Raw genomic sequence first — 57,671 nt, 5'->3', positions numbered from 1 at the left:
CAGTAGTAACACAAAAATTGTAGCGTGGGCTGAAGAATTAATTACATCATGTAAGGTATTTTAAATCTGAGAATGATCAAGACCACCATTCCCCTAAGAAATGGGGTCTTTTTTTATGTTCACCCTCCATTAGTGCGTTATCTTTACGTAAAGTTCATTTTACATTATACTGCTATATATAGCTGTGGGAGGGGACACTTTGAAAAATATAGTATCACAGTATCGTAAGCAACAAGGCTATTCGCAAGATAAATTAGCAGAGCTTTTAGGCGTTTCTAGGCAAACCATTATTTCCATTGAAAAAGGAAAATACAACCCTTCATTGCCCTTAGCTATGATGATTGCGAACGTGTTTCAAACGACAGTAGAAAGTATGTTTACGCTAGAAGCAGACGATTATAAATAAAGAAGATGTGCTACGGTTGGTCTTCATTTGTCAATGATGATGAAGGCATGGTATAAGTGGTACAGAAGTAATTTTTGAGAGGATTTGAATGTACAAATGAACGATAATTTTTGGCGTGAATTACCACGGCCATTTTTCATACTTGCACCAATGGAAGAAGTGACGGATGTGGTGTTTCGTCATGTAGTCAGTGCAGCGGCACGACCAGATGTGTTTTTTACCGAGTTTACAAATAGTGAAAGTTATTGCCATCCAGAAGGCATTCAAAGTGTACAAGGTCGCCTTACGTTTACAGAAGATGAACAGCCGATGGTCGCTCATATTTGGGGAGATCGGCCAGAGAATTTCCGACAAATGAGCATTGGCATGGCGGAAATGGGCTTTCGTGGCATCGATATTAATATGGGGTGTCCGGTTCCCAATGTTACGCAAAACGGCAAAGGCAGTGGTCTTATCCTTCGCCCGGACGTTGCGGCTGAATTGATTCAAGCGGCAAAAGCAGGCGGATTGCCTGTTAGTGTGAAAACGAGGCTAGGCTTTACTGAGGTAGATGAGTGGCGCGAGTGGCTAACGCATATTTTGAAGCAAGACATTGTGAACTTATCCATTCACCTTCGAACGAGAGAGGAAATGAGTAAGGTCGATGCGCATTGGGAGCTCATTCCAGAAATTAAAAAGCTTCGCGATGAAATTGCTCCTAATACGTTATTAACGATCAATGGCGATATTCCTGACCGCCAAACCGGCTTGCAGCTCGCTGAACAGTACGGAGTAGACGGCATTATGATTGGCCGCGGTATTTTTCATAACCCGTTTGCGTTTGAAAAAGAAGCGAAAGAGCATAGCAGTGACGAGCTATTAGATTTGCTTCGATTGCATATGGACTTACACGATCAGTATCCGAATCTTCGTCCATTTCGAACACTGCATCGCTTTTTCAAAATTTACGTGCGTGGCTTCCGCGGTGCGGGTGAATTAAGAAATGGTCTTATGAATGCTCGTTCTACAGATGAAGTACGAAGCCTTCTTAACGATTTTAAAGAAAGTTCAGCAGAATAGCAGGTGTCTACACATGGAAAAGATGACTTCGGAAGTGTTCCGGAGCCATCTTTTTTCTTTATGGCTTTGAAGTTTTCTCGTACACTGTGCCATCCACGTCTTTTACGATAACATTACTCTGTAACGAATCAACACCAATCATGATCCAAGGATTTTTTTCTTGTGATTTATTATGTGTAGAGCTTACTTCTATGACGGTTTCATCGCCCTGTCCTTTTACGCTTTTCACTTGGATGGTATTGCCCGCTCGCTGCTCACCTAACGATAACATAACGCCTTTTTTGCCTTCGGAGATAGTAAAAATCTTATAGCCTTTTATGGATGGGTTGATTTCGAGCTGTTTGGAATACGCTAAGGCATCTTCGCTTCCCATATGATCCGTCTTTTCAATGACCCAATAATGGACGTTAGAATGGGTGAAAAACAATGATCCTGCGGCAACGACCATAATAAGCAGAAAAGCAACCTTTCTCCATAGAGCCTTCCGTCCCAAAATGGCTAATACTACTGCGGAGGTGATGAGACCGAAACCGAGCATTCCATAGGGCATTCCTTCAAACCCACCAATGACGATGAGGCTGGCTAAAAGAGCGACAACGCCGGCAATAAAAACTGTTAATGCGCGTTTTAAATGTGCTAACTTTTGCGAAAAAAGATACGTAAGTGCATAAAGACCAACACCTGCAATTAAGCCTATTGGAAACGCATACGTCATAAGTCCACTCCTTATAAATACTAAATTATACCAATTATACTATATATGCTCTGCTTGTATAGGTATTCATTTGAAAATTAAAATGAATCTCTATAAAACTTTTTTCCAACAAAAAAACGATTGCTCTCTTCTGCTTCAACGAGCAAAAAGAGGTACAATCGTTTTTTTAGCCATAAATCACTACATCACCGTTCACTTGTAAGCCGACGAGATCGCCCTTTTTGACGGGTGGTTTGCCGAGAACGCGGATGGCAGGGGTGCAGTGTTGTTCGCTATGCTCAAGCTCTAAATGTATAAGTGAATCGTGACCGAAATAGATCGTTTTCGTTACTTTTGCGATCACGCCGGATTGGGCACTTCCAATCGTCACTTGTTCAGGGCGAATCATCACGGTTACAGCTTCCCTACTGTGTGATGAGCCTTGGTAACAGAGCGATCCAAGTGGGCACTCTACTAGATTGCCATTCACTTGGCCTTTCAGAATGACAGCGTCACCGACAAAGGTGGCGACGTGTACATCGCTTGGAGTCGTATAAACGGCATCAGGATCGGCGGTTTGGACGAGTTTGCCATCACGCATAATGGCGATCCTATCAGCCATTGAAAAGGCTTCTTCTTGATCGTGTGTCACCATGATAGCTGTAGCGCCCGCTTGCTCTAGTGCATATTTAATATCTTCGCGCAGCTGAGCACGCAAGCCCGTATCAAGTGCACTAAAAGGTTCATCTAATAAAATTAATTCGGGATGAGGGGCAAGGGCGCGAGCAAGGGCAATGCGCTGCTGCTGACCGCCAGACAGTTCGTGTGGCATTCGTTTTTCAAAGCCTTCCATACCAACGAGAGCAAGCATTTCTTTCACACGCTGATTGCGTGTTTGCCGAGAAAGTCCAAAGGCAATGTTTTGAGCAACAGTTAGATGCGGGAACAGTGCCCCTTCTTGCGGTACATAGCCGACGCGACGTTTTTCAGCAGGTAGTTGTTTTTTGTCGCTAAAAACAGAAACGCCTGCAATCTCAATCGTACCGGTTGATGGCATTTCAAAACCAGCGATGCTGCGTAATAGTGTTGTTTTTCCACAACCAGAAGGACCTAAAATAGCAAGTAATTTTCCTTTTGGTAACTCTAACGCTACATTATTTAAGACGGTCTGGCCGTCAAAGCTTTTACAAAGATCTGTAATACGTAATGCCATCATAGATTTCCTCTCCTTTTGCTAGAAAACGAGCGCATCGTTAGCACATAAACAGGTACGCTAGAAATGAGTATGAGTAGCGCGGCATAAGGGGCGGCCGCAGCAAATTCAGAATTGGCTGTATGCTGCCATACTTGGATGGCAAGCGTATCCACACCAGTTGGTCTAAGCAATAATGTCGCGGTAAGTTCAGTCATTACTTTTAACGTAACAAGCGCCATCCCTGCACCAATGCCAGGAATAATCAGTGGTAAGGTTACCGTGAAAAAGACAGCGAGCGGTCCTTTCCCGAGCGAGCGAGCTACTTCTTCAATGCGTTTTGGTGCTTGTTCATAAGACGCTCGAACCGATGACTGAGCAAGCGGCACGTATAACAAGACGTAGGCAATGATCAGTACAATCGACGTTTGGTACAGCACTGGAACGTAACGAACGGCAAAAAAGACGAGTGTAAGACCGATGACAAGTCCTGGCAAACTATGAATAAAATACGGAACGCGCTCAAGTAAAAGCGACAGTGTCCCTCGGGCCCGAATGGAGAGCATAACGAGTGGTAAGGCAATAAGTAGAGTGGCGAGTGCGCCACCAAGACCGTAGGCAAGAGTCGTTCCTAAATTCGTTAGCAACTCCGTAAGTGGAAATTGCGCAGACGATCCGCGAAGGAGCCAATACACAAGACGTCCGAGGGGAATGCCGACTGCAAGAACGGTCAGCAGCGCAAAGCCTAAAAGTGCAAAGGGTGTAAAAACACCTAAAGACTGTGGCTTTTGCGGGCGAGCGACGCCACTGCCAACAGAAACGTATCGCGCTTTTCCACGACTGTATAGTTCTAGACTAATGAAAATAAGGCATAAAAACAGGAGCACAGTCGTTAGCATAGCAGCGGAAGCGCCGTTAAATGCCATCGTGTATTGATCGAAAATCGCGGTTGTAAATGTATCATAGCGCAGTAAGGAGAGCGCACCGAACTCTGCTAACGTATGAAGCGCGATTAATAATGCTCCGCCAAATAACGCGGGACGTAGTTGTGGAAAAATGACCCGCCAAAATGTCTGCCAACGTCCATAGCCTAATGAATGCGATACTTCTTCTAAAGAACCGTTCATGCCTCGTAAACTCGCAGCAACAGGCAAATGAACGAGCGGATAGCTATAAAGCGTAAGCACGAGAAAAGCACCGAAAAAACCTTCAAACATCGGACTTAAAGAAACCCAGCTATAACTTGAAATAAAGGCGGGAACCGCAAATGGAATCGTAATGAGGACGTTCCACATTCGTTTTCCCCATAAATTCGTTCGTTCAATGCACCATGCCGTTGTCACACCGATGATCATTGAAGCACCTGTCACTGTAAAATCGAGCAGCAGCGTATGACGCAACAGCTCGTAAACACGATCCCGAAAAATAAGCGAGAGTGCGTTTTTAAAGCCAACTTCTTGTGCACGTAAAAGAATGTAAAGAAGAGGTAAGCAAGCAATAAATAAAAACAGAAGAATAGGTAAAAGGAGCAACAGCGACGTTTTCGGCCGCTGTTGCTCCTTTCTCACTGTAAACATTACAGCAATCCAACTTCTTGTAAGAGCGCAATTGCTTGTTTACCATCAGAATACTTGCCTAAATGAAGCGTGCCTTTAGGGGGATGTAATTCTGAGAAAGGCTTCATTCCTTGAGTTTTCGCTTTTGGATTAACAGGATATTGTGAGCTTGCTTCTGTTAAGGCTTGTTGTCCTTTAAGATCAGTCGCAAATTCTAAGAATTTTTGTGCTTCTTTCTTATGCTCACTTGCTTTTACAATGGCAGCTCCTGATAGCGAGATCATATCGCCAATATCACCATTTCCGAAATAGTGAAGCTTAGAATTCATGTGTTCTTTGCCTTTTTCCTTCGCTTCACGATCCCAGTAGTAGTTATTAATAAGCGCTACGCTCACATTGCCTTTTTCCACAGCGTCTAAAGCAATTTTATTATTTTTATAGGATTTGCCGTATTTTTTTAAGCCTTCTAACCATGCTTTTGTTTTGTCTTGGCCATAGAGCTTAATCATTGCTGAAATTTGGTTGGTAAAAGCGCCACTCGTTGGCACGTAGGCTACTTTTTCTTTCCACTTGGCAGAAGCAAAGTCAAATACGGACTTCGGTAAGTCTTGTTCTTTCACTTCATCGGGGTTGTAAGCAACAACGCGAGAACGTGCTAATAAACCGACCCATTTACCGTTTGCATCTTCATATTGTTTAGAAATATGGTGAAGCGCTTTGTCACTGGCTTTCGCGAGTAATCCTTTTTCACTAAGCATGACAAGTGAAGCCGTTTCTTCTGTGAAAATAACATCAGCAGGGGAATGATCGCCTTCTTCTGCCACTTGATGAGCAAGTTCATTGCTGGATCCTTCACGAACATTTACTTTAATTCCTGTTTTTTTCGTAAAGTCTTTCGCTACAGCATCCGTTACTTCCTTATGCTGACCGCTATAAATGGTGAGTGCTTTCTCATCGCTATCACTCTTACCGGTTGAGCAGGCTGCTAGTGCCCCCACTAATACGATGGATAATGCTGTGCTCGCTACTTTTTTCCCAATCATGTCTTACGTCCCCTTTCAACTCAGTACCTGAACGTATCTCTATTTATTGTAGTTAATTATTGGTAGTGATAATTATTATCAGTCACAAGTATAAAGAAGAAAAATAGGCACGTCAAATAATATACTGAAAAAGATTCTCACTCGTTCGATTCTAAGAGGGGACGCCAGGCGTTACAAAGCTTACGTACACCTTCTTCAATGTGTGCTTCAGAAAGGTTGCCAAACCCAAGCTGTACTTGTGGAAACAGAGGCTGTTTCTCGGCATAATACCGTGAGCACGGATAAACGATGACACCGTGTTGACGAGCCGCTTCTATTAATAGCTCTTCACGGATCGCACGTTTTACTTCAATGACAACAAAGAGCCCCGAATGCTCCCCTTTCATCGTAAGATCCTGCTGAAAAGAACGGGTGAGTGCCGCAACAAGCGTATGCATTTTTCGTTTGTACAGTGCTCTCATTTTTCGGAGATGAGCATACCAAAAGCCATCGCGCATAAAGAGTGCCAATGTTTCTTGATGAATGGTGGACGCCGTTTGTTCAAAAACAGCAAGGTACGCATGATAGGCAGTGAGTAATGACGGCGGCAGTACGAGATAACTGATGCGAAGAGACGGTAGCAATGCCTTAGAACACGTGCCCATATAAATGACACGCTCGTTGTGATCCATGCTGTGTAGTGAAGGAATAGGCTGATGAATGTAGCGGAACTCACTATCATAATCATCTTCAATAATGTAGCCATTCACGTTACTAATATAATGCAACAGCTGCATGCGTTGCTTTACAGACATCGTTATGCCACTTGGGTAGTGATGCGTCGGTGTAACGTAGAGAAGCTTTTCTTGTGAAGCGCGCAGTGCATCGATTTGTAGTCCACTTGTCGTAACGGAGATCGGTGTAACGGCAAACGACATGTGTTCAAAAAAGGTTCGTGCTACATCATAGCCGGGATCTTCCATAGCAATGGATGGGTAATCTTTTTTTAATAGAAGCGAGAGAAGCAGCAGTAGTTGCTTCGTTCCGGCGCCTATTACAATTTGCGAAGCAGTCGCATGGACGCCTCGTGACTGAAATAAGTAATGAGCAAGCTGTTCTCGCAAGCTAAGCTCTCCTTGTTTCTCTCCATAGGCGTAAATAGAAGATTCTTTCATCACTCGATTCGCTAAGCGTCGCCACGTTTTAAGCGGGAAATGTTCTTCATCTACTGTCCCTAATTTAAAATCAATTACATCATTGGCAGCGTTTTGTAGTGAGGCTGGTGAGTGGGTTCTGTGGCTTTCATAGGAAAAAATCTCATCGGTTAGGAGTGTCTCTACGTAATAACCGCGCTTATACTCACTGCGAATATAGCCCTCAGCTTGCAATTGTTCGTAAGCTAATTGCGTCGTGTTGCGACTAACGTTTAATTGTGAAGCTAATTGTCTAATAGATGGTAGCTTTGCGTTTTGTGGTATGGTACCGGCTAAAATTTGTGAGCGTATGTAGGTATACACTTGTGTGTACATCGGTATAGAGCTATCCCGATTTAATGAAAACAACAGTTCAACCATAGAGATCTCCCTTTCATCTGTCATCTGCTTTTATTATAAACTGTCTCTTTCGGAAATGACAGATCCGTTCCATAATTATATAGAGACGCTTTGGGGGGACGAGAGATGAATAAAGGATTGTATGGATTTTGTACGCTCGTGTGGGGATTGAATTTTATCGCAGTGAAACTACAAGGAAATGAGGTACCACTAGAACAGTCGCTTCTGTATCGTTTAGTCATGGCGGGTTTTTTATTTTTTTTACTGCTGTTATGGAAGCGACCGCAACACATACAGCCACGCAACGCATGGGGGACGGTTTTCCTTTTTGGTGTGTGTAACTTAGCGGTCAGTTATCTATTGCTGTATTATGCGACAATCGTTAGTTCAGCAGCAATCGTCACGATGATTTTTTCTATGAAAGTGGTTTTTACACCACTTGCGCTAGCTCTGTTGCGCAAAGAACGACCAGCCTTACGCATAATTCTTGGCGGTTGTCTTGGCATCGCGGCAGTCGGATGCTTAGTAGGGCCCACTCTCCTACAAGCGCCAGAAACGCTATCAGTGAGCGGTATTGTCCTAGCCTTTCTCGGAACGATTATTACAAGTATTGGAGACGTTTGTAGCGCAGTGAATGCTGAAAAAGAAGTGAATATCGTGTATAGCAATACGGTCGCCTTTTTCGTAGCGAGCATCATCGTCGGTCTCTTCGTTTGGATTCAAGGTGTTCCGTTAAAGATGCCTATGAATACGTCGTATTGGCTAAGTGTGATGTATCTGGCTATTTTTGCATCTTTTTTTGCTTGGTTGTTTTATTTAATTTTAGTGAAGAACATGGGGGCCGTAAAAAGTGGCTATATGGTGGCGTTATTTCCGGCGGTAGGAGGGACGGCATCTGTTCTCATCGGTGAATCAGATGTGACGTGGTCATTGCTTGCTGGGTGCGTGCTCGCTGGCAGTGGTGCCTTTGTTGCGCTGCGCAAGCCGGTGAAAAAGGGAGTAGTAAGTGAAGAAACTTCGCAATCGTTATAGAGGAGAGCGTCATGTGCCAAGAGGAGGAATTCTACATAGAAAAGAGACTGTGACACAATACTTGGTCTGTCTCGTGGCGCATGAAGGGGAATTGACTTGGTTGTTGCGAATCGGGGGTTCCTGTGCTCGAACGGACCTGGTCTGCGGGAATCAGGGGTTCCTGTGCGCTTTGCTTTTTTCGCCATTATTGAAGAGCTTTTACGCTATTTCTTCTCATTTTTGAGCGCATTTACGAGATTTTCTCATTATTTTCTCTATTTTTCATCCCTTACCTACGTTGTTGGAAGCAATTTACCTGGTCTGCGCGCGAATCGAAGGCTCCTGCGCGCGAACGGACCTAGCCCGCGCGCGAATCGAAGGCTCCTGCGCGCGAACGGACCTGGTCTGCGCGCGAATCGAAGGGTCCTGCGCGCGAACGGACCTGGTCTGCGCGCGAATTGAGGGCTCCTGCGCGCTTTGCTTTTTTCGCCATTATTGAAGAGCTTTTACGCTATTTCTTCTCATTTTTGAGCACATTTACGAGATTTTCTCTTTATTTTCTCTATTTTTCATCCCTTACCTACGTTGTTGGAAGCAATTTACCTGGTCTGCGCGCGAATCGAGGGCTCCTGCGCGCGAATCGAAGGCTCCTGCGCGCGAATCTGGGGTTCCCGCCCGCGAACGGACCTGGTCTGCGCGAATCTGGGGTTCCCGCCCGCGAACGGACCTGGTCTGCGCGAATCTGGGGTTCCTGTGCTCTTTACTCTTTTCACCATTATTGAAGAGCTTTTACGCTATTTCTTCTCATTTTTGAGCGCATTTACGAGATTTTCTCTTTATTTTCTCTATTTTTCATCTCTTACCTACGTTGTTGGAAGCAATTTACTTGGTCTGCGCGCGAATCGAAGGCTCCTGCGCGCGAACGAACCTAGCCTGCGCGCGAATCGGGGGCTCCTGCGCGCGAACGAACCTAGCCTGCGCGCGAATCGGGGGCTCCTGCGCACGAATGGACCTGGTCTGCGCGCGAATCAGGGGTTCCCGCCCGCGAACGGACCTGGTCTGCGCGCAACTCGAAGGCTCCCGCATGCGAACTGCGAACGGACTGCCCACGCGCGTTTACAGAAGAGCGTGCTCTCTACTCCAATTTTTGGTGCATTCGATGACGACTTATATACGGCAAACAATCTAAAATCAAACGAAGGAGCGACATGAAAAAAATGGCTTGATCACCGAAACGGATGATGAAGCCATTTTTTATGTGCGAAGGCTGTTTATGTCTCAGCATCTTTTCCTTTTACACGATGTAGCGCATATTAGATTGAACGGCGATGTGGATCGGTGTCGTGCCAATTATTTCGCCGTCAGCAGCAATGATCATATCGGTATCACTTGTAATGTTAATGTCAGCACCTTCTAAAAAAGTTACACCTTTGATGGATTGGTGCGCACCGAGCATAACGGCGGCAAATACGAATAAAATTTTCCATTTTGGAATGTTATGAATGATACAAACGTTCATAATGCCGTCATTTGGAATCGAATGAGGAACGATTTTAATACCGCCTCCATAAAACGGAATATTGTTCACAGCGACGAGCCATGTGTTGTCATATGTATGTTGTTTGCCGTCAATCGCAATGGTTAATTTGTGTGGCTGATACGATGAAAGTAGCTTTAGTGCTAGCAATGGATAGCTTAAGCCACCGAGTTTGTATTTATTTAAAAACCCTTTAAATTTTGATTCATTTGCTTTTTTAGTGACCGCGCCATCAAAACCAATGGCTAAGCCATTCACAAAGTGTGGCTGATGATTGGCACTCTGTGACAGTGAATAAACACCGATATCAATTGTATGAAGTGGAGCATGTCGCTTTGTTAAAATGCGCTCAAGCGCTTGAAGTGGATCTTTTGCGATGTCATGCCCACGAGCAAAATCATTGCCAGAGCCTGCTGGAATGTAACCCACTGGAATATTCGGTTGAAATGTTAGTGCATTGCTAATTTCATGTACCGTACCATCGCCACCAACGGCTACGATGAGTAGTGTTTCAGGATCATGGTTCATTAATAGCTGATGTACAATTTCCCCCGTATGACCACGATAGTGCGTGATGAAATACTCGTAATGCTCATTTTGTTGATTCAGTGCTTTTTGCACCGTTTCCCATACGCTTTTTCCCCGACCATGACCAGCTAATGGGTTAATAATGAATATGAGTTGTCGTGCCACCATTCTTCCTCCCTAATTGTCCCCTATCTTCCTAGTATAACATGGAAAAAAAGCTGCTTCGGTAACATCGAAGCAGCTCTTGTATGCTTATTTTTTAGTAGGTGAGATTTCGTAAATACTTATTAGCCCATCTTTTTCTTTAAGATAGTAGGTTAATTTTTCTTTCTTTTTGCTTTTCTTGCCGTCGGTTGTTACTTCGTATTCCTCAATGGTTTTAATGCGAACATACTTGCTAACGGCATCAATTTTATCTACCTTAAAGTGTAACAATTTGCGCTTTTGATTATCCATTAGTGCATCACTACGAGCATTGTTAATTGTTTTGTAAGCAGGTGATTTGTAGTCAGCATAGATTTCATAATTGATCATTTGATCTCGATTTATAACGGCTGTTTTCACTTTTACAAAGCCGTCCATGTATAGTTTTAAATACTTTATAACTTCATCGCGTTTGCTATCTCCCTTTTTAATGAGAGGCTTGTAGTCTATTAATAGTTCTTTGGATGAAGAGTTTGTTAATGTTACCGTTTCACTTTTCAGTACTTTGTTTCCAAATGTTTTTTCAAGATGAATTTTTGTGGAGTCACTTGGTAGTGCACCAATTTCCCTTTGATTCATAATGGTCTTGCCAGAGTCCTTTCCATTAATGAAAATATGGGCATCTGGAATGTTACTGCGTAATCGTAAATAATCTGCCTTAGTAAGATAAGCATTTAAGCGTGCTTTTCCTTTTTCTAATTTTGAAAGGGAAAGGTCAAATTCTTCAGAGATGTTTGCAAACTTACTTGTATAGGTAGCCTTTACCTTATGCTCACCAGGAAGGACTGACGGAAGTATACTATCTTTAGATAGTTTTACGGATCGTCCATCTAATGTTAGTTTGGAGTCATGCATTGCGAATATTTCTACATCAACAGGATTAACGTTCACTTTGTATGTATCAAAAAAGAACGCCTTTTTTCCATCTTTTTTTAGTGATAACCATTTGTGCTCATCCGCCGAACCCGTAACGGCAATGGTTGCACTTCCTTTACTAAGGGCAGCTTCTTTTTCTAATTGACTGATTTCCTTTGCAAGGAAGCTATCTTTTTTAATCGCGAGCTTAATAAAGCTTTTCGCATCTTCTGTTGTTGCTTTTGTTTTCGATTGTGATTCATTTAGCAAATCTTTTATTTTTTCTGGGTCATTGTGATCAATGGCTTGTTGCCATTCTTTAATGGCAGCTTCTGGTCCTGTTTGCCCAGCCATTACTTTGTAAAAAACAATGCCGCCGATGACGAGAACGAGAACGGTAGCGATGGAAATGAGTAGCCACATGAGTCCACGCTTTTTCTTCTTTGGTTGTTGACTCTTCATTTCTGACGTTGCAGAGAATGAAGGAACAGCTGGTGGCGATGGTGAGGCAGGCATTTCCACTTTTGGTGGTGTTTTCTCTACTGAAACAGTTTCGTTATGTGCGCCGCAGTTCGTACAGAACTTTTTACCTTTTGGTAGTTCGGTTCCACATTCTTTGCAAAAATTCATCCCTTTTACTCCTTTTTGACAAGTCTTTTGAATAAAATAAGTATAGCAATATGAAAAATTAAAAAGAATGGTTTCTTTTACAATTACTTCAAAATGAGTCTTTCGTTGGGTGTCTTAAGTGATGGGTTCTTTTTACTATGATGTTTGAAAAAGAGAGTACATTTCTTGTTTTCGTAGCGATTGATGTTCTACTAAAATGGTAATAACAAAGAGCTGCTTCGATGAAAGTAGCTCTTTTTTTGCGTATTATTTCGTTGGGGTTATTTCATGAATGCTTAAGATTCCGTCTTTTTCTGAGATATAATAGGATAGTTTTTCTTTAATTTTACGCTTTTTTCCTGCAATCGTGGAATTGTATTCTTCAATGGTATTCACACGAAGATACTTCTTAGTTGGCGTGTCGATTTTATCTACTTTAAACGATGTTAGTTGTAATTTTTGCTCATCTGTATGAGCATTAAATACCGCTTTTTCCATTGTTTTATCAGCAGGTGAATGATCTTCCAAATACAGATCTAAAGAGGAATGGTCATTCTTATTCATTGCCGAGGTTTTTACGTTAGCAAATCCCGCCATATAAATTTTTAGAAACGTAACAATTTTGTCTTTTTTACTCATGCCTTCTTTAAATAACGGTTCGTAGTCAATGCGGAGATCTAGTGTTTGATCTCTAATTGGTACTTCTTTACTTCTGATCACTTTCTTTCCTACTTTTTTTTCTAAATAAACTTTAGAAGTTCCGTCGGTAGGAATTTCACTTAAATCCTCGCTATTTGTAGCTAAAACACCCGTATCTTTTCCATCTAGAACAATATGTGCATCTGGCGTGTCTGTTTTAAAATCTAAGTAATTTGCCGGAAGACTAACTTCCATGTCCACTTTTCCTTCTTTTAACTGTGTTAGAGGAAGGTCAAAATCTTTTGAGAGATTGGCGTATTTGCTTTTGTAATGAACATTTAGTTTATGCGCGCCTGGCAAAACGGCTGGTAAAATTCCATCGGAATCTAGTTTTATTTTATGGCCATCTAATGTAAGCTCAGCGTCGTAGTAATCGTGTATATACACATCTACAGGCTTTACTTTCACTTTGTATGTATCAAAAAAGAACGCTTTTTTTTCTGCTTTCTCTAGTGAGAACCAACGGACCTCTTCTGCTGATCGGGCAACTGCGATGGTTGCACTGCCTTCATATTTAACGGCATCCATTTGTAACTCATTCATTTCTTTTGCAAGGAAGCTATCTTCATTTGCGAGTTTAATAAAGCTTTTCGCATCTTCTGTCGTTGCTTTTGTTTTTGATTGAGACTCATTGAGCAAGTCTTTTATTTTTTCCGTATCATTGTTTTTAACTGCGACACGCCACTCTTTAATGGCAACTTCTGGCCCAGTTTGACTCTCCATTACTTTGTAGAAAACAAAGCCGCCGATGGTGAATAGGAGAACGATAGCCATGGAAATAAGTAGCCATATGAGTCCGAAATTTTTCTTCTTAGGTTGCTTTTTCTTCATATCTGACGTTGCCGAGAATGAAGGAGCAGCCTGTGGTGCTGGCGTTTTTTTAGCAGAAGCAACTACGTTATGAGCGCCGCAATTCATACAGAACTTTGCCTCGTCTGGTAGTTCAGCGCCACATTCTTTACAGTAATTCATGGTCATTTACCCCTTTTTACAAAACTTTTCAACATACTAATTATAGCTTTGTGAAATTAAAAAGAATGGATTATTTTACATTTACTTCAAAATGAGTCTTTTGTTCTACAGCGTTCCAAAACGTGAAATTGTGTATGATAGTAGAAAGAAAACAGAAGAGAAAGGTGATTGTGATGATTCAAGTGTTAGTAGCAGACGACGACCCTCATATTCGTGAATTATTAACGTTTCATTTGCAAGAGGCTGGATATGGCGTTCAGACAGCATGTGACGGTGAAGAGGCAATGACGCTTCTTATGGAGGGTTCTATTGAGCTTGCGGTTGTTGACATTATGATGCCAAAAAAAGACGGCTATGCACTTTGTCAGGAAATTCGGAGTGTGTACGATGTGCCAATTATACTGCTTACAGCAAAAGATGAGCTCGTACATAAAGAGAAAGGCTTTGCAGTTGGTACGGATGACTATATGACAAAGCCTTTCGAAATCAAGGAGCTACTGTTTCGAATGAAAGCCTTATTGCGACGGTATCAAAAAGTCGCTGAAACAAAACTGATTATAGGAGATACAACGATTGATCGCCGTCGCTTTGATGTGCGTATTGGTGATAAGCAGTTGCTACTGCCACGTAAAGAATTTCAGTTACTTTTTCAATTAGCTAGTTATCCAGGACGTATTTTTACACGAGATGAACTCATTCAATGCGTGTGGGGTGTTGACTATGAAGGTGATGATCGTACCGTTGATGTCCATATTAAACGACTTCGTGAGCGTTTTTCAGCCAAAACGTCTGCTTTTACGATCCTTACGGTGCGGGGCGTAGGTTATAAGCTTCAAGAGGGGTCTTTATGAAGACGTTATATGTGCGCATCGTTGTTATTACGGTTCTCGTTATGCTGTTAAGTGGTGTGTTAGCCTTCATTCTAGCTAATGGATATTATCAAAACAGTTTGAAGCCTTATAACGATAAGAAAGTAACGAAGATTGCGCAGCAGATGGCGCAATACGTTGATGCTCATAAAGAGTTAGAGCCTTCCTCTTACTTTGAGCATATGGCACAGACAGGTTATCAATTATATGTCGTAGATGGACAAGGAAACGGGAGATTTTATGGTGGTGCCTTTCGAGAAAAAGAGCTTGCTTCACACATTGTAACGTCGGTGAAAAATGGAACGGTGTATCATGGCATTGCAGCCTTTCCTTCCACGCCATTTATTACTGGTTTTTTTGATAATGATCTGCAAAATAGTATTGGCGTGCCTGTTACGGTAAAAAAGGAAAGGTATGCAGTATTTCTGCGTCCGAATATTGAAATGCAATTTGGAGAAATGCGGATATTCTTTTCGGTCATCTTACTGCTTACTATTTTGTTAAGCATTGTACTCGTAGCAATCAGTGGTCGGTTTCTCGTTAAGCCGCTTCTCAAACTCACAGCGGCAACGAAAAAGGTCGCAACCGGTGATTACCACATTACCCTGCAAGAAAATAGACGAGATGAACTCGGTACGTTAGCAAGAAGCTTTGCGAGTATGGCACGCAGTCTGCAGCAGCTAGAAGACATGCGTCAAACGTTCGTTTCCAACGTATCTCATGAAATTCAATCTCCGCTCTCGTCTATTAAAGGCTTTGCCGAGACGTTGCAGTCCGACAATCTAACAGCTGACCAACGGCATCATTATTTAGCTATTATCCAAAAGGAAAGCGCCCGCTTATCGCAGCTTAGTAAGCAATTATTGCTGCTTGCTTCGCTTGAAAAAGAAGAGAACGTCATTGAAAAGACAACGTTTGATTTAGGTGCTCAGCTACAAGAAGTACTCATGATGACCGAATGGAGCTGGCAGGAAAAAGAGCTTGCGATTGAGGTAGAGGTGCCTTCTCTGTACATGTATGGCGATCATAAGCTATTGCATCAAGTATGGCAAAATCTTCTCCTGAATAGCATTCGCCATACGCCTGTTGGGGGGACGATTTCTGTGAGCGTTTCCGCTACTGCTTCGACGGTACATGTCGTAATAGCGGACACGGGTGTTGGAATTGCAGCTCGTGATCTTACGCACATTTTTGAGCGATTTTATAAAGCAGATAGGGCACGAGATCGGTCAGACGGTAGCAGTGGCCTCGGTTTATCGATTGTAAAAAAAATAATCGATTTGCATGACGGATCGATTGCTGTTACAAGCGAGCGTGGCATAGGGACGACCGTATCCATTCAACTTCCGAAAATGTAACGTTCTGTTCATTTTCTGTTCATAAACACTTTCTATGATAAAGGGGAATCCTAAATAGAAAGTGAGTGATCCATCGATGTTTCTTGCTTGGAAAGAAATGAAGCATGCAAAAGCACGCTTTATATTAATTGGTTTTATTATGGTGTTATTAGCGTATCTCGTATTGTTCGTTTCAGGGCTAGCGAATGGTTTGCAAGCAGACAATGTTTCCTCTATTCAACACATGAAGGCAACGTCGTTCGTGGTGGCACAAAATAGCGACCAGCGCTTACAATCATCGCAGCTTACAGAAAAACAATGGCATGAACTGCAGCGAACGAAAGACGTTACGCCGCTCGGCTTGAGAATGACGAGCGTGAAACAACAAGGCAGTCAAAAGAAAATCGATAGTACCTTGATGGCTATTGATCCTGAACAATTTCTCGCGCCTACTATTGAAGAAGGGCAAGCTGTTACCCATCTTCGTCCCAATGAGGTCGTTGGTGATTACTCTCTCAAGGAACATGGTTTCATGCTTGGCGATGTTCTCGTAGAAACGATGACTGGCAAAACAATGACGCTCGTTGGTTTTACAAAAAACGAATTGTTTAGTCACGCCCCTGTTCTGCATATGACAACACAAGGGTGGCATCGTCTATTTGGAGCGAAGGTGTCATGGAATGCGGGCGCTCTTCGTACAGCTGTTCATTTACCTTCAATTAAAGGAGTAGAGCAAGCCTCAAAAGAAGAGATTGTCCAAAGTGTGCCTGGCTATAAAGAAGAACAAGGTTCCCTGACGATGATGATTGTATTTCTGTTTGTCATTTCAGCCTTTGTACTCAGTGTGTTCTTTTATGTACTGACGCTCCAAAAAATGAGTCATTTCGGCGTTTTAAAAGCAATGGGAGCGACCACGCGTTACTTAGCGCGAAGCATCTTGTATCAGGTGTTGTTGTTAACTTCTTTTAGTGTAGCGATTGGAGTAGGGTTAACGTTGCTAACGGGAGCACTATTACCTTCAACAATGCCGTTTCACGTAACGCCGACTCTATTGCTAAGCTGTTGTGGTTTATTGATTACAGTGGCGATCCTTGGCTCACTCTTATCATTAAATACCGTGCGTAAAGTGGATGCTATTGAGGCAATTGGGAGGGCTAACTAATGAATACGACGCTGAAAATGGAGCACATTTCGAAACAATATGGAGAGGGAACGACACACGTTTCGGTGATTCGCAACGTTTCCTTAGAGGTAAAGGCTGGCGAATTTATTGCGCTTGTCGGTCCATCAGGTAGTGGGAAAAGTACGTTTCTATCGATGGCTGGTGCACTGCTTACACCGAGTAGCGGCACACTCGTCATTGCTGGTGAAGATGTGTCACAAGCCTCCGCACAACGATTAACAGCGCTGCGCCGCAAGCACATTGGCTTTGTGTTTCAATCCGCCCATCTACTACCCTATTTAACCGTTCGTGATCAGTTAGTACTCGTTACTCAATTTGAAAAGAGTAACAATAGAGAAGTACAAACAAGGGCGGATCGTCTCTTGCAACGTCTTGGACTGCAACACCGGATGTATCATTTTCCAGAACAGTTATCGGGCGGAGAACGGCAGCGAGTCGCCATTGCTCGAGCCTGGATGAATGATCCAGAGCTGCTGCTTGCGGATGAACCGACAGCAAGTCTGGATGCTGTGCGCGGTCGGGAAGTTGTACAAATGATTGCCGATGAAGTGAAGCTACGTGACAAAGCGGCCATCATGGTTACGCATGATCATCGCGTTCTTGATCTTTGTGATAGCGTACTTTATATGGAAGATGGTACGCTGAAAAAAGAACAGCTAAGCTCGTAAAGAAAACTCTGCCTTTTAGTAAAAAAAGGCAGGGTTTTCTATAGGGTCACATAGAAATAAGAGATACGTAAATTACTATTTAAGGGAGGGATCTGCGTTGCGTTTTATGAAACTGTGCATGTTCAGTATATGTGGTCTTATTGGGTTGACGGTTCCGTTTACAGTGACGGAAGCGAAAGAAGAACAAAGAAGTGCATCCTGTCCTGAGGTTGGCACGTATGTGACTGATTATGAAAAGCATACGACGTGGAAGGGGACGGATTTTGAGCATGAAGCGAATAATCCGACGAGCACACCCGATACTGTATCGCGATCTGTTGCCATTAGTCATCAAGCGACCGTTTCACTTGGTGGAGAATACGAGTTTAAAACGTTAATGAGTGGCGCGAAAATAAGTGCAAATGTAGGCTATGGCTACAATCATACGAAAACGGTCACCGTCACATGGTCTGTTCCAAAAGGACGCTGGAATTTAGTAGCGGGTGACAAATTTGTCAAATCAACAGGCACACGTTATAAAATTGCTCCGCCATGTAAAGCAACGGATGGAAGAACTGTTTCAGCCACCTACACATATAAAACATGGAGCGACAAAGTGCGCTTAGATTAATGACGGAGGTTATTATGAGGGTTAAGTGCTTTTTATTCGTTGTCGTTCTGTTCGTCGGTTTATTAGGAGGGTGCGAAGAGAAGCGCGTAACAACGGCACCATCTTCCGAGGATGTCTCAGTAGTAACGAAAAATGTTTCGCTAGAAAATCAACTACACCCACCTAAATTTTCTATCGTTAGCTTTCAATCGCGGTATGATACGAAACAACAAACCATTGTCTATAAAATGAAGTATCAGATTGATCAAGACATATATAAGCGATTGACAGTCGGCAAGCAAACGATGCATTTTGCGCTTCTCTATCCAAAGCAAGTGAGTAAAATTGTTCAAGTAGAGGGGTCTTCGCCAATCGTCAGTCCAACAGCTAGTGATGGCGAGCTAGCGTATTCTGTAGTGTTCAAGCAAGCCGTTGCGAAACCTCTTACGAAAAAAGAGAAACGCACGTTGTTAGCGCACCATCCTGCGTACCAGTTAGACATTATTGATCATGAGCGCGATGTGATCGCTTCATTCAATGATCTTTTTGGCTTTAACGGATATGATCCGAATACATCGCATTCCTCCATGCTTTCGCAAGACTAATAGTAAGCACGTTATCGTCTACAATTAAGCGATAACGTGCTTTTGTTACGTGGCGCTCTTTAGTATAATGTGAGTTACCAACATATGGAGGGAAAAACATGCCAACTTATCATAAGCTCGTTCGCGATCGGATCCCAGCTATTATTGAACAATCCGGTAAAACGTGTCGTACGAAAATAGTAGATGATAATGAATATCGTGAAGCTTTGCAAAAGAAAAGCTATGAAGAATTTGAAGAATACATACAAGCTACCACCGATGAACAAGCGGTGGAGGAGTTGGCCGATTTACTAGAAGTTATGCATGCACTTGCTCGCGTTCACGGTGTTTCCTTTGCAGAAGTAGAAGCCGTTCGCAAGGAAAAGGCGGACAAGCGTGGGGGTTTTTTAGAAAAAGTATTTCTTATAGATGTTGATGAAAAATGAGCAGCATTGAGTTAGTAACGAGCCAACTTAAAGACAAGCTAGCGCAGCATATGGAGACAGCTCAGTCCATCTACATCCTAACTTCATTCATTATGAAGTCGGGCGTGCGTGTTTTAACCCCTTTGCTTCAAAAGGCCATTGAGAACGGAGCGGAAGTGAAGATTTGCACAGGTGACTATCTATTCGTAACGCAGCCAGAAGCGCTTGAAGCGTTAATAGCAATCGACCCTGCTATCGAAATTCGATTGTTTCAAAGCAACGGCAAATCCTTTCATCCTAAAGCCTATATAGTGCAAAAAAGTCTTCAAGAAGGTGTATTGATTGTAGGCTCTTCGAATCTATCACAAGCCGCCTTAACGAACGCTGTAGAATGGAATTTACTTGTGAACGATCACGGTGAATTTGCGCTTTACGAAGAAGCGTTAGACCTTTTTATGCAAACGTTTCATCATGAGCATACGATTGAGATGAATGCCGAGAGACTAAAAGAGTATAAAGAACGATACGACAATCATCACAGACAGTATCCTGGTTTAGCACAACAATTTAGCAAGAGTGAAGAAGAAGCGCTCACCTTGCCAGATGAATTGGAGCAAGAGGTGGAAATCATTTCAGAACGAGCTGTGGTGTATGATGTACAGAAACCGCGTCCAGCTCAGGAAACAGCGCTTGCTATGCTAAGGCAAACCGCTCTTGAAGGGTACAATAAAGCGATGGTTGTGATGGCAACCGGATTAGGAAAAACGTATCTTGCCGCTTTTTTTGCGCAAGAGTATTCCTCGGTTCTGTTTCTTGCTCATCGTGAAGAACTCTTAAAGCAAGCGCAGCAATCGTTTCATCATATACTGCCGGAAAAAACGACAGGTCTCTACTATAGTAAGGAAAAGAATTTCCAGGCTGATTGTGTCTTTGCTTCGATTCATACGCTAAGCATGCAGCAGCATTTGCACACGTTTTCACGAGATGCGTTTGATTTAATTATCGTCGATGAATTTCATCATGCCGCCTCACGCTCGTATCGTAAAGTAATTGAGTATTTTCAACCGCGCTTTTTACTCGGCTTAACCGCCACACCCGATCGCTTAGACGGGCAAGACGTTTATGCGTTATGCGAGGGGAACGTTGCATATCAGCTCCATTTTTTAGAAGCCATTGAACGGCAATGGCTAGCGCCTTTTCATTATTATGGCGTGTATGATGATATCGATTATCGCGCCATTACGTGGCTTGGCAATCGTTACGATGAAGAACAGTTAGCACATGTGCAATTGCGTAGGGATCGAGCTGAAACCATTCTAAATGCCTGGACAAAATACAAACAAACACGCACGCTTGCTTTTTGCTCATCGATCCGACAAGCGGACTATTTAGCTCACTACTGGAATGAACAAGGCTGGAATACCGTCAGTTTACATTCAAAAAGTAGACATCCTTCTCGGCAGGAAGCGATTGCGCAACTAGCTGCAGGAACGCTCGATGTAATATTTACTGTTGATTTGTTTAATGAAGGTGTAGATATTCCTGCCGTTGATACGTTGTTATTCGTTCGTCCGACCGAGTCGTTAACCGTCTTTACACAGCAAATGGGCCGTGGTCTGCGGTTACATGATGATAAGCAAAAGTGTGTCATAATCGATTTAATTGGTAACTACCGCAATGTGGATTACAAGCTTCAGCTGTTTCAACGTGATGCTGATGCACAAAAACGAGGAATCTCGGGTGTACTGCCAACGCTGCCGCTGCACTGTGAATGGCACGTCGATTTGCAATCGATTGCGTTATTAGAAGAATTAAAGAAAAAGCGGCAGCCTCGAAAGGAAAAGCTCCTTGCTGCGTATTATGAAGTGAAAAAAGAACTAGGAAGACGTCCGACATATGTAGAGCTTCATCTCATTGGCGGAGAACCGAGCCATGCATATCGGCAGGAATTCTCTTCGTATGTTGCATTTTTAGTATGGGCTAAGGAAGCAACCGAAGCGGAAAAGGCGGCCTTTGCATGCTATGAATCATGGTTAGCGGAAGTGGAGCAAACGGTCATGTCGAAAAGTTATAAGATGGTCGTTCTTCACTATATGTTACAACGTGGAGTAACACATTGGTTAGACTCAGTAACACCGCGTGAGGTCGCACCTTACTTTTATCGCTATTTAACGGCAAAGAACTATCGTAAAAACATTGATTTTTCACATGCGTGGGCAAAAAAACTAGCAACCTATGATGAGAAGCAAGTGAGCTCATTAATAGCGACGATGCCGATGACGAAATGGAGTGGAAGTTCGAAAGGCTTTGTAACCTATGAAGACGGTCGATTTTCCATTACGATTGCAGGTGCTTCTTCATATAAAGAACTTCTCCACGAGTGGACGTTACAAATATGTGAATATCGCTTACATCGACACTTTGAACGAAAAGGTGGAGAATTGCATCTGAACTAATACCGATTCTCTAAAAAGTGTGCCTTTATCCCTTGCGAAGAGAGTTGCTCGTACATATACTAGTAGCGCATATTCTATAGGGGAGATTGTGTAAAGGGGCTTTTGCCGTATGACTTCACAAACCAACTTGAATCTGGAGTCGAACAGTCAAGTAACGCTTGCAACAAGGCGACAAGAAAAACGAGAATTGCGCAGTAAAGAAAAGCTATTAACGTCTGTTTGTAACGGACTAGAACGTCATTTTATCGCCGAAGTAGCGGCTAATACTGCAGAGCGCAGAGCGCAGCTACCAGCAGAAATTGATCTCGATCGTTCGCAACAGGGAACGAAAAGACGCTTTGCCGCCTTTCGTAACCTTGCAGAAGGTCAACTGCAAAATAGAAAATTTATTAAAAAAGGCATTCAATTCGCCGCCTTGCGAAGCGCTGCACGAAAACAACTTAAGTTAGAATTGCGTCAACGTGTCATTGCCGCTGTGCTCGCACAGCTGACCAATGGACCAGGCGTACCTGGCTTTATGATGAGACAACGATGCTTATGCTCGGTATTTGCTACGCTGCGCATTGGCACTACCTTCCGAATCGTTATTAACGTATTACCAGTTGCCTTTACCGTGCTAGCATTTGATGAACAATCATGCTGCATACGCGGTGTGTTGCCGAATGGTGCGATTACGACCATCGATGGACGTATTTTAACAGCAGCTCTCTTTTTACCAACGGGATCGTTTTAAACCTCAGAAAAGTTATGGAGCACATGATGTGTTGCATGGCTTTTTTTGTTTGAAGTGACTTTTCTCTTGAGTAAAAGTATGATGAGAGAAGAGTGTTAGACAAGGAGGGTGATTATATGAATGATCTTACTTTTGAAGAAAAAGTAGAAAAGTTAGAGGCACACCTTGAACGAATGATGAAGGAACATATGAAGTTATTTAAGAACATTCCTGCACATTCTTCGTTATTAGAAGTATTAAATGCATACACAAAAGCAGATTTACAAGATATTCGAAGGTTTCACCAAATTCCTGGTGCATCCTCATTCAATAAAAAAGAGCTTTCAGAAACATTAGCAGAACAATTGCCAAGTCTTGTTTTACAAGCTGTTCAAAGGATGGATCTTGACACGTATAAACAACTACTGAAAATTGTAAAACATAATGGGAAGTCATCGTTAAAGCAGTTCTCCCCTGGTCAAGGAGACGTATTGAATAACATGGGAATCGTATATGGAATCATTGAAAATGAGCAACCAATGTACTATATTCCACAGGAAATTTGTGACGCGCTAAGAGCAATTGACGGTCCAAGCTTGCGTCAACGCTTAAAAAAGAATCAAGAGTTTATTCTCTGCCTACAAGGCATGCTGTACTACTATGGTGTGATCTCAAAATTTGAAGCATTTCGCTATCTCAACGAATTGATGGGCCCCATCGAACAAGTGCTTCACTTTTTTCAAGCGATTGAATTTGGTAGCGCCTATTATGAAATCATTGAAGACGTCGGTAATCATTATAGCTTTTTGACGGCGGATGAGACGGAGGCTGTTTTAAATGATCAAGCGTCACGTCGCTCTCTTGAGTACCGTCCATTTACAAAGCATCAACTTATGCAAGCAGGAAAAGAAGACTATGTGGAAAAAACAGCTGCATTTTATGCGCTCCATGCCTATTTGAAGCAAAATTATGGTCTTGTTGGCAAAGAACTAGACTTCGTAATGATGGATATTATGGAAAGTGCACAAAAGGATGAACCCCTTGGACAAACAATGGCGATTCTTCAAGACATGATAGAATTTGAAACGGTAGAAGAATTGCACGGTCTAATGGATTTAATCGTTAAATTAAATAATAGTACGCCAAAATGGGTGCTAAAAGGACACTCACCAAATGAAGTATCGTCCTCAGCTCCCCCGATATCTAGACCGTCCAATGTTATTCCACTTCAACCTAAACTAGGAAGAAATGAGCTATGTCATTGCGGAAGCGGGAAAAAATATAAAAAATGTTGTGGGAAGAGCTAAAATAAAAAACAAAGTAGATTAACGGAACCTTGTTTATATAGCAAGAAGGAGGGCACTCTCATTGTGAGAATGCCCTCTTTTTTTTAGTGCACGACGATTTGTTTTGTCGTTGTAGGATGAATGCGGATCGGCGTTTGATGACGTGCGTCTTTAAAGGTATTGTTAGCAAATAATAGCTGTGATGAAGTGTCCACGTCAATGGCTATAGGAAGTGGCTGCGTTCCTTTAGGAAGCTTTGTTTGTAGTGTATTTACAAAAGCGTTCTTTCTCACGATCCAGTTGTTTGCATTGCGAATGGTGAGGGCATTATAGTAGCGCCAATCTTGAAATGTATTGCGTTCAAGTACAACATCTTGGATGCCTTCAAAAGAAGATAAGCCTTCGTGGCCATTTTTTTGCTCTTCTTCAGGTACTTTATGAATGGCAGCGCCAACTGTACCAGCAAAGCTAGATAACTTTGTCGTTTGTGCTCTGAAATTATCTAGAAACGTATTGTAGCGAATGAGCGTTCCTTTTGGTGCAAAGCCGTTAAACAGACCGTCGTTATGGAGTGAAATGGCATTTGCTTGTGATGCATAAATGTAGTTATTCTCAATCAGACCATCATTGCCCATAATCGCCATCGCATAACGTCGCGCGTATTTAATCACATTATTTTTAAAGACAAAGTGAGCATTAGCCGTAGCGTCGTTGTACCAAATTTGTTGCTTTGAAAAGTTCGATCCCTCCCTAAACACATCGAGTGAATCGGTAATTGGCTCTTTCGTTGTAATCGTATATTCAATATGATTGTTTACTTTTTGTTGTGAAACGCTTTGCACAGTGACAGAGTGCGTTACGTTATCTTTTTTAGGATCATAGATTCTAAAGGTGTCTTTTGGCGAAAGCAGTAGCGGTGGAAACACAGAATTGCCTTCACGTGGGCGACCGATTAAGACAAATGTATGCTCGTTCTTTACTTCTTTTAATAGGGCACCAGCGTTTTTAACGATTAGGTTATCGTCACCAACCGCTTCAAAAGTGCTATCTTGTATCCATAAGCCTGTATGACTTTGGGGCGTTAAGACGCCATCTGCACCGGTTACATGTATGCGTCCTTTTTTTAAGACATCTTTACAGTGTAATAAACTTACGCGCTCGCTAAGGCGAGGCGAATACGAGGCACCTGGTGCTGCATAAATCGTCATATCTTGAAAGGTAACACCATTGCTCGTGAGCACGGAAAAAACAGGATTACCATCCTCGCGCGCCATTAGCACAATGCGATCGCCTTTTGTAACCGATTGTAACGTTTTTTTCGTTACATTCATTTTATACGTATTGTCTGCTAGTTTCGTAGCAGAGCGATACGATAGACTGTTTGGAGCGTAGGCTTTCGGTAAGCCTGCTTCTTTTTTATCTTTTAAATAAAACAAAGATTTCTTACTTTTTGCTGGCATCGGGAAGCCTTTGTCAAGCTGTACTTCAAATGCTTGCTTCGTGACGTTTGATACTGTTCCTTGTGTAAACGGAAGGGGATCGTAATCGATTGTAAATCTTTTAGCGTAAACGTTATGACTATCCGTTATTTTTAGAAAAGCCAATTTCGGGCTTGTCATGACAAGATGAGCACCGCTGCCGTCAATCACCATATTACGCGCCTTGGAAATGGTGAAATACGGTTGTTTACTAGAGGGTGGTGCTTGTAAGCGGTACGTTCCTGGCGCAAATACCACTTTGACACCTTCTTCTTTACTTGCTTGATTCAATATGCGCTGTATGTCTGTAAAAGAGTTACTTGGCGTCACTCGAAGCGTTTTTTTAATGTCAATGCTGCCTTCTTTTAACGGACCAGGATGGGCGGTTGCTGTAATCATAGTGACATGCTCTTTTTTTACATACTGATTAAGCACTGTTCCTTTGCCATCATAGGCAGATAGCTTTTTAGCAGCAATAAGCTTTTGTACTTCAGCGGTTTTATTGCCTTTTAGTACAATCATACCGCGCTTGATCGTAAGTCTACCTTTTTTAGCAAGCGTTAGCTTCGACAGTTCCATCGTCCCGCCGGACAAGGTAAAAGGATGCGCGAGGCTTAGCTTTTTATTTTGAGGTGTAGGTGTCGCTTCCACAAAGGTTGCTTTTTGCTTTTGATCGTAGGCAAGCTTGATCGTGCCAATGCGATCGAAGGCGGTAAGCTGTTTGTGTTGAATATAGGATGTAAGCTGCTTACGAACATCGCCTTTTAAGAGGAGACGGCCGTCCGTTATATTGAGTACCTTATTTCTTTGAATATGTAAGCTGTCGTATGCATTGATGTGCTGAGATAACGTAGTATTGGTGGTGATCGTTAAGGTGTGGTCATCGGGCTTGGCATAACTTTGCGTGGAGAGCGGTAGTGTTGCGCTGAGCATAATCGCTACACTAGCCAGCGTTATTATTTTTTTCAAATGAGTAGCCTCCGTTTCTAGTTTCTACTCGTATTATAAACAAAAGCGCTTAGTAGAAAACAGGGCTAAAAGTTATAGGAAGCCACTCAAATGGCTTCCTATAGGAGAGGTTGATTTTCTTCAGGCGGTTCCCCAAATAATTCAGGAAATAAACAAAAAGCAATCGCATCATTAAATAAGTCTATAGTGAATTCCAGATAAGGATTGGTCGTCCAGCTGCAGTAAAAAAGGCCGCTTGGACCACAAATAATTGTACAAGTTAGAAGGAGTTGCTTTTTATCGCACGAATACTTTTTAAAGACCATCTCACGGTTTTTATTTCTAAATTTATAGGTAATGATACAGTCAGGGCAAATAATGCTGTTGCCATTTGTATAGGCACATTGGCCACAAGGAAGTAAATAGACATTGAGATCGGTTACGATTTGACAAAGCAGTTGTTGAACATAGGCACAGTCAAATACGAAACCACAAATCCTGCGACCGTAGGCAACTTTCCATTCCATTTTAAACAACACCTCACTTTCCGGTAGAACAAAGCGTTTCTTATAAAAAGTATATGTTAGGGCTTGCCTTTGAGTGCAAACGAGCCTTTATAATTGGACTATAAAAAAGGAGTGATTGTAATGAATTACGTAGTGATTACTGGTGCTAGTTCAGGAATTGGGTATGAGGCTGCTTTACAATTTGCAAAACGTGGAAAGCATGTTGTCATTGTTGCGCGTCGTGAGGAGCAATTGAAGCAGTTACAAACGGAAATACAGACAAAGTATCCAGCGGTGGATGTTCAAATTCGTGTCGCAGACTTAAGTGATCAAGAGCAAGTGTATGCCTTGTATGAAAGTGTGCGTGACTTACACGTAGAAACGTGGGTGAACAATGCGGGCTTTGGTGACCGTTCTACCGTTCGTGAACAACGGTTAACGAAAGTAAGCAGTATGCTGGCATTAAATATCGAGGCGTTAACGATTCTTTCTACGTTATATGCAGCGGATTATGGAGATATTGAAGGTTCACAGCTAATCAATGTGTCTTCAGGAGGTGGCTATGTTATTGTAGGCGGAGCTGTTACGTATTGTGCGACGAAATTTTATGTGAGTGCCTTTACCGAAGGCTTAGCACAAGAGTTACGTGAGCAAGGTGCCAAACTACAAGCAAAAGTGTTAGCACCGGCAGCTACGGAAACAGAATTTGCTAAGCGAGCATTAGAATTAGACGAGTTTCAGTATGAACAAGGCTTTGCAAAATACCATACTGCAAAAGAAATGGCCATATTTTTAATGGAGTTATACGATCATACTGACGCGGTTGTTGGGCTTGTCGATGGCGAAACGTATGAATTTCATTTACAATCGCCACGCTATCCGTACGTCAAGCGCGGCAAATAAGGGAAGGACGTGGGACATAATACTTCCTGTTTTAATGGCGCATGCAGGGAAATGGACTTAGGCTGCGTGCGAACGGATCTGGTCTGCGCGAATGAATCTGATCTACGCGCAAACTAGAATCTCTTGTGCGTTACACTCTTTTCGCAATTATTGAGGATCTTTTACACTAGTTCTTCTTATTTTTGAACGTATTTACGAGATTATCTCTCCATTTGCTCTATTGATCATCCCTTACATCCGCTGTTGGAGGCGATTGACCTGGTCTGCGCGCGAATTGAGGGCTGCTGCGCGCGAACGGACCTGGTCTGCGCGCGAATCGAGGGCTTCTGCGCGCGATTACAGAAGAGCTTGCATCCTACTCCGTTTTTTGGTGCATTCGGTGGCAGCTTACATACGCCGGACAACCCTCAACTCAAACTAACGAGCGACATGAAAAAAATGGCTTTATCACCAAAATTAATGATGAAGCCATTTTTTATGTGTTAAGGCCGTTTATGTCCCAGCCTCTTCTTTACACAAGGCTAAGAGAACTATGGAATGGAAGAGTGTGCAGGGGACTACTAGGTGAACTTAGTAGTCTTGTAAATCCTTTAACGAGTCTAGAATGCTCCTTTTGTGAAATTTCAAAATGGAAACAATAACCGACAAGAAAGGATTTTATATACTCTTCCCAACTAGCAAATCCTTGCTGTACTAGTTCAACAATTTGTTTTTGATATGAAAATGCCTCACTACGGGATATTCTTTTTTTATCGAGTGTGTACTGAGTGAGCAGCATCGCCAAGCTATAGTCGAACGCGGCAACCGTATGACCAGGTAAGCTATAAAGATGGCTCCGAACGAACGATGCTTGATGAAGCTGTGTTTCTGGAATAATTTGAAAGTATTCGTCACGTTCCTGCTCTGTAATAGTACGAAAATACAAATCTAATTCATGATAACGAGAACGAAAGCCGTTGTGTATAAACCAGCCGATTTTTTTCTCTGCTGAAGAAATATTCATCTTTTTTAAACATTCTTTTATTTGACGACTGGCTACTTTCTTCTTTGTATACTTTAAGGATAACGTTAGAGCTTCATCCGTAAAGAGGGCCATATACGCGATTGCGCGATAGTAATCATTATGGTCAACCATTGATCCTTCCTTTCTATGGTTATTGGTGAAGCGGAAACAGAATTTCTTTCCATTTGCGGTAAATATAACGCCATGAGAAAAACGTTGCAATCATCATGACGAATGAAGGACGTAAAATATACTGAGAGATATAGCGAGAAATGTTCATATTTTCTTCGGTGAAACTCATCACTAGACTGATCAACCAGACAACCCCCCACAAGGCAAGAATGTAGGCAAAGATCGTTGATATACTTAATTGCTTATAAATTAAGGCGAAAAACGTATGAAGCTTTGAGCGAGAAAAAAGTTCTTTGCGTGCCTCGCGTTGTAAGCTTGCGGAAACAGACGGCTCGTTGGATTGCAAGATATCTTGATGGATAGAAGCAAGTTCGATCGTTGCTTCACTATTAAAGGGATCGACAGCTAGTACTTTTTTATACGTTGTTCGTGCTTGTTCTAGATCCCCTTGTTGATGTAACCACTTTGCATACAGCAAATTAACAGCTATATGACTGTTATACTTTTCAATGACATCATGAATTAGTGTACGCTGCGTTTCAGGCTGACGTTTCGTTTTTAAGAGCAACGTAAGTAGACTGAGCTTACTTTCCAATTCCATAGGATCAACCGCAATTGCTTTTTGAAAGTAATAAATGGCTTCTTCATACATTTGCTGTCGTTCATATAAGTGACCGAGTAATCGATTTGTATTGCGATCGTTTGCAAAAAGATTCATCGCTTCATGAGCAAGCTTACGTGCGCTCGTAAAGTCGCTTGTAATAAAAGCATCAAAAGCATCCTCTCGAAGCGATAGAAAGTGATCGTAGTCTAGGTTTGTTGCAGAAGCGATATCTTCATACGATAAGTCTGGGAACAGTCCAATCTGTCGTTCATAATAGACGAGTAACTCTTCGTCAAAATGATAGTCTTCCTCTTCAAGTAATTCTTTCCAGGCAAGTTGCTGATCAAGTAAGCGCCAAATCGACTTTGGTATAAAACGATTTTCTAATAGAAAATCAAAGAGAGCTTCACTAGCAAGTTGCTTCGTTTCTAAATTCCAAAACACGTCATCATTTAGTAATGTCAGCCAAGCATCTTGACGAATTCGAGATTGAAAATCACCATATAGTGTTGCTATTGCTTCAATAAAAACATCAAGTTGCTCATTAAATGTTAGTACGTTCTCTATCTGAGTATCTTCAATAAGAACAGAAACATTTTGAGATGTAACCTGCTCATTTTGTAGCTGTTCTTGTAGGCGTATAGGTATCTGCTGATCGATTGTATCTTGTTCTATTATGCGAACATCTTCTATGAGAGCAGATAAGTCTTGAGTGGGCTGGTGTTCCTCCACGAACTCTTCGTGTAATATTTCTTGTTGGCGCACTAATGGTGGTTCATAATTAGTGTCCCGTTTTGTACCATTTTGTTTTTTTATGATGGAGGTAATATAATCATAAGCTTCCCGTAGTCTTTGGTAACCTTCTGGATGATCCTCTGGATGGTTCAGTTTCAGTTGTTTTGCATACGCTTTTTTTACAGAAACAAGGTCGTCTGTTGGTTCAATACCTAAAATAGCCCAGGTTGATCTCATGTGATTGGCCGACTTGCTATTTCATGTATCTTCTCCTTAAATTGAGCTGCACTTTTTTGAATGAGCTGTTCATTTTGAGAAGCAAGTACTTGTTCAAATTGAAAGATGAGTTGAGCAACATAATCTCGCTCAGAACCGAGTAATTCTTCATAAATTCTCTCAGCTTGTGCAATTAACAAACGATTTTCTGTGCGTTCCCGCGGATGAATTTTAATTGCTTTTAATTTTTCAATTTGTGCAACCATTTCTTCTTCTGTTAGGTTTTCTGAGCTTTGCTGAAGAAAAAGGCGTTCCTTTTTACCTGTACTAACGACCGTTGCTTCTACTTCCAGTAAACCATTGATATCGTACGTGTACCGAATATCAATCGTTTCTTGTGTTGCTTTTCCTTTTGGAAGGGTAACATTAAAGTCACCAATTCTTATATTATTTTCAACGAGACGACTTTCGCCTTGATACACATCAATCTCTATGAATTGCTGTTGATCATGAAGGGGTGAGACTTGTACGACTCGACTTACTGGTATTGGCGTATTTCGTTCAATTATGGGCAGAAAATGTCCTGAAGAATACGATATATTGTCTACATTTTTGGAAACACTCGTACCTAGAGTATACGGACATACATCGGTTAAAATAAGCTCTTGTAGCGCTTCGTTACGCTCTTTTAGGGCAATTTGTACGGATGTACCTAAACCGACAGCCTCATCAGGATGAAGAGTAAAGAAAGGTAAGCGTCCAAAAATACGACTTACTGTCTGTTTAATTATAGGCATTCGCGTTGCACCACCAATGAGAATCATACCTTGAATTTCACTTGCATGCATACCAGCATCACGTAAGGCACGTTCAATGGGCTGACGTAAACGTAAAATTAATGGCTTACAAAGCTCTTCAAATTGAGCACGGTTAATGGTAACAGCTGTTTGTTTTTCATCGTAAGTAAGATATACAGTACTTTCTGTCTGTTTAGCTAATGCTTGCTTGCACTGCTCTGCCTGTTTTAGCAACAAAGAGAGCTCCTTTGGCTGTAGTTGTTCTTTTTTTAATTGAAGTTGTTTCAAGAAATGAAGAGCAATTAACTCTGTAAAGTCTTCACCGCCAAGATAGTTATCTCCAGCAATCGATTTTACTTCCATAACCCCTTCAAATAACTCAAGAATGGACACATCAAATGTACCACCACCTAAATCAAACACGAGAAACTTCGTATCGGTTTCATGTTGGTGTACGCCGTAGGCAATCGCGGCAGCGGTTGGTTCACTAATGAGGCGATCAACGACTAAACCCGCATATTCTGCAGCAAGCTTTGTAGCTTTTCGTTGTTGATCGTTAAAATAAGCGGGTACGCTAATAATGGCATGACTCACTTCTGTTTTTAAATAAGCTTCTGCGTCTTGCTTTAGTACTTTTAACACGAGAGAAGAGAGTTCTTCAGGTGAAAATTGATGTTCTCCTAATTGAAACTGCTTACTCGATCCCATATGGCGCTTAAAAGCAGCGATTGTTAAGTGTGGATGGGTAACCAAGCGTTCTTTCGCTATTTGTCCAACTAAAATATGACCATTGTCATCGACACCAACGACAGAAGGCGTTAAGTGTTCGCCAAGAACGTTAGGAATAATTTGTGGCCCACTATCAGACCAAAAGGTTACTAGACTATTAGATGTTCCTAAATCAATACCGATCGTTGTCACGTAAATCCCCCTTGATTCATCTCTACTACTAATAGTTTCATTATATAATGATATATTTCCAAATTTAAGTACATTCTACTGTATTTTCTTTGATTGGTTATTTTTGAGTCTAATGTCACGTGAGAATAGTAATGAGAGGAGAAGTGGGGTTATCACCTCACTTCGATGTGGGAGGGTTACTGTTGTTCTCGCTGTAGGTCGTTAACCGCGGGAATATCTGCAGGGGCCCATTGCAACGAGTGTAAGCTTTCTCGTTTTAACCAAAGAAGAGCAGCATGTTCTGAAGCAACAGGTGTGCCGTCTTTTAACGCACATTTTAAAGAAAGTAGTTCTATGATAAAACTTTCGTATTCATGCGTATGTTCATTAAATAGCTCGATTGGCTCAATGTCACACTGAAGCTCCTCCGCAATTTCGCGTGTAATCGCATGAAAAAGATCTTCGCCTTCCTCCACTTTGCCACCAGGAAATTCCCAATGGTTAGGGATCGACATAGATGGCGAACGCAGTGCACAAAGAATTTCGCGCTGTTCATTTTCAATAATAGCTGCTACCACTTTTATTTTTTTCTTCATTTTAGTCCTCCAATAACATGTAATGATTGCCCGTTTATTTTATCATAGTGGTTTTGTTGATCCGAATCTAGGAAGCTCGCAAAAAAGGAACGGAAGCAAAAGCAGACGAGCATAAAAAAAGCAAAGCACTTGTTGGTAATGTATACAAAAAGGATTTATAATTCGTGTATCAAACCATATATTTCGATTTTACCACCTACAATGGCGATCACAGACGTAGGCTATCAAGATAGGAGTAGTGATGTACTTCTACTGATTATTGTGTTAATACTAGCACCGATCATTTATCATTTACTTGTTGATCGGGTTTCTACTGTCATTATTATATATATTGTTATGATTCTAGCTTTTTTGCTATCCAGGTTCGGAAGTTACATGAGAAAGAAATAAACCAGGTTATTTTTTTAAGAAGAGGCTGGAAAATAGGGATTTCTATAAATACTTCAAATCATCCAGAAACTATAGATCACCAAAACCTAAAATAGTAAGCGTTTACATTTTATAAATTTCATGTTAAAGTAACAGCAAATATAAAATCTAAACGTTTACATTTTGGGTGGCAGTATGTACACAAAAAAGGAAAGCGGACTACTTCGCTAAAAAGAGACGAGTAAGCCGCTTACCATGCTTAATGATGTTCTTCTGTGATCGGCAAGCTATTGAAATCTTTAAGTTTGTTTTCAATCAGGAAGATAGGGATAAAGAGTGCTAGCATTCCCATTCCTAAATTGCTTAGTGTAATGACATTGATGGAATAGGGCAAGAACGCGAGTGTAAGTGTACTTAAAGCTGTTAAGAGTAGAGCAATCCGAAATGTATACAAGGCGAGTAGTTGCTGAGCATAATCCCACGCTTCTTGAGATCTCATGGAGCGGGCCGTTCGGTAACCGTAGAAGGCATTAATGTGCTTTGGGGACTTCCATTTCATGAAACCGCTCAAAACGAGCATTACGAAAGGCATTAGAAAAGCAGTACAGTACGAAATAATAAGATCCATTGAATCCAATCACTCCCTTATGATCATATACGTATGTTCAGAATACCACGAAAGGTAAATTATTACAAAAACAAAATTTGAATAAAATCTAAACGTTTACATTTGGAGGCTATACATGGAAGGAAAAGCGACAATTCAAGATGTAGCACGACAAGCTGGCGTTTCAATTGCGACGGTGTCACGTGTGATCAATGGTCAAGGTGGGGTGAGGCCGAAAACGGAAGCACGAATCGTACAAGCGATTGAAGAGCTAGCTTACATTCGAAATGCAGCGGCACGTACGATGAAAAGCAAAGCAACAAAAACGATTGGGGTCGTCGTACCTGACATTAGCAATCCCTTTTTTCCACTCGTTATGAGTGGCATAGAAGAGAAAGCACGTGAGCAAGGGTACATTGCTTTTTTGAGTGGAACGAAGGAATCGACCGTCGTAGAACAAAATGTGTTAAAAAGCCTTATAGAACGAGGTGTAGATGGTGTTATTTTAACAACAGCAGATGAAAACGGTCAGCACTTAACACAATTTATAGAGCAAGACATTCCGTTAGTAGCTGTTGATCGAAGCTTGCCGCATTTAGAGGTCGATCATGTACTTGTCGATAATCGTAAAGGAGCGTATCAAGCGATTCAGCGCCTTATTTTGCAAGGACATGAGCGGATCGCCATCATTTGTGGTCCCTTATCAACCACACCAGGAAGAGATCGCTTAATCGGGTATAAAGAGGCACTTCATGATTTCCATTTATCGTTTAATGAAGCCTACGTTATTGAAGGAGACTTTAGTGAACAAAGTGGGTATGATGCGGTGGGGCAGCTATATGTGTTAGAGGAACCACCAACCGCTATTTTTACGTGTAATAACTTAATGACCACAGGCTGCTTAAAAGCACTTGATAATTTACAGTGGAAGCTTGGGCGAGATGTTTCTGTTATTGGCTTTGATGACATTGATTTAGCTACTTTCGTGCAACCGAAGCTTACTGTTGTCTCGCGACCGATGAAGGCACTCGGTGAACTTGCTTTCCAATTGCTTCATGAGCGTATTGAAATGAAACAAGCTATTGGAAAACGAAGCTATCAACTTTCGCCGGAGTTAATTATTAGAGAATCATGTATGTTGAAATGAGCAAAATGAAAACGCTTTACTAATTAGAGATAAGGAAGTGAGCAACGATGAAAAATAAGCTTATTCAATTGCCAGATGGGTATTTAAATCGTACGCCGATGTTTCAATTCATTCTTGTGTCGTTGCTATTCCCCCTGTGGGCAATGGCCGCAAGTTTAAACGATATTTTAATCGCACAATTTAAACACGTATTTGCTTTAAGTGATCTTGCGAGTTCTTTTGTGCAAAGTGCGTTTTATGGTGGCTATTTTTTAGTAGCCATTCCAGCGTCACTTGTAATAAAACGCACGAATTATAAGTTTGCTATTCTTACAGGATTATTGTTTTACATTGTAGGCTGTTCGCTGTTTTTTCCTGCTTCACATATGGCTACGTATACGATGTTTTTAGGTGCGATTTTCGCAATAGCTATTGGATTAGGGTTTCTTGAAACAGCTGCGAATACATACAGCACGATGATTGGGCCAAGACAATATAACGTATTGCGGTTGAATATATCGCAAACGTTTAATCCAGTAGGCTCTATTGCTGGGATCTTGCTAGGTAAATTTTTAGTGTTTCAGGAGGGCGCTAGCTTGGAAGCGCAAATGGCAAACATGTCACCATCACAAGCAAAAGCATTCGGTTTATCGATGCTACAACATACGCTATCTCCGTATAAATATATTATTTTCGTATTGATTGCCATCTTTATTGTATTTCTTTTTACGAAATTTCCAGATTGTAAACCAATGGAGCGTAGTGGGAAAAAGGAACGCCGTCCTCGTGTGACAGAAACGCTTGCTTATTTAGCGCGTAATGTTGCCTTCCGTAAAGGCATTGTTGCTCAATTTCTTTATGTTGGAATGCAAGTAGCGGTTTGGTCGTTTACGATTCGTCTCGTTCTCCATTTAAAACCTGAAATTAATGAACGCACAGCATCCAACTTTATGATTTATGGATTTATTGCCTTCTTTGTTGGTAAGTTTGTAGCGAACTTTTTAATGACACGGCTTCGACCAGCTCTTGTCTTGTTTGGTTATTCAGTGATTGGATCCCTGTTGCTGCTTTACGTGGTGCTCGTTCCTAACATGACGGCGGTTTATGCGGCTGTGGCGGTAAGCTTTATGTTTGGGCCGTGCTGGGCAACCATTTACGCTGAGACATTGGAAGCTGTTACGGAGAAAAAGTATACAGAAACGGCGGGAGCAATTCTTGTCATGGCCATTATTGGTGGTGCTGTTGTTCCGGCGATTCAAGGCTATGTCTCTGACCTGGTCGGTTCTGTCCAAATTGCCTTTTTCGTTTCTATGCTGTGCTTCGTCTATGTAGGTGTGTATTTCTTTAGTGAAATGAAAAAGAAGCAGGCTCCGTCCACTTCAGTTAGAAAGGTTTCGTAAAGAAAGGAAGAGATGTATGGGAACCATTATATTACAGCCTTATTACTTCACCTCTAAAAAGAACACATTATTTAAGGATCGTAACATGAAAGTTAGTATTTTTCGGTATGCATCTGGTGTGGAAGCGATTGAAGTGGAAAATGAACGAGGTTCCATCGTCGTATTGCCCTATCTAGGGCAAATGATTTGGGATGTAACGTTTGATGATGTGGACTTGAAAATGAAAAGTATGTTTCGTGAACCGCGCTTTGCAAAAGAAATTGTCGATACGTATGGTTGTTTTGCTTTTCATTCTGGCTTACTGGCAAATGGATGTCCAGCACCTAATGATGCCCACCTGTTACACGGAGAGATGGCATGTGCACAAATGCAATCAGCTTGGATAGACATTCATGAAGATGCTGTTACAATCGGCGGTGAATATGAGTATATTAAAGGATTTGGACACCACTATATCGCGCATCCTACCGTGAAATTAGGGAAGCGTGATACGTATATTGAGATCGGCATGACGGTGAAAAACGTAGGATCTATCCCTATGCCGTTACAGTATATGTGTCATACAAATTACGCTTATGTAGATGAGGCAAGAATGATGAGTACCATTCCAACCAATGCCTTTGTCGTGCGAAAAAGTATTCCTGAGCACGTGCAGCCAACTCAACCTTGGCTAGATTTCACGAACGAGTTAGCGGAAGGACAAACGCTAGACACCTTAAATACACCGTCTCTTTATGATCCGGAAATTGTTTTGTTTGCTGATCATCTTGAGCAATATGGCGATGATGTTCAATTTGAAATGATCGGTCCAGATGGAGTAACATTTTTTACGACTTTCCAAACGAAAGTATTTAATTATGCAACAAGATGGCTGCTCTATAATGAAGATCAACAAGTAGCTTCCTTCGTATTGCCAGCGACAAGTCGGCCTGAAGGCTTTACAGCTGCTCAGAAAGCAGGCACACTCATTTGGCTTAATGCCAATGAAGAACGTTCATTTCATGTGAAGACAGGTAAAAAGTAACGAGAAGAAAGAAGGAAAATAAAATGGATATTGCTGTTATTGGATCAAATATGGTGGATTTAATTGCGTATATAGATCAAATGCCAAAACCAGGCGAAACGAGAGAAGCGCCCGAATTTGAAATGGGCTGTGGTGGTAAAGGAGCAAACCAAGCGGTGGCTGCTGCTAAGCTCGGCTCACGTGTCATGATGGTATCAAAGGTCGGTGATGATCTTTTCGCGGATGCTACGCTCGCTAATATGAAAGCACATCGTATTGATACGGAATACGTTACCGCAGTAAAAGGGGCAACAAGTGGAGTGGCTCCAATTTTTGTGGATCCTGCTTCGCAAAATTCTATTTTAATTATTAAGGGAGCAAATGCGCATCTCATGCCAGAAGATGTGGACCAGGCAAGCGCGAAGCTAAAGCAATGTTCTTTAATCATCGTTCAACTAGAAATCCCACTTCCAACGGTGTATAAAGCAATTGCGTTTGGAAATGAACATAACATTCCGGTCATTTTAAATCCGGCGCCTGCGTCTACTAATCTTGATTATTCGTATGTGTGCCGTAGTGATTTCTTCATTCCGAATGAAACTGAGCTTGAAATTTTAACAGGTTTGCCTGTTGATGGTGAGGAGAATATCGCAAAAGCGGCTATGACGTTAGTAGAGCGAGGCGTGAAGAATGTAATCGTAACAATGGGCAGTCGTGGTGCCATGCTTGTCACAAAAGAAACGGTAACAACCCTTCCGTCTTATGAGGTCAATGCAAATGATACAACAGGTGCTGGCGATGCGTTTATTGGCTGTTTTGCTCACTATTATGTACAGCATCATGACGTGATGGAAGCGATGAAAAAGGCGATGGCGTTTGCTGCCCTTAGTGTGACGAAAAGAGGTTCACAAACGTCTTACCCAACAGAAGCAGAGGTGACAGCTTTTTTAGAGCAGCAACACGTCCACGCATAAAAACAGTAGGTGAGGAGCCAACGAGTGCTCTTCATCTTTTTTAAATTGGTGGTCTGATAAATATAATAAGCCCGTATTGACTCCTGCCTTCAAAGGGTCGATACGGGCTATATTTAATCTTTAGGATAACCACTCGGCCTTACTTGACCCACGTGGAACGAGTACGGTTTCGTAATGTCCAGGAGTTTCGGACATGTGTACTTGTTCAGTAAGCCCTTCATATTCACCAAGTGGTGTTTCAGCTGTAAATAAATCGGGAGCAACATATGCATGTTCTTCGCTTGATCCAGCAGTATGATAGGCATAACGTTTATTAAAAATACCAAGCGAAAGAATCCAAAGAGACACACGGTCAAGAGACACAGAAACGCGGTAGCTACCGCCTTCTTTTGCTCGCCGTTGCAACGCCATGAGCGCACCAACTTCTAGTAACCAAGATACGGCATAGTCATTAACAACAACAATTGGCGGTAACTTCGGTGCTCGTTCGCTTCCTTCTAACGCCATGACACCTGTAACTGATCCTGCCGTTTGATCAAAGCCATTGCGATTGGCCCATGGTCCAGTTGGTCCGTGTAAATTGACAGAACAATGAATGATGCCAGGCTTCGTATCTGCGCATTGTTCAGCACTTAGTCCGTAACGTTCTAAGAAGCCATACCGGCGATTGGCAAAGAAAATATCTGCATCCTTTAGGAGCTGTTTCATCTTCTGATCTTCTTTTTGCTTTCCAAGATCAAGTGTGGTAGAACGCATGCCGACATTTGATGTTGCGTAAATAACGTCATGCTCCCAATCGGAGGGACGCCACACATTAAGAACATCCGCTCCATGTAAAGCAAGAGCGCGTCCAAAGCCTGCACCTGCTATGACATGACCGAGCCCAAGCGCACGAATACCATCAAGAGGCGATGAGGCATTCGATGTAAATGGAATGGGTTCACTTTCCCCGATTTTTTCTATTTCGATGAGCGGTAATTGTGCGATGTGTGAATAAACAGGCTCATTCATAAATTCTTCAACGGTCCGTACGACAGGCATGACGATACCACGTTCGGCCCCAGCTCGCTCTAAATCAGCTGCATCCCATTGAAGGATGGCATTGGCGACCGCTTGAGGATCCTCTGTACAATTAAGAAGTTTTAATGTTTCATGCTTTGCTCGAGGATAAGGGTTAAGCGGCATGACCCATTTCTCATCTCGTGTTTGATAAAAACGAAAATCAAGAGGATTATAGGGATCATTTGCTTTGGATGGAACATAGCCGTTTAACTTTTCCCATTTTTTATCGTAAAAAGGAGACAGGCGGCGAAGAGCCTTACGAACATCAACATGTATATCTTGTCCCTGTCCACCACGTAGTCGCCAAATATTTGCAATGGCTACCGATTTGGCTGCTAAGGCAATAGCCGCAGCAGATCCAAGTCGAAGCGTACTTGGGACAATCGGATCTTTTCCATAAAACGTGATGTCTCCGCCGCTGTCAGCAGGAGATAAGCCGACACCTTCTAATACTTCTGCTAGTTCAGCGTGTAAGTTAAAATGACCATTTTCAGTTATAGGAGATTGAAGTGCTTTAACAATTTTATTTGTCATGTTTTCTTTACTCATGTAACTTCCTCGCCTTCTATTTTTAAACGGTGAAATTAAAGAGGGATTATACGCTTAATTTACGTTTACGTCAACGTTACTGAACGATTGGCAGAAGTGGGATAAATTAATACAATATTTTCAGATTAGTTATGTTATTCTGAAAGTAATCGTTACCATTATAAGGAGGTTGTCATGAAAAAGCTTAGTATCATTTGTTTGGCATTACTGTTCACTTTGTTACTCGCTGCATGTGGCAATGATAATGATGGAGAGGTTAAAGATCAGGAATTTAAAGTGGGTATCGACACAACGTATCCACCATTTGAATATGAAGAAAATGGCACGCGCAAGGGAATTGATATTGATCTCATTACAGAAATCGCTAAAAAGGAAGGCTTTAAAATCAAATTTGAGCCTATGGACTTTAATGGCATTATCCCGGCTATGCAAGCCAATCAATTAGATATGGCCATAGCAGGGATGAGTATTACAAAAGATCGGAAAAAGGTTGTTGATTTCTCCGATCCTTATTTTAAAGCGGGAGCAACACTTGTTGTCTCGAAAAAAAATAACAGTATTAAATCGACTGATGATCTTAAGGGAAAATCGATTGCTGTTAAAAAAGGAACAACAGGGGCAAAAATTGCTGAAGATTTAGCAAAGAAATATGATGCAAAAGTGGTGCAATTCAACGATAGTCCGTCTATGTTTCAAGAAGTAGCAAATGGAAGCTCCGATGTATTAATAGAAGATTATCCTGTTGTCGCCTATGCGATTGCGAAAAAAGATCTCGGCTTAAAAATTGTTGGTGACCGTTTAAATGGTGATGAATACGGAATGGCTGTCTTAAAAGGTAAAAATGAAACGTTACTGAAAAGTATTAATAAAGGTTTGGCGGATTTAAAGAAAAGCGGCAAGTATGATGAAATTGTTAATAAGTATTTAAAGAAATGAGGTCGTTGTAAAGACAATGCCTAGTGCATTGTCTTTACCTATATGTAGCGAATGATGCATAGGGGGTTACCTTCTGATGGATATTATTAAACAAGCATTACCTTATATACAAACGGGATTAAAAGTAACGATTTTTATTTTTCTCGTGGCACTCATTTTAGGTCTCGTCGTGGGACTTGTGATGGCACTGTTACGCCTATCACATAATAAAGTACTAAATGCTATTGCCAAAATTTATGTTAATGCGTTTCGTGGAACACCCATCCTCGTTCAATTGTTTTTCTTTTATTATGGTGTAAACTCACTAGGGTTTTTATCCATGGATAAAACAACAGCAGGTATTGTTACAGTGGGTTTAAATGCAGGGGCGTATTTTACGGAAGTCATTCGGGCTGGTATTCAATCCATTGATAAGGGACAAACAGAGGCTGCGCGTTCTTTAGGGCTAACCGGCATGCAAAATATGCGCTACGTGATCTTACCGCAAGCTGTGCGAAGAATGTTGCCGACGTTTACAAATCAAGCGATTATTAGCTTGAAAGATACGTCGTTATTATCGATCATTGGTATTACTGATTTAACACAGCAAGGACAAGTCGTTATTGCTGCAACGTATGAAGCATTTAAAATATGGCTCGTCATTGGGATTGTTTATTTTATTATGATCTATTTACTATCACTGCTTGCAAGCTATTTAGAAAGGAGGTTTGAGGTACGATGAGTATGATTACTGTTAAGCATTTAAAGAAGTCATTTGGCGCTCTTGAAGTATTGAAAGACATATCTACAGAAATACAGGAGAAAGAAGTTGTCTGTGTGATTGGTCCCTCTGGATCCGGAAAAAGTACTTTTTTACGCTGTTTAAATAAACTTGAAGAGATAACGGGTGGACACGTCATCATCGACGGACAAGACATTACCAATCCAAAAACGGATATAAATAAAATAAGGCAAGACATTGGGATGGTCTTTCAAAGCTTTAATTTGTTCCCGCATCTCACGGTGCTAGAAAATATCTGTCTTGCGCCAACGAAAGTTCGCGCCGCCTCTAAAGAGGCTGCTAAACAACAAGCGCTAGAGTTGCTTGTAAAAGTAGGTATGAAGGAAAAAGCCAATCAGTACCCTGGTGAATTATCGGGAGGACAAAAGCAGCGTGTGGCCATTGCTCGCGCTCTAGCGATGAATCCAAAAATCATGCTCTTTGATGAACCGACATCAGCGCTTGATCCTGAGATGGTCGGAGAAGTGCTTGAAGTAATGAAGCAATTAGCACAAGAAGGCATGACAATGGTCGTTGTAACGCATGAAATGGGCTTTGCTCGTGAAGTTGGTGACCGCGTTTTATTCATGGATGGTGGCTATATTGTGGAAGAAAATGTTCCAGTTGCGTTATTTACTAATCCACAGCATGAGCGTACGAAAGCATTTCTAAGTAAAGTATTATAAAAGAAAATAACGATCAGCTCTGGTGTTCTTTTTATAAACCAGAGCTTTTTTTGCGTGGCATCCGAAAGAAAAAATGATTCTTTGGGACATATGTCCTTTCGTTATGAAAGGGTCTTCATTCATAATAAGAAGGAGACATTTTATTTAAAGGAGTTTTCATATGAAAGGAATCCTATTCGCAATTCTTGGCGGTATTTGTATTACCGTACAAGGAGTAGCTAACTCGCAAATCGGAGCAGGTATTGGTACGTGGCAGGCGGCAACACTGACGCAATTTACAGGTTTTGTAGCAGCCTTCATATTAATGCTACTATTCAGAGACAATTCATGGAAAAGATTCAAGGATGTAAAGCCTTTATATTTAATGGGTGGAACATTTGCAGCTATCGTCATCTTTAGTAACGTTACAGCTATACACTTAATAGGGATTACCATTAGTATTTCTGCACTCTTAATTGCCCAGCTCGCTATTGCTTTTTTGACCGATCGATTTGGCTGGTTTGAGGTGGAAAAGAAAAAGATGAGACCAGGGCATTTTGTCGGGATCGGTTTAATGATGCTCGGTGTTTTAATTTTAAGTATGTAAGGTAAGGAGCATTATCGGTGATAAATCAGGAATTGATTACTTATTTACAAATGTATAATATTCAACATATCTTTAATTCCCACATGCAACCGTATATTTCCATTCAACATTTCAATGAAGGTGAATTGATTTGTAAACAAGGAGAGGCGATTCAGCATTTATACGTCCTTGTAAAAGGAAAAGTGAAAGTATATACGATGTCTGAGGAAGGTAAGACGCTAATCTTATCGTTTAAAACACCGCTTGAGTTACTCGGTGACATTGAGTTTGTAAGAGATACGGATACAGTTAATACCGTTGAAGCTGTTTCCTCAGTGACGTTGCTTTGTGTACCATATCCGTATGTTCGTAAATATGGAAGTGAGGATCCGCTCTTTCTACAATTTTTATTGAAAATTATTACTGAAAAATTTTATGTGAAATCAAATTCATTGCGATTTAATTTGTTATATCCAGTTGAGGTTCGTTTAGCAAGTTATTTGCTGTCCGTCTCTTTTGATGAGTCACATGCATTAGTAAAAGGACATCATAGTGCAAATAGCTTGCGCGACACGGCAAACTTAATTGGCACGAGTTATCGTCATGTAAATCGCATTTTACAGCATTTTTGTGAACAAGGCTTAGTCGAACGACAACCTGGTGGGATTGTTGTCAGGGACCGCGAAGGCTTGCAAAAAATGAGTAATAATAACATCTATGAATAAAAGGAGGGGCGCTATATGATTGTGGGTATTCTGTTTGCACTAGTAGGTGGTGCTCTTGTAGGCTTGCAAAATATTTTCAATTCGAAAGTAAATGAAAAAGCTCATTCATGGGCGACTACGATGCTTGTGTTAGCGCTTGGGTTTTTAGCTTCACTTATACTTGGGATTATTTTTGAAGGTGCTTCGCTTTTTCATGTAACTCATATGAAAACATGGTACTATTTCAGTGGCTTAATTGGTGTTGGAGTGGTGACATGTGTGACACAAGGAGTAAAGCGTCTAAGTCCGACGATTGCGATTTCAATTGTTTTGACTGCACAGCTCATATCGGCACTTATTCTGGATTCACTAGGTAGCTTTGGCCTCGCAAAAGTTCCGTTTACTTGGAGTAAATTAATAGGTGTTCTCGTAGTGATTGTGGGCATTGTTCTTTTTAAAGTAAGCGATGCACATGAGGAAGTCAGCAAATCTGTCAAACAGTCCGCTTAAATACAATAGCAAGCTCCCTAGGGAGCTTGCTATTTATAGTGAGTCGTTAATTATTTTTTTGTAGTACAGCGTGGATAGGATGGCAAAAATCGAGTAGAGCATTGTATAGATTCCCATGACGATTAAAGTCGGTGTCCATAGTGAAACACCAAAGAAAAACCATCCGGATTTTACGGCAAAGTAGCTGTGACTAAGGCCGAGAAATAAGGGGATACCAAAGTTAAACAGTTGTTTAAACATAATCCCTTTTAATAGGTCGTCTCTCGTAAAGCCGAGTTTGCGTAAAACGGTATAATTCGGTTGTTCTTCCTCACTTTCCCCCATTTGTTTAAAGTAAAGAATGCAGCCTGATGTAATTAAGAATGTGAGTCCGAGGAAGCCAACGATAAACATGGCTAATCCGATCATGCCTCTTTGTTGCTTAACATCTTCAATGCGAGAAGCGACACGAGGAGAAAGGTTATTACTTGCAACCGGTTTGAATTGATGTATAAAGTAATCATTCGCTGCTTCCAGTTTAGTATTATCTTTTATATCGAGACCATTATAAATGGACTGAGTAGGTTTGCCTTCTTTTTCTAGCAATTGAAAGGTTGCATGATCGACAACGGCAACAGGAAGTGAGCCGTTTGAATACTTTATTGAAACAACATAGTGATGTTTAAGTTCTGTAAAAGTTCGTTTCAAGCTTTCTTTTTTCAGTTTAAAGGTAATGGTTCCAGACTCTTTAAAATTTGTGAGGCGTAAAAAAGAATCATTCGCCCCTGTTAGATACATTTCATTTTTCTTTAAAGGAGGTTCATTTATACTTTTTGTTGAAATGACGGAGATTGGTGTGTATTTGCTATTGCTACTTGCAAAGATCAAAGGTCGATCCGAAACATCAGAAAGATCGGCTGGAACAGACAACACTTTTATGCGATGTTCTTCAAACGGGATACCATGATCGCTCAATGTTTTTTCATAAGATGCTAAATCTTTCTTATGGGAAAACGTAAAGTCGTTTGGTACGAATTGTTCCGACGCTTTTTCTGCGGAATAATAAGAAATATAACTTAAGGATAATAAGCCAATCGCTAAAGCTGAAATCGTAGTGATGACCGTTAGTAAAAAACTATTTGCTTTCATTCGAAACATAAGCGTCGATAAAGACAGCACACTTTGTACAGATAAAAATCCATTTTTCTTTTTCCGAATGAGATTGAATAGAAAAGAAATAGAACCTTTATAAAAGAAATAGGTTCCGATTATGACAGAAGCGAGAATGGCAACCATCATACCGAGTAAAGCGTTTGTCGCAACTGTATCTGTGCTGAATAAGCGGGATGATAAGTAATACCCGAGAATTATGAGGCATAGTCCAGCGATTCCTATGATTAATTCTAGCACAGACTGTTTTTTCACTGAGGCTTCTGTAGTAGAAACGACACGAAACAAAGATAAGATGCTTTGGCGCTTCATAAAGAAATAGTTTACAAGCAACATCAGCACGAAAATGACTAGAAACACAAGAAGTGTTTGCAGCAATGCTTCAGGTGAGAAATGTAAGGTAGCGACAGCTTGTACATTCGTTATTTTAAAGAGTAGCATGACGATCAATCTTGATGAAAAGAAACCAAGAATAACACCAATCGTTAGGGAGCCGAAATAAATGAGCATGCTTTCAATTGATAACAAGCGAAAGACTTTAAATTTCGTCATCCCAACTAGTTGATATAAGCCAATTTCCTTACTGCGGCGCTTCATGAACAGCTGGTTGGCATAAAGTAAAAAGACACTAACAATAACAAGTAATAAAATAGAAGCGGCTGAAAAACCAGCCTCTCCTTTTACTGAAGCCTGCACTTTATTCATTGATGAGTCATAGCGCAGTGTTACAAAAGAAAAGTAGAGAGCAGAGCTAAAAACAAGCGCAAATACGTATAAATAATAGTTTGTAAGATTTTTTTTCAAACTGCGTAAGATTAAGGTTTTAATACTCATTTGGGACACCGCCAAGAACTGCTTGTGTTTTCATCACATCTTGAAAGAACGCTTGTTGCGTTTGTGTTCCCTTATAAAGCTGGGTATAAAGCTGTCCATCTTTTATAAAGATAACTCGGCTACAATAACTCGCTGCAACAGGATCATGTGTCACCATCGCAATCGTCGTTTGGCGGCTTCGATTCAAGTCGGTGAGTTTTTGTAATAAGTCTGAAGCGGATTTAGAATCGAGTGCACCGGTTGGTTCATCAGCAAAAATCATACTAGGATTGTGAATGAATGCTCGTGCCGCTGATGTTCGCTGCTTTTGACCACCGGAAATTTCATTTGGATATTTATCCTTCAGTTCATAAATACCAAGCTCTTCTGTCATGCTTTTGAAACGTGCCTCCGCCTCATTTCGAGGTACCTTTGTTACCGTGAGCGGAAGCATAATGTTTTCTTTAACCGTTAGGGTATCGAGCAAGTGATATTCTTGAAAAATAAATCCTAAGTGATGTTTACGAAATTGTGCCAGTTGCTTCTCTTTCATGGCAGAAACTTCTTTACCTTCAATCATAATCGTTCCGCTATTAATTGAATCAATGCTAGATAAAACGTTAAGAAGGGTTGTTTTTCCGGAACCTGATGCTCCCATAATGCTTACAAATTCCCCAGCCTCTAATTGAAGATCTAATCCTTTAATGACTTCTTGTTTATTCAATTTACTGCCGTAGCTTTTACGGATGTTTTTCGCTTCTAATATAAACATATCTGTATCGTCTCCTTCTTGTATCTCTTACATTCAGTATAAAAAGGAAAGCCTGTTCGTTCCTTCGTTTTCACTAACAATTGAAAAGAAGCATGTGACAATGTTGTCACATGCGTGTCTCACGTTCAATCATATTAAATTGATTTCGTTTTGGAAAATGAAGAATAACGGTAGTACCTTTTGATAGCTCAGACTGAACATGAAGCCTAATTTTGAGTGAGTCTGCCGCTTTCTTAGCTAAATATAAGCCCATGCCGGTAGCGGCATGATCGTCATGGTGAACAGTGGAAGTAAAGCCACGCTCAAAGATTCGTGGCAAATCACGCGCATCAATGCCACGACCGAAATCTTCAATAGTGAGAGTAACCATGCCGTTTTCTTCCGTTCCGGTAATGACAATATCGCTATCATGGCTGTATTTTATGCTATTGGATAGAAGTTGGCGAAGTATGAAGGAAAGCCACTTAAAATCGCTGAACACGGATCGCTCTGTACCTTGAAGATCAAAGCCAATGCCTTTTTGAAAACACCATGCTTGCACATTTTTAATTTCTGATATAAGCACATCATGTAGTGAACCTTCTTCTATGTACGTATCATTTTCAATGAATAATAGCCGTTTTTGATGAAGCTGTTGGTCAACAAGATAATGAATCCGTAGCCATTCATAGAGAAATTCGGTACGTACTTGAAGATCGTCTAATTGCTCGATCATTAAACGCAGCGCAGTCATCGGTGTTTTCACTTCATGAATCCAAGCAACGAGTTCATCGCTTTCTCGGTCTAGTAGTGCTTGTTGCTCTAATGTTTGCTTGCGAATGAACGTCATCTGTTCACCGAGATAGTGTAGCCATTGTTTCTCAAAAGGAGATCGAGCGAAATGGAATTGAGACAGCTGATTTTCGTGATCAAGCGCTTCAATTTTTTTAAAGAAGGCTGTTTCTCTATAGAAGCGATAGATGAGAAAGAGGCAAAATAAAAACAGTGCTAAGCTAATCGCATACAGCGCTGACGTTACATTTATTGTAGGATCAATCCAGGCGACGAATAATAAAAAGAACTGAAGGAAGATAAAAGCAACAATCCAGCTACGGCGTTCTTTTAAAAAGGTCACTATGCTCATCGTTCTTCCTCAAGGGCGATATAACCTTGTCCTACTTTTGTCTCAATGAGATGGTCGAGACCGAGTGTTTCTAATTTTTTTCGCAATCTGTTCACATTAACGGTCAGTGTATTGTCGCTCACGAATCGATGATCTTCCCATAACGCGTTCATGAGCTCATCACGTGTGACGATTTTATTTTTATGCTGCACTAATAACTTCAATATAAACATCTCATTCTTTGTTAATTCTACAGTTGTGTTCTCTATTGACACTGTATTGCGCTCCCATTCTACATTGGCTCCTGCCCACCGTGTAATGGTTGCGGGTTCTTGACTATAGTCATGAATACGGCGCAATGTCGCTTGCACTTTCGCAATGAGCACATCAAAATGAAACGGTTTTTGAACAAAATCATCGCCACCAAATTGCATGGACATAATCATATCGGACGGATGATCACGTGAGGATAAGAAAATAATGGGAACCGTTGAGTGCGTCCGAATCATGCGGCACCAATGGAAGCCATCGTATTTTGGGAGCTGAATATCTAGAATAACAAGATCAGGCTGCAAAGCTTTAAACTCTTCGTATACGCGTTCGAAATTCGTAATACCATGCACGGTATACGACCACTGTGAAAGCCGTTCTTGTAATTTTCGAAACAGAGAAGCATCGTCCTCTACAACGAGAATTGTAAACATGTTATCACCACCAACAGTAAGTATCTTTTCCTATTGTAAGGTATAGCAAACGAAGTTGCACGATGAACTGTCATATTTTGAAAGAGTTTGTCTGTCTCTAAGCTAAGCATGTTAGTAGCATGAAAGAACGAACGTGCGATACACTTAGCATGAATGGAAATAAGAAGGAGGCATACGACGTTGAAAATTTTATTAGTAGGTGCGCGTGGAACAATTGGAAGCGCTGTATATGAGGAGTTAAGTCAGCGACATGAGGTTATTACCGCTGGACGAAAGGAAGCGGATGTTATGGTAGATATGCGTTCGCCGGACAGCATTAAAGCCATGTTTGAAACGGTCGGTAACCTTGATGCTGTTATAAGTACAGCAGGAGAGGCGTTTTTCGGACCACTTGCTGAGCTAACACCAGAAAATAACGAGATTGCCATTGAAGGGAAAATGAAAGGTCAAATTAATTTAGTATTAATTGGTACGCCTTACTTAAATGAAAAGGGCAGTTTTACGTTAACAACAGGTGTTATTATGGATGATCCAATCGTTGGAGGCGTATCCTCGGCTATGGCTGGTGGTGCAATTCGCGCTTTTGTACAAGCTGCAGCCATCGAGTTACCTCATCACATTCGTATCAATGATGTGAGCCCAAACGTTTTAGTGGAATCCATGAGCACGTATGGACCTTTCTTTCCAGGATTTGAACCTGTACCCGCAGCTCGTGTTGCCAAAGCTTATGCGCGTAGCGTAGAAGGAGCGCAAACAGGACAAACGTATAAGATTTACGTGTAAAATGATCTTCATCATCATTTGCTAAAAGCTGTGTCGGTACAGTATGATAGTGTCATCAGCCTTTAAAAGGAGAACGTATGGAGAGACTAAATAGATTTCGTTATTTAATTATCATTGTTTGCATGGCAGTGATTTGGTTTTCACCGATGTTTGTGAAAAACAAAACGGCGGCTATGGTTGTGACGATCATTGTCATGTTAATTGGTTTAGCGGTTCTTGTTATGTCAGCTATGTACCGACTGAAACAACAAAGAAAATAAAAAAGCTGCTTCCAGAGCGGCTTTTTTTATGAAAAAATAGCCTATGGTAAAGAAATGTAAAATGAAAAGATGTGAGAATGTGAAACAATCGGTGATCCTTCGAACGGACGGAGAATTGTATAGCGCTTTGAATCAGAAAAATAACTACTCTTCAGAAACAAAGCAATGCATAGAGCAAACGGTTGAAAAATTAATGAGTGAGACGACAGATTGCAATCGACCAGGGATGCTGCTTGGTAAAATTCAAAGTGGAAAAACCCGGACGTTTATTGGCATTGCAGGACTAGCCTTCGATAATGGTTATGAGGTGGCGATCGTGTTAACGAAAGGAACACGGGCGCTTGCTAAGCAGACGTATGAACGACTGAGTGATGAATTTGCTGACCAACAGGAACTCGATGCGCTTCAAGTGTTTGATATTATGACCTTACCGAGTAATTTAACGAATTATGAGCTAAATCAAAAGCTAATGATCGTTGTGAAAAAAGAAAAGAACAATATGAATCGCCTTCATGAGGCGCTCTTTAAACGCTATCCGCAATTGCAGCAGAAGCGAACGCTTCTTATTGATGATGAAGCTGATTTTGCTAGTTTTGGTTTTACGAAAACAAAAAGTGAAATTCTTGAAATCAATGTTATCGCAGGTCAAATTGATACGATTCGTAAACAACTTACACAGGCAAGTTTTCTACAAGTAACAGCCACGCCCTATTCCCTTTATTTACAACCGGCTACTCTCCAAAAAGGCAATGTGCGTTTTCAACCCATTAAGCCAGCGTTTACGTCGCTCGTACCGGTACCAGATTCCTATATTGGCAGTGAGTATTATTTTAAAAAAAGTCGAGAGCGCCGCTCCATTGCTGCCTATTTATATGAACCAATTGCTGAAGAGGAGCTCGTTGTGTTAAAAAAACAAGATCGTCGACGCTTTAAGTTAGAAGAAGCATTGCACAGTAGGCGGATCCGCTCCTTGCGTTCGGCATTTCTTCACTTTATTGTAGGTGGTGTAATACGGCGTTTGCAATGTAGGGATGAAGGCAAACGCCAAGAAAAGTATAGTTTTATTATTCATACGGAAATGGCGAAAAAAGCACATGAGTGGCAAGAAGAAATCGCTTTAGAAATCAAGCAGCAGCTTACGGAAGCGGCGGAAACTGATGCTCTCTATTTAACAAAATTAGTTGAGGAAGCGTATTGTAACATTGTTGCGTCTCTGTCACTTACAGAGCGACCTGTTCCGTCATTTGAGCGGGTGAAATTTGAAGCCATTTATGCGCTAGCACAAGATCATGTGATGATTACGAAAGTGAACTCAGAACGAGATGTAAATGAATTATTAGATCGCTCGGGTCAGTTAAAGCTTCGGGTACCATTAAATATTTTCATTGGTGGACAAATTTTAGATCGAGGCATTACGGTTTCGAATCTGATTGGTTTTTATTATGGTCGCAATCCGCGCACCTTCCAACAAGATACCGTGCTACAGCATTCTCGTATGTTTGGCTATCGTCCGTTAGAAGACGTAGCAGTTACGCGCTTTTATACAACAGAGGCCATCTATGCTGTCATGGAAAAAATCCATGAATTTGATACAGCACTTCGTCGTGCTCTCCATAAAGGACATGGGAAAAATGGCGTAGTTTTCATTCAAAGAGATCAAAGTGAACAACTCATTCCATGTTCTCCGAATAAAATTGTGCTATCAAACATTACAACGCTAAAACCGTATAAACGAATGTTGCCAGTTGGTTTTCAAACACGCTATAAAACGTATATGACACAACCAATGCGCATGCTCGATCAAGCAATTAAGAAAGTAGAGCAAGGTGATACACCAGTGCTGATCGACTATAGAATGGCTAGGCAAATCGTTGATCACATTGCTGAAACATTTGATGGTGAAGCGGGAAACCCGTGGGACGTAACAGCTTTTCTTTCGTGCTTAGAATATTTAGCACAACATGTGCCCAAACGTGACAAAGGAAAGGTGTGGTTAATCATTCGCCGCGGTCGGAATATGGGGCGGATGCGTCAGCAAACGGGACGTTTTGAAGATGCTCCAGATACACCATCTAGTAAAAACAGTGAACTGCGTATAGCGAGAGAAATTGGCGATCAGCATCCTGTGTTGATTCTTACAGAACAACAAGGCTCAGAAGACAAAGGATGGCGGGGTTCCCGGTTCTGGTGGCCAATCCTTGTTGCACAGCGAGCGACCCCACCGATCGTTTTTACGAGTGCAACAATGAACGACGAATAAGTATCCACATTTCCCCCAACTTTATGAGGATAGAAAAAAACCGACATATTTACTAGCATAGTTCATAAAAATGAGGAAGTAAGTAATTTTGAGAAGAGGGGGAGACGGATGGAATCACAGTCACAGCAAGCTTCACAAGGAAATGGAATGGCGATTACGAGCTTAATTTTAGGGATTGTTGGTTTTGTGTTAGGTATTTGGCCATTTGTTGGCTGGTTCTTTTTACCTGCTTGGATTCTTGCTATTATCTTTGGTGCTGTTGGACTAAAAAGTAATCAATCTCGTGGTATGGCACTTACTGGGATTATTCTGGGCATTCTCATTACTTTATATAAATTTGGCTTTTGGTTCATCGTAGCTCTCGTCTCATAGAAAAACGCTTAAACGGTTCAGGTAAGAGTGGACCGTTTAAGCGTTTTTTTTTAGTGAAGGGAATGATGCTGATTTGAAACATCATGAAGTATTTTCTTCTTATCACGTACTTTCAAAACAATGACGAGAACAGCGAGTATAACGGCAATAACCGCTAGCCATACGAACGTCATAATGGTTACGCCCTCTTTTCCGGCAAACCCAAGCTTAGAAAAGAAAACATACATGCCAAGCATTGCAAAAATAACAATACCTGATGCTTCAAATCGATGCTTCCAAGGTTGAATATTGACTTTACCTGTGATTGGAAGCGCGTAAGGAGTGTGTCTTGGCTTAAGAGTCCCAACAATCATCATTACGATCACACATACAACAAACAAGATGGCTAATTGATATAAATAGTGGATATCAGGCTTGATCACGAGCTGTAATAGCGCATAAACAGAAACGAACAGTGCCAGTGAAATTTTTGCCGCTACAGCGGGAATGCGTTTTGATAAATATCCGACTACGATGACGGTTAAAATGGGCACATTCGTAAAGCCATTCACCATTTGTAAATATTGAAACAGTCCGTTAGGTGCATACATAATAAAGGGTGCGATAAAAAGGGAGGCGATCGTTAAGATGATGCCGAACCATTTTCCTTTTTTAATAATAGAAGCTTCTGAGGTTGCCTTATTTTTCGCTTTATAGACGTTGATTGAGAATAAAGTACTCGCACTATTGAGCATCCCGTTAAACGTACTTAAAACAGCGCCGAACATCACAGCTGCGAAGAAGCCTTTCATCGCGCCTGGCAATACGTCATTTACAAGTTGTGGATACACATAATCACTATTGCTAATGGAATTACCATACATTTTAAAAGCAATGATGCCTGGAATGATAATGAAGAACGGAGTCATGACTTTCATAAAGGCAGCAAGCACCACTCCTTTTTGTCCTTCCTTTAAATTAGTCGCGCCGAGTACGCGTTGAATGATGGCCTGATCGGTTCCCCAATAGTACAAGTTTACAAGTAGCATGCCTGTAAATAGAGTCCCAAAGGGTTCAGGATCAGTCGATGAGCCAATGGCATTCATTTTTGCATCATTACCTTCAAAAAGCTTACTAAAGCCGCTTGTGAAATGGCCGTGCCCGAGACTACGAAGGCTAAAATATAAGACAGCAAAGCCAATAATTAGTAAGCCAATCCCATAAATCGTATCAGAAATGGCAATCCCCTTTAAGCCACCAAATAGCGTGTAGATGGCACCGATAATACCAATAGCCCACACCATAACCCAAATGGCTGCGCTTTGGCTAATGTGAAACGACCCGGCCACATCAAAAATTTGTCCAAGTGCGACAGAGCCTGTATAAAGGGTGACAGGGATCCCATTTAAGATATAACCAGCCATAAATAAATACGTAACAAATGTTTTCACGCCAGTATCATAACGATCTTCTAAAAATTCAGGAATCGTTGTAATGGCTGCCTTTAAATAGCGAGGAATGAGAAAAAAAGCAACTACGACGAGCGCTAAGCCTGACGTCACTTCCCAGCTTATGACCGACATATTGTTTTTATACGCTTGTCCACTCATACCAATAAAGTTTACGGTACTTAAGTTTGTAAGCATGAGGGAGGCGGCAATTACGCCGCCTTTCAAACTTCTACCACCTAAAAAATACGTATCGTTCGTATGCACTTCATTTACTTTTCCTTTTGATTTATAGTACGTAAAAGCACCAACAAATCCTGTAAAGATTAAAAAAGTAATAATTGTTAACCACTGCATCCTCATTACCTCCTTTACTGTTCTTTACGCATGATACACGGGAAGCCACGTACCATGTGCGGTGATAAGATCATCACAAAGGGCGATGATTTTCTCTAGTGAAAGCTCAGCTGCAGTATGAGGATCAAGGAATGCAGCCTGATATACAGCACTTTTCTTGTTGGTCATAGCCGCTTCAATTGTAAGCAACTGCGTATTAATGTTCGTTCGATTTAAGGCAGCTAACTGTTCAGGAAGTTCGCCCATTGAACAAGGCTTTAAACCGTTGCGATCAGCGACGCACGGCACTTCGACGACGGCTTTAGCTGGTAAGTTGGAGATAAGTCCTTCTGTGTTAAGAACGTTTCCAGCAAAGACGAAAGGGGTATTGGTTTCCATCGCTTCAATAATTCTTGAGCCATATTCTCGTGAGCGTTCGTGTGTTAATTGCTCATTCATCACTAAATCATCACGCATTTTTTCCCAATCTGTAATCTGCTTTTCACAGCGCCGCAAATATTCATCGATTGGGATGTTAAGCTGGTTGATCAGCTCTGGCTCATTTGCCTTAATGAAATACGGATGATATTCCGCGTTATGCTCAGACGATTCAGTTACATAATAGCCAAACTTATCCATAAGCTCGAAACGAACCATGTCATTGTGAAGCTGCTTTTGCTTTTCTTTTGCACGTCGTTTAATTTCTGGATATAAATCTTCACCGTTTCGCTTAATTTCAAGTAACCAAGCCATGTGATTAATGCCGGCAATGCGCTCTTCAATATGATCAGTTGGTAGATCGAGTGATGCTAGCAAATGCTCGGTACAAACTTGCACACTATGACAAAGACCTACTGCTTTAATCTTTGTATAACGAAGGACAGCTCCAGTTAGTGTAGCCATTGGATTGCTATAGTTTAAAAGCCAGGCATCAGGACAAACCTCTTCCATTTCATGAGCGATTTCAAGTAAGACAGGAATGGTACGTAAAGAACGGAATACACCACCAATGCCAACCGTATCGGCAATCGTTTGCTGAAGGCCGTATTTTTTTGGTATCTCAAAATCAATTACGGTGCTCGGTTTATAGCCACCAACTTGAATCGCATTAATTACATAGGACGCGCCATCTAAAGCTGGTCGGCGTTCTTTATAGGCCGTAATGGTGACACGCGCTTTCAAGTTTTGCTTCAACTGCGTCAGCATCATTTCTGATTCGTGAAGGCGCTTGAAATCAATGTCATATAGAGCAAACTCAAAGTCTTGTAGGGCAAGAGAAAGCATGCAATCGCCTAAAATATTTTTTGCGAAAATCGTGCTACCAGCACCGATGAATGTAATTTTTTTCAAGAGAAATCCCTCTTTTCTATCAGAAATTAGTAAAAAAGAATGTAAAATAAATTAATTAAGTTATGTTATACTCGATAGTAAAGCGCTTTCAATAAGAATTCAATGGTAAATAAATGCGTTAGGAGGGTTGAAAATTGCGATTTCACGTTTTGGAAAAGCCATATGGTTCTTCTGCTCTTCACTATGAAGCTCGTGAGCTCACCTCTCCTGCTAATCTATGGTATGCAGGGTGGGAGCGCTGGACTTCCTCTCATTTTATAAAGAATCATCTGTTTTTAAATGAAACTATGTCTAACGGATATTTGTTTCTGTATACAACAAAAGGAACAGGTCACATAGAGCTAAATGGAGAAACCGTTTCTGTAAAACCAGGAGATGCGATCGTCGTAGAGAAGAGTGATGTAACTGTAAAAGATGTAGTTGAATGGGAGTTTATGTATGTTGTGCTGAATGGAGAAATCGCAAAGAAAAGTTGGGATTGCTACATTATAGAACAAGGAATGCGAACCTATTTGCCGTTGCACTCTCCACTTATTACATTGTTGTACGAAATTAATCAAGAAGTGTATGCCAAGAAAATTAACGATCCATACATAGCTTCCAGCCGAGCTTATCAATTTTCAATGACGTTACGCCGCGAAAGTCAAGAAAGTCTAGTACAAGAATTACCAGAATCACTGCAGAGCGCAGTACGTTGCATACACAAACAATTAAGCTCTCCACTCAGTGTAGACATGCTAGCCCAAGTCGCGGGCTTATCTAAATATTATTTCATTCAACAATTTCAGCGGCACTTAAATGAGACGCCCATGCAGTATGTAACAAATCAACGAATGAAGCGGGCGATGAAATGGTTATCAGTAAGTGATATGAGCATTGGCGAGATTGCAAAGCGAAGTGGCTATGAGAGTAGTAATTATTTTAGTAAAGTCTTTAAGCGTGTGAGTGGGGAATCACCGAGTTCCTTCCGTGAAAAGCACAAAGATGTGGTTTAAATAGAGAGGTGATAGTAAAGGCCAAGCAAAACGCAAAGGCATGATGTCACCTTTGCGTTCAATCATTACAAACAAAACTTAAACTCGGAAATGGGATATAGCAGTCTGTAACTTCTCAGCCATCTGCGCTAAAACGCTAGAAGCTGCAGTGATTTCTTGCATTGAGGCACTTTGTTCTTCGGTTTCTGAGGCTACTTGTTCGGCGTGTGCTGTTGCCTGTCGAGCAATGACGTTCACTTCTTTTACACCTTGAGCCATGGATTGGGTGAACTGCTGCAAAGAGCGCAAAGCGCTAACAACTTGCTTTACTTGTTCATCTACGCTCATCGTGACAGCATCAATTTCTTGAAAAGAGTTAGCTGTGTGCTCAGTAAGAGTCATGCCATGTTCAACAGCCATCACTCCTTCGTTCATAACGGTAACAGCTTGGATTGCATCTTTTTGAATACGATCAATGGTTGAGTGAATCTTATTAGAGGCTATCGCAGTTTCTTCGGCGAGCTTCCGTACTTCATCAGCCACTACACTAAATCCTTTGCCATGTTCTCCTGCTCGAGAAGCTTCAATGGCCGCGTTTAAGGAGAGGATATTCGTTTGTTGAGCAATATCAGTAATGGCTTGTGCATTTGTATCAATTAGCTTTGCTTGTTCGTTGAGAGCAGAGATTAAATCCGCTGTATGCTCAGCTTTTTGTTGAATGACTTGAATTTGTGTAACGACTTTTTGTAGAGCTTGTCCGCCTGTTTTTGAGGCAGTAGAAGCTTTACTAGATGCTTCTGAGAGTTGTTCTTGCCGATCTTTAATCGTAGTAATATGGCGAGCAACTTCATCCATTTGCCGATTTCCGCCTTCCATCGTTTCCAACTGCTGCTCAGATCCTGCTGAAATTTCTTGAACGGATTGTGCAATTTGTTGTGTGGCTTGAGAGGAAAACGCTGCACTGGCTGACAACTGCTCAGCCGTCGCGGCCACATGCTGAATATTCATCGTAACGTGGCTGAGTATGGCTTGCATTTGCTGCGTCATTTCATTAAAGTGGACCGTCATTTGTCCGAATTCATCCTTTGTGTTAACAGGAAGTAATGTTGTAAAATCTCCTTCCGCTAAAGAACGCGTATGTTTATTAATGCGTTGTAGCTGATTTTCCATATACCGGCTATTCAATATGGCAGCTCCAATTGCGATCACGAGCACGATTCCGCCAATGAGTACGATGCGTTGAAGCAAGGAGGAAATAGGTTGGAACAGTTCGTCTTCTGAGACGACGAGGGCA

General features: G+C 41.4%; 53 protein-coding genes (1 of these 53 running past the window's edge). 30 read left to right on the top strand and 23 right to left on the bottom strand.

Annotated features, from left to right (window positions below; genetic code table 11):
• The first annotated feature begins 199 nt into the window (after positions 1-199).
• Entirely contained in the window at positions 200-406 is a 207-nt protein-coding gene (locus A374_RS14320) for a helix-turn-helix transcriptional regulator (RefSeq protein ID WP_007202946.1), read from the top strand.
• 96 nt (positions 407-502) lie between these two features.
• A complete protein-coding gene (locus A374_RS14315; RefSeq protein ID WP_007202945.1) occupies positions 503-1,465 on the top strand; it encodes a tRNA dihydrouridine synthase in 963 nt (320 codons plus the stop codon).
• Between the two features lie 58 nt (positions 1,466-1,523).
• Here the strand turns inward: A374_RS14315 and A374_RS14310 are convergent, their stop codons facing one another.
• The 5 genes from A374_RS14310 to pdxR all read right to left on the bottom strand — a co-directional run bounded on the left by A374_RS14310 (position 1,524) and on the right by pdxR (position 7,503).
• A complete protein-coding gene (locus A374_RS14310) occupies positions 1,524-2,180 on the bottom strand; it encodes a YesK family protein (protein WP_007202944.1) in 657 nt (218 codons plus the stop codon).
• Positions 2,181-2,346: 166 nt separating this feature from the next.
• Positions 2,347-3,375 (bottom strand): ABC transporter ATP-binding protein, encoded by a 1,029-nt coding sequence (locus A374_RS14305; RefSeq protein ID WP_007202943.1) that lies wholly within the window; start codon positions 3,373-3,375, stop codon positions 2,347-2,349.
• Positions 3,372-4,928 carry an ABC transporter permease gene (locus tag A374_RS14300; RefSeq protein ID WP_007202942.1) on the bottom strand — a complete coding sequence of 519 codons (1,557 nt, stop codon included), beginning with the start codon at positions 4,926-4,928 and terminating at the stop codon, positions 3,372-3,374. The genes A374_RS14305 and A374_RS14300 overlap by 4 nt, the downstream gene beginning before the upstream one ends.
• Complete coding sequence (locus A374_RS14295; protein ID WP_007202941.1) at positions 4,928-5,950, bottom strand: extracellular solute-binding protein; 1,023 nt, start codon at positions 5,948-5,950, stop codon at positions 4,928-4,930. Before A374_RS14295 ends, A374_RS14300 begins: the two co-directional genes overlap by 1 nt.
• 137 nt (positions 5,951-6,087) lie before the next feature.
• Entirely contained in the window at positions 6,088-7,503 is a 1,416-nt protein-coding gene (pdxR, locus tag A374_RS14290) for a MocR-like pyridoxine biosynthesis transcription factor PdxR (RefSeq protein WP_007202940.1), read from the bottom strand.
• A 105-nt stretch (positions 7,504-7,608) separates the two neighbouring features.
• Between pdxR and A374_RS14285 the strand changes: the two genes are divergently transcribed.
• Positions 7,609-8,514, top strand: coding sequence for a DMT family transporter (locus A374_RS14285; protein ID WP_007202939.1), 906 nt, complete (start codon positions 7,609-7,611; stop codon positions 8,512-8,514).
• Between the two features lie 96 nt (positions 8,515-8,610).
• Positions 8,611-8,955, top strand: coding sequence for a hypothetical protein (locus tag A374_RS20670; protein ID WP_156793227.1), 345 nt, complete (start codon positions 8,611-8,613; stop codon positions 8,953-8,955).
• 832 nt (positions 8,956-9,787) lie between these two features.
• On the opposite strand, the gene A374_RS14280 is transcribed toward A374_RS20670, so the two are convergent.
• The 3 genes from A374_RS14280 to A374_RS14270 form a co-directional block, all read right to left on the bottom strand.
• The gene (locus tag A374_RS14280; protein WP_007202938.1) at positions 9,788-10,723 is read right to left on the bottom strand and encodes a diacylglycerol/lipid kinase family protein; all 936 of its coding nucleotides are present in this window, start codon (positions 10,721-10,723) and stop codon (positions 9,788-9,790) included.
• A gap of 87 nt (positions 10,724-10,810) precedes the next feature.
• Positions 10,811-12,247, bottom strand: coding sequence for a TcaA 3rd/4th domain-containing protein (locus tag A374_RS14275; protein ID WP_007202937.1), 1,437 nt, complete (start codon positions 12,245-12,247; stop codon positions 10,811-10,813).
• Positions 12,248-12,493: 246 nt separating this feature from the next.
• On the bottom strand, positions 12,494-13,897 hold the full coding sequence (locus A374_RS14270) for a TcaA 3rd/4th domain-containing protein (RefSeq protein ID WP_007202936.1): 1,404 nt from the start codon (positions 13,895-13,897) through the stop codon (positions 12,494-12,496).
• A 173-nt stretch (positions 13,898-14,070) separates the two neighbouring features.
• On the opposite strand from A374_RS14270, the gene A374_RS14265 reads away from it, so the two are divergent.
• The 10 genes from A374_RS14265 to A374_RS14220 all read left to right on the top strand — a co-directional run bounded on the left by A374_RS14265 (position 14,071) and on the right by A374_RS14220 (position 24,027).
• Positions 14,071-14,748, top strand: coding sequence for a response regulator transcription factor (locus A374_RS14265; RefSeq protein ID WP_007202935.1), 678 nt, complete (start codon positions 14,071-14,073; stop codon positions 14,746-14,748).
• Positions 14,745-16,124, top strand: coding sequence for a sensor histidine kinase (locus A374_RS14260; RefSeq protein WP_007202934.1), 1,380 nt, complete (start codon positions 14,745-14,747; stop codon positions 16,122-16,124). The genes A374_RS14265 and A374_RS14260 overlap by 4 nt, the downstream gene beginning before the upstream one ends.
• A 76-nt stretch (positions 16,125-16,200) precedes the next feature.
• The gene (locus tag A374_RS14255) at positions 16,201-17,265 is read left to right on the top strand and encodes an ABC transporter permease (RefSeq protein ID WP_040340599.1); all 1,065 of its coding nucleotides are present in this window, start codon (positions 16,201-16,203) and stop codon (positions 17,263-17,265) included.
• Positions 17,265-17,954, top strand: coding sequence for an ABC transporter ATP-binding protein (locus tag A374_RS14250; RefSeq protein WP_007202932.1), 690 nt, complete (start codon positions 17,265-17,267; stop codon positions 17,952-17,954). The genes A374_RS14255 and A374_RS14250 overlap by 1 nt, the downstream gene beginning before the upstream one ends.
• A 97-nt stretch (positions 17,955-18,051) precedes the next feature.
• On the top strand, positions 18,052-18,564 hold the full coding sequence (locus tag A374_RS14245) for a hypothetical protein (RefSeq protein ID WP_007202931.1): 513 nt from the start codon (positions 18,052-18,054) through the stop codon (positions 18,562-18,564).
• A gap of 14 nt (positions 18,565-18,578) precedes the next feature.
• Positions 18,579-19,148, top strand: coding sequence for a hypothetical protein (locus tag A374_RS14240; RefSeq protein WP_007202930.1), 570 nt, complete (start codon positions 18,579-18,581; stop codon positions 19,146-19,148).
• Between the two features lie 98 nt (positions 19,149-19,246).
• Entirely contained in the window at positions 19,247-19,573 is a 327-nt protein-coding gene (locus A374_RS14235; protein WP_007202929.1) for a nucleoside triphosphate pyrophosphohydrolase, read from the top strand.
• Positions 19,570-22,008, top strand: a complete 2,439-nt coding sequence (locus A374_RS14230; RefSeq protein WP_007202928.1) for a DEAD/DEAH box helicase family protein — start codon at positions 19,570-19,572, stop codon at positions 22,006-22,008. Before A374_RS14235 ends, A374_RS14230 begins: the two co-directional genes overlap by 4 nt.
• 109 nt (positions 22,009-22,117) lie before the next feature.
• On the top strand, positions 22,118-22,741 hold the full coding sequence (locus A374_RS14225) for a hypothetical protein (RefSeq protein ID WP_007202927.1): 624 nt from the start codon (positions 22,118-22,120) through the stop codon (positions 22,739-22,741).
• Between the two features lie 116 nt (positions 22,742-22,857).
• Positions 22,858-24,027, top strand: coding sequence for an SEC-C metal-binding domain-containing protein (locus A374_RS14220; RefSeq protein ID WP_007202926.1), 1,170 nt, complete (start codon positions 22,858-22,860; stop codon positions 24,025-24,027).
• 83 nt (positions 24,028-24,110) lie between these two features.
• Here the strand turns inward: A374_RS14220 and A374_RS14215 are convergent, their stop codons facing one another.
• Both A374_RS14215 and A374_RS14210 read right to left on the bottom strand, forming a co-directional pair.
• Positions 24,111-26,453, bottom strand: coding sequence for a right-handed parallel beta-helix repeat-containing protein (locus A374_RS14215; protein WP_007202925.1), 2,343 nt, complete (start codon positions 26,451-26,453; stop codon positions 24,111-24,113).
• Between the two features lie 98 nt (positions 26,454-26,551).
• A complete protein-coding gene (locus A374_RS14210; protein ID WP_007202924.1) occupies positions 26,552-26,959 on the bottom strand; it encodes a hypothetical protein in 408 nt (135 codons plus the stop codon).
• 120 nt (positions 26,960-27,079) lie between these two features.
• Here A374_RS14210 and A374_RS14205 point away from each other — a divergent pair, with 120 nt between their 5' ends.
• Positions 27,080-27,841 (top strand): SDR family NAD(P)-dependent oxidoreductase, encoded by a 762-nt coding sequence (locus tag A374_RS14205; protein WP_007202923.1) that lies wholly within the window; start codon positions 27,080-27,082, stop codon positions 27,839-27,841.
• A gap of 511 nt (positions 27,842-28,352) precedes the next feature.
• On the opposite strand, the gene A374_RS14200 is transcribed toward A374_RS14205, so the two are convergent.
• The 5 genes from A374_RS14200 to A374_RS14180 all read right to left on the bottom strand — a co-directional run bounded on the left by A374_RS14200 (position 28,353) and on the right by A374_RS14180 (position 33,752).
• Complete coding sequence (locus A374_RS14200) at positions 28,353-28,976, bottom strand: DUF1266 domain-containing protein (RefSeq protein WP_007202922.1); 624 nt, start codon at positions 28,974-28,976, stop codon at positions 28,353-28,355.
• Between the two features lie 19 nt (positions 28,977-28,995).
• Positions 28,996-30,552 carry a tetratricopeptide repeat protein gene (locus tag A374_RS14195; protein ID WP_007202921.1) on the bottom strand — a complete coding sequence of 519 codons (1,557 nt, stop codon included), beginning with the start codon at positions 30,550-30,552 and terminating at the stop codon, positions 28,996-28,998.
• Complete coding sequence (locus A374_RS14190) at positions 30,549-32,249, bottom strand: molecular chaperone HscC (protein WP_007202920.1); 1,701 nt, start codon at positions 32,247-32,249, stop codon at positions 30,549-30,551. The genes A374_RS14195 and A374_RS14190 overlap by 4 nt, the downstream gene beginning before the upstream one ends.
• 176 nt (positions 32,250-32,425) lie before the next feature.
• The gene (locus tag A374_RS14185; RefSeq protein ID WP_007202919.1) at positions 32,426-32,824 is read right to left on the bottom strand and encodes a (deoxy)nucleoside triphosphate pyrophosphohydrolase; all 399 of its coding nucleotides are present in this window, start codon (positions 32,822-32,824) and stop codon (positions 32,426-32,428) included.
• A gap of 628 nt (positions 32,825-33,452) precedes the next feature.
• Complete coding sequence (locus A374_RS14180; protein ID WP_162098300.1) at positions 33,453-33,752, bottom strand: SdpI family protein; 300 nt, start codon at positions 33,750-33,752, stop codon at positions 33,453-33,455.
• 184 nt (positions 33,753-33,936) lie between these two features.
• Between A374_RS14180 and A374_RS14175 the strand changes: the two genes are divergently transcribed.
• From A374_RS14175 to rbsK, 4 genes are read left to right on the top strand one after another with little or no spacing between them, the layout of a single operon-like run.
• Positions 33,937-34,947 (top strand): LacI family DNA-binding transcriptional regulator, encoded by a 1,011-nt coding sequence (locus A374_RS14175; RefSeq protein ID WP_007202916.1) that lies wholly within the window; start codon positions 33,937-33,939, stop codon positions 34,945-34,947.
• A 47-nt stretch (positions 34,948-34,994) separates the two neighbouring features.
• Entirely contained in the window at positions 34,995-36,326 is a 1,332-nt protein-coding gene (fucP, locus tag A374_RS14170; protein ID WP_007202915.1) for an L-fucose:H+ symporter permease, read from the top strand.
• 16 nt (positions 36,327-36,342) lie between these two features.
• Positions 36,343-37,350: an aldose 1-epimerase family protein gene (locus A374_RS14165; RefSeq protein WP_007202914.1), complete on the top strand. Its 1,008-nt coding sequence runs from the start codon at positions 36,343-36,345 to the stop codon at positions 37,348-37,350.
• 23 nt (positions 37,351-37,373) lie between these two features.
• The gene (gene rbsK, locus A374_RS14160) at positions 37,374-38,303 is read left to right on the top strand and encodes a ribokinase (protein WP_007202913.1); all 930 of its coding nucleotides are present in this window, start codon (positions 37,374-37,376) and stop codon (positions 38,301-38,303) included.
• A gap of 120 nt (positions 38,304-38,423) precedes the next feature.
• On the opposite strand, the gene A374_RS14155 is transcribed toward rbsK, so the two are convergent.
• On the bottom strand, positions 38,424-39,914 hold the full coding sequence (locus A374_RS14155) for a CoA transferase (RefSeq protein ID WP_007202912.1): 1,491 nt from the start codon (positions 39,912-39,914) through the stop codon (positions 38,424-38,426).
• 174 nt (positions 39,915-40,088) lie between these two features.
• Here A374_RS14155 and A374_RS14150 point away from each other — a divergent pair, with 174 nt between their 5' ends.
• The 6 genes from A374_RS14150 (at position 40,089) to A374_RS14125 (ending at position 44,075) form a co-directional block, all read left to right on the top strand.
• A complete protein-coding gene (locus A374_RS14150; protein ID WP_007202911.1) occupies positions 40,089-40,850 on the top strand; it encodes a transporter substrate-binding domain-containing protein in 762 nt (253 codons plus the stop codon).
• A gap of 76 nt (positions 40,851-40,926) precedes the next feature.
• On the top strand, positions 40,927-41,571 hold the full coding sequence (locus A374_RS14145; RefSeq protein WP_007202910.1) for an amino acid ABC transporter permease: 645 nt from the start codon (positions 40,927-40,929) through the stop codon (positions 41,569-41,571).
• The gene (locus A374_RS14140) at positions 41,568-42,296 is read left to right on the top strand and encodes an amino acid ABC transporter ATP-binding protein (protein WP_040340598.1); all 729 of its coding nucleotides are present in this window, start codon (positions 41,568-41,570) and stop codon (positions 42,294-42,296) included. The genes A374_RS14145 and A374_RS14140 overlap by 4 nt, the downstream gene beginning before the upstream one ends.
• A gap of 160 nt (positions 42,297-42,456) precedes the next feature.
• The gene (locus A374_RS14135) at positions 42,457-42,882 is read left to right on the top strand and encodes a DMT family transporter (protein ID WP_007202908.1); all 426 of its coding nucleotides are present in this window, start codon (positions 42,457-42,459) and stop codon (positions 42,880-42,882) included.
• Between the two features lie 17 nt (positions 42,883-42,899).
• On the top strand, positions 42,900-43,586 hold the full coding sequence (locus A374_RS14130; protein WP_007202907.1) for a Crp/Fnr family transcriptional regulator: 687 nt from the start codon (positions 42,900-42,902) through the stop codon (positions 43,584-43,586).
• 15 nt (positions 43,587-43,601) lie between these two features.
• Positions 43,602-44,075, top strand: a complete 474-nt coding sequence (locus A374_RS14125; protein WP_007202906.1) for a DMT family transporter — start codon at positions 43,602-43,604, stop codon at positions 44,073-44,075.
• 33 nt (positions 44,076-44,108) lie between these two features.
• Here A374_RS14125 and A374_RS14120 read toward each other — a convergent pair whose 3' ends face one another.
• From A374_RS14120 to A374_RS14105, 4 genes are all read right to left on the bottom strand, one after another.
• Entirely contained in the window at positions 44,109-46,058 is a 1,950-nt protein-coding gene (locus A374_RS14120; protein WP_007202905.1) for an FtsX-like permease family protein, read from the bottom strand.
• Positions 46,048-46,809, bottom strand: a complete 762-nt coding sequence (locus A374_RS14115) for an ABC transporter ATP-binding protein (RefSeq protein ID WP_007202904.1) — start codon at positions 46,807-46,809, stop codon at positions 46,048-46,050. The genes A374_RS14120 and A374_RS14115 overlap by 11 nt, the downstream gene beginning before the upstream one ends.
• A 106-nt stretch (positions 46,810-46,915) precedes the next feature.
• On the bottom strand, positions 46,916-47,932 hold the full coding sequence (locus A374_RS14110; protein ID WP_007202903.1) for a sensor histidine kinase: 1,017 nt from the start codon (positions 47,930-47,932) through the stop codon (positions 46,916-46,918).
• Positions 47,929-48,615: a response regulator transcription factor gene (locus A374_RS14105; protein WP_007202902.1), complete on the bottom strand. Its 687-nt coding sequence runs from the start codon at positions 48,613-48,615 to the stop codon at positions 47,929-47,931. Before A374_RS14105 ends, A374_RS14110 begins: the two co-directional genes overlap by 4 nt.
• A 180-nt stretch (positions 48,616-48,795) precedes the next feature.
• Between A374_RS14105 and A374_RS14100 the strand changes: the two genes are divergently transcribed.
• The 4 genes from A374_RS14100 to A374_RS14085 all read left to right on the top strand — a co-directional run bounded on the left by A374_RS14100 (position 48,796) and on the right by A374_RS14085 (position 52,290).
• Positions 48,796-49,398 (top strand): short chain dehydrogenase, encoded by a 603-nt coding sequence (locus A374_RS14100; RefSeq protein ID WP_007202901.1) that lies wholly within the window; start codon positions 48,796-48,798, stop codon positions 49,396-49,398.
• A 77-nt stretch (positions 49,399-49,475) separates the two neighbouring features.
• A complete protein-coding gene (locus tag A374_RS14095; protein ID WP_007202900.1) occupies positions 49,476-49,658 on the top strand; it encodes a hypothetical protein in 183 nt (60 codons plus the stop codon).
• A gap of 61 nt (positions 49,659-49,719) precedes the next feature.
• Positions 49,720-51,918: a Z1 domain-containing protein gene (locus A374_RS14090; protein WP_040340597.1), complete on the top strand. Its 2,199-nt coding sequence runs from the start codon at positions 49,720-49,722 to the stop codon at positions 51,916-51,918.
• A 108-nt stretch (positions 51,919-52,026) separates the two neighbouring features.
• The gene (locus tag A374_RS14085) at positions 52,027-52,290 is read left to right on the top strand and encodes a hypothetical protein (protein WP_007202898.1); all 264 of its coding nucleotides are present in this window, start codon (positions 52,027-52,029) and stop codon (positions 52,288-52,290) included.
• 50 nt (positions 52,291-52,340) lie between these two features.
• Here the strand turns inward: A374_RS14085 and A374_RS14080 are convergent, their stop codons facing one another.
• Both A374_RS14080 and melA read right to left on the bottom strand, forming a co-directional pair.
• On the bottom strand, positions 52,341-54,074 hold the full coding sequence (locus A374_RS14080) for a solute:sodium symporter family transporter (protein WP_007202897.1): 1,734 nt from the start codon (positions 54,072-54,074) through the stop codon (positions 52,341-52,343).
• A 24-nt stretch (positions 54,075-54,098) separates the two neighbouring features.
• Positions 54,099-55,403 carry an alpha-glucosidase/alpha-galactosidase gene (melA, locus tag A374_RS14075; RefSeq protein ID WP_007202896.1) on the bottom strand — a complete coding sequence of 435 codons (1,305 nt, stop codon included), beginning with the start codon at positions 55,401-55,403 and terminating at the stop codon, positions 54,099-54,101.
• 134 nt (positions 55,404-55,537) lie between these two features.
• On the opposite strand from melA, the gene A374_RS14070 reads away from it, so the two are divergent.
• Positions 55,538-56,398 (top strand): AraC family transcriptional regulator, encoded by an 861-nt coding sequence (locus A374_RS14070; RefSeq protein WP_007202895.1) that lies wholly within the window; start codon positions 55,538-55,540, stop codon positions 56,396-56,398.
• Between the two features lie 78 nt (positions 56,399-56,476).
• Here the strand turns inward: A374_RS14070 and A374_RS14065 are convergent, their stop codons facing one another.
• Positions 56,477-57,671 carry the 3' portion of a methyl-accepting chemotaxis protein gene (locus A374_RS14065; RefSeq protein ID WP_007202894.1) on the bottom strand. It continues 857 nt past the right edge of the window, so the window shows 1,195 of its 2,052 coding nt (coding positions 858-2,052); its start codon lies off the right edge, out of view — the gene reads right to left on this strand; the stop codon is at positions 56,477-56,479.

The organism is Fictibacillus macauensis ZFHKF-1, assembly GCF_000269865.1.
Taxonomy (GTDB): Bacteria; Bacillota; Bacilli; order Bacillales; family Fictibacillaceae; genus Fictibacillus_C; species Fictibacillus_C macauensis.
Note: the sequence above shows the minus strand (reverse complement) of the source record. Positions and strands in the feature narration are given on the sequence as shown.

Coding starts and splice junctions, on each gene's coding strand:
- A374_RS14195 (WP_007202921.1), bottom strand. CDS start 30,552: ATGAGATCAACCTGGGCTATTTTAGGTATTGAACCAACAGACGACCTT.
- A374_RS14240 (WP_007202930.1), top strand. CDS start 18,579: ATGAGGGTTAAGTGCTTTTTATTCGTTGTCGTTCTGTTCGTCGGTTTA.
- A374_RS14270 (WP_007202936.1), bottom strand. CDS start 13,897: ATGAATTACTGTAAAGAATGTGGCGCTGAACTACCAGACGAGGCAAAG.
- pdxR (WP_007202940.1), bottom strand. CDS start 7,503: ATGGTTGAACTGTTGTTTTCATTAAATCGGGATAGCTCTATACCGATG.
- A374_RS14220 (WP_007202926.1), top strand. CDS start 22,858: ATGAATGATCTTACTTTTGAAGAAAAAGTAGAAAAGTTAGAGGCACAC.
- A374_RS14165 (WP_007202914.1), top strand. CDS start 36,343: ATGGGAACCATTATATTACAGCCTTATTACTTCACCTCTAAAAAGAAC.
- A374_RS14300 (WP_007202942.1), bottom strand. CDS start 4,928: ATGTTTACAGTGAGAAAGGAGCAACAGCGGCCGAAAACGTCGCTGTTG.
- A374_RS14090 (WP_040340597.1), top strand. CDS start 49,720: ATGAAAAGATGTGAGAATGTGAAACAATCGGTGATCCTTCGAACGGAC.
- A374_RS14145 (WP_007202910.1), top strand. CDS start 40,927: ATGGATATTATTAAACAAGCATTACCTTATATACAAACGGGATTAAAA.
- A374_RS14105 (WP_007202902.1), bottom strand. CDS start 48,615: ATGTTTACAATTCTCGTTGTAGAGGACGATGCTTCTCTGTTTCGAAAA.
- A374_RS14250 (WP_007202932.1), top strand. CDS start 17,265: ATGAATACGACGCTGAAAATGGAGCACATTTCGAAACAATATGGAGAG.
- A374_RS14085 (WP_007202898.1), top strand. CDS start 52,027: ATGGAATCACAGTCACAGCAAGCTTCACAAGGAAATGGAATGGCGATT.
- A374_RS14230 (WP_007202928.1), top strand. CDS start 19,570: ATGAGCAGCATTGAGTTAGTAACGAGCCAACTTAAAGACAAGCTAGCG.
- A374_RS14260 (WP_007202934.1), top strand. CDS start 14,745: ATGAAGACGTTATATGTGCGCATCGTTGTTATTACGGTTCTCGTTATG.
- fucP (WP_007202915.1), top strand. CDS start 34,995: ATGAAAAATAAGCTTATTCAATTGCCAGATGGGTATTTAAATCGTACG.
- A374_RS14210 (WP_007202924.1), bottom strand. CDS start 26,959: ATGGAATGGAAAGTTGCCTACGGTCGCAGGATTTGTGGTTTCGTATTT.
- A374_RS14225 (WP_007202927.1), top strand. CDS start 22,118: ATGACTTCACAAACCAACTTGAATCTGGAGTCGAACAGTCAAGTAACG.
- A374_RS14080 (WP_007202897.1), bottom strand. CDS start 54,074: ATGCAGTGGTTAACAATTATTACTTTTTTAATCTTTACAGGATTTGTT.
- A374_RS14205 (WP_007202923.1), top strand. CDS start 27,080: ATGAATTACGTAGTGATTACTGGTGCTAGTTCAGGAATTGGGTATGAG.
- A374_RS14095 (WP_007202900.1), top strand. CDS start 49,476: ATGGAGAGACTAAATAGATTTCGTTATTTAATTATCATTGTTTGCATG.
- A374_RS14140 (WP_040340598.1), top strand. CDS start 41,568: ATGAGTATGATTACTGTTAAGCATTTAAAGAAGTCATTTGGCGCTCTT.
- A374_RS14200 (WP_007202922.1), bottom strand. CDS start 28,976: ATGGTTGACCATAATGATTACTATCGCGCAATCGCGTATATGGCCCTC.
- A374_RS14305 (WP_007202943.1), bottom strand. CDS start 3,375: ATGATGGCATTACGTATTACAGATCTTTGTAAAAGCTTTGACGGCCAG.
- A374_RS14125 (WP_007202906.1), top strand. CDS start 43,602: ATGATTGTGGGTATTCTGTTTGCACTAGTAGGTGGTGCTCTTGTAGGC.
- A374_RS14120 (WP_007202905.1), bottom strand. CDS start 46,058: ATGAGTATTAAAACCTTAATCTTACGCAGTTTGAAAAAAAATCTTACA.
- A374_RS14175 (WP_007202916.1), top strand. CDS start 33,937: ATGGAAGGAAAAGCGACAATTCAAGATGTAGCACGACAAGCTGGCGTT.
- A374_RS14185 (WP_007202919.1), bottom strand. CDS start 32,824: ATGAAGAAAAAAATAAAAGTGGTAGCAGCTATTATTGAAAATGAACAG.
- A374_RS14275 (WP_007202937.1), bottom strand. CDS start 12,247: ATGAATTTTTGCAAAGAATGTGGAACCGAACTACCAAAAGGTAAAAAG.
- A374_RS14235 (WP_007202929.1), top strand. CDS start 19,247: ATGCCAACTTATCATAAGCTCGTTCGCGATCGGATCCCAGCTATTATT.
- A374_RS14285 (WP_007202939.1), top strand. CDS start 7,609: ATGAATAAAGGATTGTATGGATTTTGTACGCTCGTGTGGGGATTGAAT.
- A374_RS14310 (WP_007202944.1), bottom strand. CDS start 2,180: ATGACGTATGCGTTTCCAATAGGCTTAATTGCAGGTGTTGGTCTTTAT.
- A374_RS14255 (WP_040340599.1), top strand. CDS start 16,201: ATGTTTCTTGCTTGGAAAGAAATGAAGCATGCAAAAGCACGCTTTATA.
- A374_RS14295 (WP_007202941.1), bottom strand. CDS start 5,950: ATGATTGGGAAAAAAGTAGCGAGCACAGCATTATCCATCGTATTAGTG.
- A374_RS14265 (WP_007202935.1), top strand. CDS start 14,071: ATGATTCAAGTGTTAGTAGCAGACGACGACCCTCATATTCGTGAATTA.
- A374_RS14135 (WP_007202908.1), top strand. CDS start 42,457: ATGAAAGGAATCCTATTCGCAATTCTTGGCGGTATTTGTATTACCGTA.
- A374_RS14150 (WP_007202911.1), top strand. CDS start 40,089: ATGAAAAAGCTTAGTATCATTTGTTTGGCATTACTGTTCACTTTGTTA.
- A374_RS14155 (WP_007202912.1), bottom strand. CDS start 39,914: ATGAGTAAAGAAAACATGACAAATAAAATTGTTAAAGCACTTCAATCT.
- A374_RS14115 (WP_007202904.1), bottom strand. CDS start 46,809: ATGTTTATATTAGAAGCGAAAAACATCCGTAAAAGCTACGGCAGTAAA.
- A374_RS14315 (WP_007202945.1), top strand. CDS start 503: ATGAACGATAATTTTTGGCGTGAATTACCACGGCCATTTTTCATACTT.
- A374_RS14110 (WP_007202903.1), bottom strand. CDS start 47,932: ATGAGCATAGTGACCTTTTTAAAAGAACGCCGTAGCTGGATTGTTGCT.
- rbsK (WP_007202913.1), top strand. CDS start 37,374: ATGGATATTGCTGTTATTGGATCAAATATGGTGGATTTAATTGCGTAT.
- A374_RS14180 (WP_162098300.1), bottom strand. CDS start 33,752: ATGAAATGGAAGTCCCCAAAGCACATTAATGCCTTCTACGGTTACCGA.